This window comes from Agromyces chromiiresistens, assembly GCF_029167465.1.
In the GTDB taxonomy this organism is placed as follows: Bacteria; Actinomycetota; Actinomycetes; order Actinomycetales; family Microbacteriaceae; genus Agromyces; species Agromyces chromiiresistens.
Genome location: NZ_JARFNL010000008.1, coordinates 1 through 56002, shown reverse-complemented (window position 1 = coordinate 56002; position 56002 = coordinate 1). Strand labels below are relative to the sequence as shown.

Genomic DNA, 56002 nt, shown 5'->3' with positions numbered 1-56002 from the left:
TGATGCCGAGCACGCCCCAGTACGTCGCGCCGAACAGCAGGATGAACGCCGACCAGAGCATCGGCGAGAGGAAGCTCGCCGCGCGCCCCGTCGTGGCGTAGAGACCGAAGATCTCGCTCTCGCGGCCGGCGGGGGTGACCCGCGCGAGGAACGACCGCGACGCCGCCTGGGCGGGCCCCACGAAGAGGGTGAGTGCGAGGCCGAAGATCCAGAAGACGAGCTTGCCCGCGTCGTGCAGGAAGAAGACCATCGACCCGGCGACGATGATCCCGCCGAGCGCGGTGAGGATGACCGCGCGGGGACCGAACCGGTCGTCGAATCGGCCCGCGACGATGGTCGAGACGCCCGCGAGCAGGTTCGCGGCGATGCCGAAGATCATGACGTCGTTCGACGAGAAGTGGAACGCCACTGCGGCGATGACGGCTCCGAACGCGAACACCCCGGCCAGGCCGTCGCGGAACACCGCGCTCGCGAGCAGGAACCAGAACGTCGGTCGTGAGTCGCGCCACAGCGCTGCGATGTCCTTCGCGAGTACCACGTAGCTGCGCCAGAACGACACCCGTTCGGCCCGCGGGGCGGGCGGCGCCTCCGGCACGTAGACGAGCACGGGCCACGCGAAGAGCAGCGTCCACACGGCGCAGCCGAGCGCGATCACGCGGAACGCGAGGCCGTTGTCGGTCGGCATGCCCCACCAGTCGAAGCTCGTCGCGACGACCACGAGTACGAGCGCGACGATGCCGCCGATGTAGCCGAGACCCCAGCCGAGCCCGGAGACCTTGCCGACCGTCTTCGGCGTCGAGACCTGCACGAGCATCGCGTTGTAGTTGACGCCCGCGATCTCGCTGAACACCGTTCCCGCGGCGATGAGCGAGACGCCGAGCAGGAAATAGGCGGGGGAGCCCTGCACGAAGAACAGCCCGACCATGCAGGCCACCAGCAGCGCGGTCGCGCCGCCGAGCCAGAGCTTTCGACGGCCCGCGACATCGGCGCGCTGGCCGAGCACCGGCGCGAGCACCGCGATGAGGACGCCGGCGACCGTGATCGCCCAGCCGAGGCCCGAGGCGAGGTCGGCGAGCCCGCGCTCGTACGCCGGGTCGCCTTCGCCGAGTTCCGCGACCGCGGGATCGAGGAAGACGTCGCTCGTGAGGTAGAGCGCGGTGAACACGAACGTGAGGATGACCGAGTTGAAGGGCTGCGTCGCCCAGTCCCACAGCGCCCACGAGAACACCTGGCCGCGCGGGATGCGCCGCCCCTCCTGCATCTGCAGGCCCATCACGCGGATCGCCCCGCTCTGCGCGGTCGCCGGCGGGGCGGCCGGCGCACCGTACGACGGGGACGGCGCGGCGTCGGGCGACGCGGGGGCGTCGTGGTTCGGGTCGGTCATGTGGGCAGTCTCCCGGCGTCCGGTGAACGGGTGGTGACGGCGCGCGCCGGCCGGGGCCGATCCGCGTCGATCGAGTGCACTGTATCGCGAGGCGGCGCCGATGCACGCTGCGGGCGCGTCTCGCGTTCAGGATGCCCCGGCCGAGGCACCCTGAACCGCGCTCCCGCTCACATCGCGACCATGCCGACGAGTTCGCCGAACAGCTCCTCGGGGTCGCACTCGAGGCGCTGGCGGGTGAACCACGAGCACACGTTGACGCAGTCGCGGTGCAGCAGGTCGAAGCCCTGCGGGTTCGACACGAGGTCGACGACCTGCGGCAGGTCGATCACCACGATCCGGCCGTCGTGCACGAGCAGGTTGTAGGGCGAGAGGTCGCCGTGCGCGAGCCCGCCGGCGGCGAGCATGTGCATGAAGTCGACGATCTGGTGGAACAGCTCGCGGAGCTCGCCGGGCGTCGCGCGCACCTGGGCGAGCCGAGGCGCCGCGACGCCGTGCGCGTCGCCGATGAACTCCATGAGCACCTCGGTGCCCGCGACCTGCACGGGGTACGGAACGGCCGCGCCGAGTTCGGTGAGCCGCGAGAGCGCCTCGAACTCGGCGTAGGCCCACTGCACCTTCGCGACCTCGCGGCCGAACGAGGTGCCCTTCGCGACGGCGCGGGCGTCGCGGCTGCGGCGGGTGCCGCGGCCCTCGGTGTAGACCTGCGACCGGTGGAAGTCGCGGTGCTCCGCGCCGCGATACCGCTTGGCCGCGAGCAGCACGGCGTTGCCGGCGACCGCGGCGTCGGCACCCGGCACGGCGCGTTCGATGAGGAAGAGGTCGGCCTCCTTGCCGCTCTTGACGACGCCGAGCTCGGTGTCGATCGCGGCGGCGGAGGTGACGAGCCAGTCGGGTCGCGGCTCGGGGCCGCGTTCCGACGGGGTGGTCGCGGGCCAGGTCGACCAGCGCTGGTCCTCGCCGGGCTCGATGTCCTGGAAGGCGAGGTCGCCCGCGTCGAAGCGCGGGGTCGTGAAGGCGGGAAGGTCCGTGCGCGAGTTCACGATGGAACGCACGACAGCGGTCTCGTCGAGTGACGACGTCAGATGCAAGGTGGTTTCTCCGAAGGACGCGGAGGCCACCGCCGCGGATCAGCGGCTGAGGGCGGCCTCGCAGGATGAAGGGATGTCGAGGTGCATGACGAAGACAGCCATGGTCGTCTCCTCTCCTTCACCCGGATGCTCCGGGGCCGGCGCCCGGTGATGGACGCAGCTTCGGCAGTCTAGGGCGGATCGGGTCGCCCGTCCAGCATTCCGTCCTACGGAACCGAACAGGTCGAGTTCACGTTGACCACGACGGTCGTGAACGAGAGCGAGCCGGTCTTCGCCGCCGACTCCCACCCGCCGGGCCCGACGGCGAAGAGCGAGAAGGTGCCCGAGCCGATGCCGAGCAGGCCGTTCGTGAGCTGGAGCGAGGTGGCGCCGGCGGCGAGCGTGCCCGAGCCCGCGAGACCGCCCGTGACCGTCCAGCGGTACCCGGTGCGGGTGAGCCCGCCCGCCGGCGCGGTCCAGTTGAACGTCACGGGCTGCAGGAGTCCCGCCGTGCAGGTCATCTGCGTGACGGCGGCGACGCTGCCCGAGGCGAACGTCCCCGTCGCGCGCTCGCCGTCGTTCCACGCGGCCTCGGTCGGCTGCGCGGTGCCGATCAGGGCGGCGGATGCCGCGACCGCCGCCGCGGCCACGACGATGCGGAGCCGTCCGCGCCTCATCGGGTCGCCCCGTGTCCGGCGGATCGGCGACGGCGGCGCGATCCGGCCAGGAGCGCGGCGCCGCCCAGCGCGAGCGCGGCGACGACGGCGATCACCGGCGCCGCGACCGTGCCGGTGCCGGCGAGGCCGTCGTGCGCCCCGCTGCCCGGTGGGCCGATGCTCGCCTCGTCGCCACTGCCGGTCGCACGCACGACGAGCGTGGCGAGCCCGGCCGGGGGACCGGCCGACGGCGCCATGCGCACCTCGAAGCGCAGCCATCGCTCGTCGTCGCTCGACATCGTGAGAAGCGGCAGCCGCTGCCCGTCGACGGGCAGCTCGAGGCCGTCGGCGACGGTCGTCGGTGCCCCGCAGCCCGCCGCGGTCCAACGCTCGGCGCACCAGGCGACGTCGCCGACGAGTCCGAGGGACGGCGATCCGGTGCCGCTCAGGGTCACCGCGATCGTGCCGCGCTCCGGCGCCTGCGCCGACACGCCGACCTCCCAGACCACCGTCTCGCCGGGCGCCATGCTGGCCATCGCCTGGGCGTCGCCGACCGAGACGAGCCGGATCACCTCGCCCTGCACCACCGTCTCGTCGGCGGTGACCCCGACGCCCGCGCGAGCCGGGGCGGCGGAGCCGAAGACAGCGGTGCCGATCGAGACGGCGACGAGGCCGAGTCCGAGGGCGCTCGCACCCGTCGCCGTGCCGCGGCGGTGGCGCGGTGCTGCCCCGGGCAGGGCATCGGGTCGCGATGCCCCGGGTGAAGGCGCGGAGGGGCCTCGGGGGCGACGTGGCCAGAACGCCCACACGACGAGCGCCGTCGCCCCCAGGGTGAGCCCGCCGAGCACGCGCGCGTCGCCCAGGGCGGCGATCACCGGTGCGGCGCCGGGCACCGAGAACAGCACGATGCGGGCGGTCGCGACGTCGTACGGCGCCGGGTCGTCGACGGGGTTCGCATCGCCCCGAAGGGTCAGCGAGCGGGTCGACGGCCGGACGCCGTCGTCGATCGCGACGACGCGGTGCGTGACCGGCAGCCGGCCGGGACGATCGACCGTGACGACGTCGCCGACCGCGAGCGACGAGGCGGGCACCTCGCGCACGACGGCCGCGGAGCCGGCCGGGATCGTCGGACTCATCGAGCCCGTGCGGAACAGCACGATTCCCACGCCCAGGCTCACCGCCGCGATGACGAGCACGAGGCACAGCGCCCCCGCCGCCGCAGCGACGGTCAGCAGCGCATCGCCGGCGACGGCGAGGCCGCGGGAGGGACGTGCTCGAGGCATCCGGCTCTCAATTCGACGATGCGGCGGTGAACTGCCACGTGACCGTGGCCGACTGCCCCTGGTAGCTGTTCGCGGCGCCGTTCACGACGCGGACCTCGAAGCACAGCCCGATCGCGCCGCCGGCCGCGGCGACCGGGCTCGCGACCGGGGTGCCCGGCACCGAGGTGACGGGAAGCCAGCTCGAGGCCCCGCCCGCGATGTACGCGGGCGTGCCCGTGAAGGCCGCCGCAGCGCAGGTCGCGGTCGGGTTCGGCGCGGTCATGCGCACCGCGCGGTATTCGAGCGCCGCGACGAGTCCACCCGAGTTGTTCGTCACGCCCGTCAGCGACACGTCGCCCGCCACCGTCGTCGCGGTCGTCGTGCGCACGTTGAGCCAGGCGTAGTGCGACACCCCGGGCGACATGCCGGTCGCCGCGAACGACAGCGTCGCCCCCGGCGCCGTCGGGCGACTCGCGTACGTCGGCGAACCCGCGCTCTGCGACTCGGTGTCGAACACGCTCGCGGCGAAGCTGCCGGTGGCGACCTCGGAGTCGTTCCATGCCGCCATGGTCGCCGTCGCCCCGACGCCGAAGACGATGCCGCCGGCGAGCACCGCTCGCAGGATGCGGGCGCGCCGCCGGCGATCACGGGGCGCGCGATGCCGTGACACGAGCACGCCTACGGCAGCACGTCGCCGGACTCGGCGGCGAACTCCCACGTCACCGTGCCCGATTGGCCAGACTCGAGCCCGGTGCCCGCGGTCACCGCGAAGCAGAGGAACTTCGGCGCCCCGGCCGCCGTCAGGTCGAACGCCGGCGCGGCTGCCGGGTCGGTCACCGCCTGGTCGGCGACGAGCGCCGTTCCCGGCGGCGGGGTCGCCGCACTGCAGTCCTCGTTCCAGGCGTCGACGGCGTACAGCGAGTAGGTGAGGTTCGCCCCGATCGTGCCGCCGGTCGTCGAGGCGACGGTCACGGCGGCCTCGTAGTCCGACGTCGGGATCATCTGGACGGCGAACGGCGCGTACACCGTCGAGCCGGGGCTGAGCTCGTCGGCGTCGAGCGCGAACGTGAGCGTCTTGCCCGGAGCGGTCGCCGAGCTGCTGAATGCGGTGCCGTCCACGCTGCCCTCGATGCCGAACGCGCCGGCACCGAACGTGCCCGTCGCGAACTCCGAGTCGTTCCAGACCGCGAGCGTCACCGCAGCCCCGACGCCGAGGACGAGCCCTCCCGCCAGGATCGCGAGGACCTTGCGGCGGCGGTCGCCCGGCTGGGCCCCGGTCGATCCGTCGGCCGGTGGCCGGGCACCGCCCGTCGCCGTGCCCCCGCCGGTCGTCGCGCGTGTCGTCGATGCCATGAGTCGTCCCCCCAGACGCCCGGGCTCTCGTGGATGTCCCCCGATTCGGGTCCCCCAACCCGGTCTTCTGGAGCCTACCGGCGCGAGTGGGGACGCGGAAGGGGCGAGTAGGGTCGGCACATGCGCGACATGGTGCTCGTCGAGGCATCCACCCTGGTGCTCGTCGAGGGCGAGAGCGACCGGCTCGCCCTCGAGGCGCTCGCCGCGCGCCTCGACGCCGACCTGCCGGCGGCCGACGCCGCGGTCGTGCCGATGGGCGGCGTGACGAACCTGCGGCATCACCTGGCGGCGCTCGCGCGCGAGGCCGAACCGCGGCGGGTGCTGGGGCTCTTCGACGCGGGCGAAGTCGCCTACGTGCGACGCGCCGTCGACGACGCCCGGCTCGGCAGGCCGGGCGACCCGCTCGAGGCGACGGGGTTCTTCGCGTGCGAGCCCGACCTCGAGGGCGAGCTCATCCGCGCGCTCGGCGCCGCCCGCGTCGAGGAGCTCCTCGCCGAGCACGGCGAGCTCGCGCGGTTCCGCACGTTCCAGCACCAGCCCTTCCAGCGGGAGCGGCCCGTCGAAGCGCAGCTGCGCCGGTTCATGGGCACGCACGCCGGGCGCAAGGCGCGGTTCGCGCCGATCCTCGTCGCCGCCCTCGAGCCGCGCCGCATCCCGGCGGCGATGGCGGCGCTCATCGCCGAGGCCGTCGCGGGCGCCGGCTGAACGCGGCGCGCCCGTCAGCCGCGTCGACCGCCCGTCACCCGCGTGCCGCGCGGCGAGCCTTCACGTGCTTCTGGACGAGCTGCCAGGCGGCGAACGCGAGCAGCAGCGAGAACGCGACGTTCGACGCGAACGGCGTGATCGCCTGCGCGGTGAGCGTGCCGAGCGGCGAGACGATGCACGCGGCGATGCCGATCGCCGCGGCCATGCGCAGGTCGACGTTGCCGCGCCGCAGGTTGCCGATCGTGCCCGAGATCGAGCCGGGCACCATCATCGCGAGCGAGGTGCCCTTCGCCACGAGGTCGCTCGCACCGAAGAAGAACATGAGGATCGGCACCAGGATGATGCCGCCGCCGACGCCCATGAGGCCCGACAGCACGCCGGTCAGCACGCCGACGACGACGAGCAGCGCCCCGGTGAGCACGTCGATCTCGATCGCGGCATCGCGCTGGGGCACGACGAGCCAGAGGCTCACGCCGACGATCACGAGGAACGCGAGGAACGACCAGAACAGGATGTCGCGGGGGAGGCGCGCGAGCAGCCAGGTGCCGAGCTGGGCGCCGACGACCACGCCGACCGCGATCAGCGCGGCGGCGATCCAGTCGACATGGCCCGTGACGCCGTAGCTGATCGCGCCGACGATCGCCGTCGGCAGGATCGCCGTCGTCGAAGTGCCGGCGGCGAGGCGCTGATCGACGCCGAGCAGCATGAGCAGCGGCACGACGACCACCCCGCCGCCGACGCCGAAGAGCCCGGAGAGGTAGCCGGCGACGACGCCGATGCCGATGAGCGCGAGGAGCGGGCGGCGCGCGGTCTGCTCGACGGTCATCGCGCCACCGCCTCGGGCTGGGCCTCGACGACGATCGCGGAGCCGTCGGACCGGGGGTCGCTCGCCGCGTCGAAGCCGCCGTCGGTCACCCGGATCAGGTTCGAGTGGCCGAGGCCCTCGTCGCGCGGCCGCACGACCTTGACCGCGAACTGCGGGGCGGCGTCGAGTGCCGCGCGGGCCGGCGCCGCGACATCCGACTCGGCCGTGACGGTGGTCGCGGTGTCGCCGTCGTCCTGCACGCCGACGACCCAGCGCGGCGCACTCGTCGCCTCGATCGCCGACGCGCCGGCGAGCGTGCGGAGCAGCAGGTGCGCGTGGATCTGGGGCTGCGCCTGGCCGCCCATCGTCGCCTGCACCTGGAGCAGCTCGCCGTCGCGCATCACGAGCACGGGCATGAGCGTGTGCGGCGGGCGCAGGCCCGGGGCGAAGGCCGCCGGGTGCGCCGGATCGAGCGAGAACGAGGTGCCGCGGTTCTGGAACAGGATGCCGGTCGAGGGGTCGAGCACGCACGCGCCGAACGCCCAGTAGACCGATTGCACGAGCGAGACCGCCCAGCCGTCGGACGAGACGGCCGTGAGCCCGACCGTGTCGCCGAGCGCTGGGCGGCCGTCGTGCGACTCGGCCGGCGCGTCGACCGTGATCAGCTGCACGCCGTCGAGCGGCGCGACATCGGGGTCGCACAGCCACGCCGCGCGCACGCGGTTCGCCGCGTGGAACAGGTCGGCCAGCTCGGCCGCGTCGGCGCCGAGGGGGTCGCGGAGGTCGCGCTCGGCGACGCCCGTCACGGCGCGGAGCAACGAGAACCCCTGCGTGTTCGGCGGGGCGGTGACCACCTCGACGCCGAGCGCCTCGAGGCGGAGCGGGTCTTCGACGATCGGGCGGTAGGCCGCGGCATCCTGCGCGGCGATGCGGCTGCCGAGGGCGGCGAGCCCCGCGATCCAGCGCGCGGCGACCTCGCCCTCGTAGAACTCGTCGGGACCGTGCTCCGCGAGGCGGTCGAGCGTGTCGGCGAGCGCCGGCTGCACGAGCGGCTCGCCCTCGTCGAGCGGGGCGTCGCCGGGCAGGAACACCTCGCGGCAGCCGGGGTCGGCCGCGAGCGCGTCGCGGTCGTCGCGGATGGCTCGGCTGACCGAGAGCGCGGTCGGCACGCCGGCGCGCGCGTGGTGCCGCGCGGGTTCGAGCCGCTCGGCCCAGCCGAGCCGGGCCCCGAGGTCGGCGAGCGCCTGCCAGCCGCGCACGCCGGCGGGCACGGTCACCGTGTCGATGCCGCGCTTCGGCAGGGCGTCGCCGTGGCGCTCGCGGAGCGCGTCGAGCGTCTGCGCTGCCGGCGCCCGGCCCGTCGCGTTGACGAACCGGATCTCGCCGTCGGGGCTGCGGACGAGTGCGACGAGGTCGCCGCCGAGCGCGACGTTGTTCGGGTAGACGACGCAGAGCGCGGCCGCGGCGGCGATGGCCGCGTCGATCGCATTGCCGCCGGCGCGGAGCATGGCGGCCCCCGCCTCGGTGGCGAGGTGGTGCGACGTGGCGACGGCGCCGGAGATCGGGGGGTTCGGGGTGTCGGTCATGCGCGGATCGCCTCGTTGGTCGGAGTGGGCAGGGAGTCGGTGGCCGCGGGCATCGCCGCGGGCCCGACGTTGGTACGGATCGCGGCGAGCACCTCGTCGACGTGGGCGCGGGCCTCGCGTTCGGCGGCGCCCGAGTCGTGCGCGGCGATCGCCTCGAAGATGCGCCGGTGGGCGGCGCTCGACGCGCTGCGACGCTCGGGCGACTGCAGGCCGCGGCGGCGGCTCGGCTTGATCTGCGTCGCGATGAGGTCGGTCAGCTGGGCGAGCAGCGGGTTGTGGGTGTACTGCGAGATCGCCTGGTGGAAGGCCCGGTCGAGCTTGGCGTAGCGCTCGAGGTCGGTCTCGGCCTCCATGCTCTCGACGAGGCGGCGCAGCTGCGCGACGTCGCGATCGGTCACTCGGATCGCGGCGAGGGCGGCGATGGGCGGCTCGATCGCCGCGCGCAGCTCCATGATGCGCGCCAGTTCGTGGCTGCCGTCGTCGGAGCGCTCGAGCATCGAGGTGAGTGCTGAGCCCATCGCTCCGCCGCGATCGCCGGGGGAGACGACGATGGTGCCGCGACCGGGCCGCCGGTCGATGAGCCCGCGGCTCTCGAGCTCGTGCAGGGCCTCGCGGATCGAGACGCGCGAGACGCCGAGCAGTTCGCCGAGCTCGCGTTCGGGCGGAAGGCGGTCGCCGGGCTTCAGCTCGCCGTCGAGGATCAGGCGCTCGAGATCGACCGACAGCCGGCCCGGCACCGAGAGCGCCTCGAGGCGGCGCAACGACGTCCACTCCATGTTCGATCCTCTCGCGGAATGCCCCGTTCGCGAGCCGTCGGCGGAGGGCATATCGACAGCTTGACAGTTGGTCCTACCAACTGTCAAACTGGGCCACCACAACGCTGTGCCCTCGACCAAGGAGCCCCCATGACCGGCCGTTTCCCCCTCCGTCGCATCGCCGGCGCCGTCGCCGCACTCGCCGTCGCCGCATCGCTCGCCGCCTGTTCGAGCTCGGGTTCCGGGGGGTCCGCCGCCTCCGGCGACGACGCCCTCGGGCTCGTGAAGCCGGGCGCGCTCACCGTCTGCACGGGAGACTCGCCGCCCAACATCTTCTACGACGAGAACAACGAGCTCACGGGCGTCGAGATCGACATGGCGAACGCCTTCGCCGACAACCTCGGCCTGAAGACCGAGCTCGCCGAGTACGCGTTCGCGGGGCTCATCCCCGCGCTGCAGGCGAACCAGTGCGACGTCATCATGGGCTCGCTCTACATCAAGCCCGAGCGAGAGGAGATCGCGAACTTCGTGCCCTACCTCTACTCGGGCACCGGCGTCGGCGTCTCGAAGGAGAACCCCAAGGGCGTCACCGGCGTCGACGACAGCCTGTGCGGGCTCAAGGTCGTCGCGATCACCGGTGCCACCGGCGGCAACGGCGCCGAGGAGCTGTCGGCGAAGTGCGAGGCCGACGGCGAGAAGGCCCTCAACCTCACCCTCGTCGACGAGGGCACCGCCGCCGTGCAGCAGGTCATCACGGGGCAGCAGGACGCGTTCATCGACACCTCCGAGATCATGGACTTCTACAACCGCGAGTCCGACGGCGCGCTCGTGATGGCTGGCGAGCCGGTCGGCAAGATCAAGATCGGCGCCGCGACGCTGAAGGACAACACCGCGCTCAACGAGGCGCTCGACGGTGCGATGCAGCAGATCATCGACGACGGCGACTACGCCGCGCTGCTCGAGAAGTGGGGCGTGCAGAGCGCCGACATCACCGCCGGCGAGTAGTCCGCTCGGGCACCCCGCGACACGAGTCACCTCGGAGGAGACCCATGACATTCGACTGGACCTATTTCTGGCAGAGCCTGCTGACGCCCAGCGAGCAGTTCCTGAACGGGCTCGCGCTCACGATCATCATCTCGGTGGTCTCGATGGTGCTCGCGCTCGTGCTCGGACTCGTCATCGCGCTCATGGGGCGGAGCCGGTTCCTGCCGCTGCGCATCATCGCGAGCCTGTACGTCTGGGTGATCCGCGGCACGCCGCTGCTCGTGCAGCTGGTGATCATCTACACGGGGTTCGCGGCCGTCGGGCTGTTCCGCTTCGAGGACGCCGACCTCGCGGGGGTGCTCATCAAGGGCGCCGTCCAGGCCTCGATCGTGGGGCTCATGCTCCACGAGAGCGCCTACATCTCGGAGATCGTCCGCTCGGGCCTCGAGTCGGTCGAGCGCGGCCAGAACGAAGCGGCGCTCTCACTCGGTCATACCCCGCTCGGGGCGATGAGGTACATCGTCGTCCCGCAGGCGATCCGCATCATGGTGCCGCCGCTCGGCAACTCGTTCAACGGCCTCATGAAGACCACCTCGGTGCTCTCGATCATCGGCGTCGCCGAGATGTTCCAGGTCGGCAGCACGATGGCGTCGTCGACGTTCAAGGTCTTCGAGATCTACCTCGTGATCGCCATCTACTACCTGGTGCTCACGACGGTGTGGACCGTCGCCCAGACGGCGATCGAGAACAGCCTCAACGCACGCGCCGGGCTGCCGAGGGCCGAGTCGGCGTGGAAGCGGCTCTTCGGCCTCCGGAGCCGCAAGGCGTCGCCCGCGCAGGCGACGGCCGAGACATCCCGCGTGCTGCAGACCGATGACGCCTACTGAGGAGCGGACGATGAACGACTACACCGTGGCCACCCCGATCGAGACCCGGGGGCCGATCGTTCGCGCCGTCGGGGTGCGCAAGTCCTTCGGCGACCGCGAGATCCTGAGCGGCATCGACGTCGAGGTCGAGCGCGGAGAGGTCGTCGTGCTCGTCGGCGCCTCGGGCGCCGGCAAGACCACCTTCCTGCGCACGCTGAACCGCCTCGAGCCGATCGACGGCGGCGAGATCGACGTCAACGGCGAGCGGATCGGGCAGCACGCGAACGGCAAGGGCAGGCTCGTCGAGCGGTCGGCGCGCGACCTCGCCCGGCAGCGGGCGGACATCGGCTTCGTGTTCCAGCACTTCAACCTGTTCCCCCACATGACGGTGCTCGAGAACATCTGGCACTCGCCCGTGCGGGTGAAGGGCGAGAAGAAGTCCGAGGCCGTCGGCTACGCACGCGAGCTGCTCGCCCGGGTCGGCCTGGCCGACAAGGCCGACGCGCGACCCAGGTCGCTCTCGGGCGGACAGCAGCAGCGCGTGGCGATCGCCCGTGCGCTCGCGATGCGGCCGGCGCTCATGCTGTTCGACGAACCGACGAGTGCGCTCGATCCCGAGATGGTGGGCGAGGTCCTCGCGGTCATGCGCGATCTCGCCAAGGCCGGCATGACCATGATCATCGTGAGCCACGAGATGGGCTTCACCCGCGAGGTCGCCGACCGGGTGATCGTGATGGACGGGGGCCGCATCATCGAGTCGGGCCCGCCGGCGCAGGTCTTCACCGCGCCCCAGCACGAGCGGACGCGGCAGTTCCTCTCGAAGGTGCTCTGACGGGAGGGATGGCTCGATGACCGTCAGCGATCGGCGACGCGCGCCCGGCACCCTCTTCGGCGTACCGCACGCCGCCTCGGCGGAGGGAGCCCGGGCCGCCGTGCTCGGGATCCCGTTCGACATGGGATCGCATCCGTCGCGCATCGGAGGGCGGGGAGGCCCGGCTCACGTCCGGTCATCCTCGCTCCTCGTGGCCGAGACCGCGGAGGACCTCGGGATCAACCCCGTCGATCACCTGGGGCTCGTCGACCTCGGCGACCTCGAGGTCACCCCCGGTCAGGTCGACGACGCCTTCCGGCGGATCGCCGCCGAGGTCGGCGCGCTGCTCGACTCGGGGGTGATCCCGATCACGATCGGAGGCGACGGCGCGGTGACCCTCCCGCAGCTCCGGGAGGCCCACAGGAGGCACCCCGACCTGGTCGTCGTGCACTTCGACGCGCACACCGACGCGTACGACCTGTTCGAGCCGTTCGAGTTCAACAACGCGAACTCGTTCGTGCACGCGGCACGCGAGGGCATCGTCGACGTCGCCCGCTCGTTCCACGTCGGCATCCGCGACACGGAGCTCGCCGGGCGGCCGGGGGTCGTCGGCTTCGCCGAAGCGCTCGGCTATCGCGTGCGATCCATGCGCGCAGTGCGCGAGCGGGGCGTCGCGGACGTGCTCGCGGAGATCAGCGAGGCCATCGGCTCGCGGCCGGTCTACCTCTGCTGGGACATGGACGTCTTCGACCCGTCGGTGGCGCCCGGCGTCGTCACGCCGGCGTGGGGCGGGCTCAGCACCGCGGAGGGGCTCGAGCTGCTGCGCGGCGTCGCCTCGCTCGAGGTCGTCGTCTTCGACGTCAACACCGTCTCGCCGCCCCACGACATCGTCGGGCAGACCGGAAGCCTCGCGGCGCACGTGATCCTGGAGTTCCTGGCCGCGGTCGTCGAGCGCGGCGTCCTCGACCGCCAGGCGCTCCTCGACCGCTAGGCGCCCGCCGACCGCGCGTTCGCGGACGCTGCGGCGATCTCGATCTGCTGCTGCACCTCGACGAGGTGCGCCGCGGCCTCGCGCGCGGCGGCCTCGGGGTCGCCGCCCGCGATCGCCGAGAGGATGCGCCGGTGCGCGGCGGTCGACGTCTCGCGCCGCTCGTCGGTCTGCAGCACCGTCGAGCGGCTGGGTGCGATGAGGTTCGCGATCTGCTCGTTGAGCATCGCGAGCAGCGGGTTGTGCGTGTACTGCGCGATCGCCTGGTGGAACGCGCGATCGAGTTCGGCGTAGTGCCCGTGCGACTCGGGGGCGGCCATCGCCTCGACGAGCTGCTCGAGCTGGGCGAGGTCGCGCTCGGTCGCCCGCCGTGCGGCGAGCGCGGCGATCGGGGGCTCGATGATCGAACGCAGTTCGAGGATGTGCGGGATCTCGGAGTGCGTCGAACCGAGGACATCGGCGAGCGCCGCGCTCGACGCGTCGCGCGCGTCGGACGGTGAGAGCACGACGGTGCCGCGACCCGGCTTGCGGTCGATCAGCCCGCGGCGCTCGAGTTCGTGCAGCGCCTGCCGCAACGACACCCGCGACACCCCGAGCCGCTGGGTGAGCTCGAGTTCGGGCGGCAGCTTCTCGCCCGGCTGCAGGGTGCCGTCGAGGATCAGCCGCTCGAGCCTGATCGACAGCCGATCGGGCACCGAGAGCGAACGGTCGCGCCCGACTTCAGACCAGTCCATGAACCCTCCTCAGTCGATTGAAGCAGGGTGCACGGCATCAGCGCACCAGGAACCACACCAGCGCGGCGACGCCGATCACGACGATCACGACGCGATACGCCGTCTGCGGGATGTGCCGCCCGTAGCGGCCGCCCAGCCACCCGCCGACGAACGCGCCGATCGCGATCGCGATCGCCGCCGGCCACGCCACCTCGGTGACGAGCACGAACACGATCGCCGCCGCGAGGTTCGCGGTCGAGGCCATCGCGTTCTTGTACGCGTTCGCGCGCACGAGCGAGCCCGCCATCGTGATCGAGAGCAGCGCGATGAGCAGCACGCCCTGCGCGGCGCCGAAGTACCCGCCGTACACCGCGGTGAGCCCGGCGACGGCCATGGTCGCCGCGGGGTGGTCGCGGTGCTCGGCCTGGCCGTGCAGCCGGGCGGTCCACCGGCGGATCACCGGCCCGAACACGACGAGCAGCAGGGCGACGACGATGAGCACCGGCACGATCATGTCGAACGCCTCGGTCGGCAGCTGCAGCAGCAGGAGCGCACCGGTCACGCCGCCCGCCGCGGAGAAGCAGAGGTAGAGCGCGAGCCGGCGCCACTCGCCGGCGAAGGCCGAGCGCCCGACGATCGTCGCCGTCAGCGAGGCCGGCAGCACGCCGACATTGTTCGTGACGTTCGCGAGCACGGGCGGGTAGCCGAAGGCGAGCAGCATCGGGAACGTCACGAGCGAGCCAGACCCGACGACCGAGTTGATCATGCCGGCGACGACGCCGCCGCCGGTGAGCACGAGGAATTCGACCGGGTTCATCGGGCGGTCACGGCGGTTCGGCGCATCCGTCGATTCAATCAGTTCGGATGCCTCGTGCCGCACACCGTGACGCCGCGCGAGCGCGTGCGTCGGGGCTACGCGCCGGTCGGCGCGACCCAGGCGGCGAAGGTGGGAGCGCTCAGGAAGGTGATCGCTCCGTCGGTCCGGACGACCACGGGGCTGATGCCCGAGCCCGGTTCGACGGGACCGGTGTAGGCGCCGGGCACCGGGTCGTTGGTCAGGGTGTACCCGGCCGTCGCGAGCGCTGCCTCCCACTCGGGCCAGGCCGCGTCATCGACGGCCAGCTGCGCGACATCGAGTGTGATGTCGGTGGCCTCCTTTCCCCAGCGGCAGCCGAGTGCGCCCGCGTCGAGCATCTCGCCGATGAACTCGGTGTGCGTGATCGTGTCGCGAGGGGTGAGTCCGTCGGCGTCGAGCTTCGCGTACGCCTCGTCGGTGAGCACGGTGTCGCATGTCGCGGCGGCGGCGGTCTCCGTCGGCTCCGTGCTCGGTGCGACGGTGGCGTCCGACGTGGGTTCGGACGTGGGCTCCGTCGACGGCGCGCCCGTGCAGGCGCTCAGCCCGATCACGAGCAGCGGGAGGGCAGCGGTCAGGGCGAGGCGTTGCAGGGAACGGCGCATGAGCGCGAGTCTAGGGCGGCGTGGAGCCGCGGAGCATCAGGGTGCTCCCCGACGCGCACGCCGGCGCTCGGCGCCAGTGATCAGTCGGCCGAGAGCTCGAACGAGCGCCCGTGCACCTCCGTCGGGATGATGCGCACCCAACGGTCCTTCGTCTCGGGCGCCCAGGGCCGGACGCCGAGTTCTTCGGCCGCCGCGATCTCGCTCTCGCGGTCGAACTCCTCTGCGGTGCCCTTCACGACGACGCTGAACGCCTCGGTCGCCGAGTACCCGTCGACCTGGAACGCCACGCCGTGGTGGATGGTGAGCTCGAGCAGCTTCGTGCCTGCCGCGGTGCGGAACACGATCACGGGTCGATCGCCGCGCGCGTCGAGCCGGTGGTTGACCGGGAAGATGTCGACCTCGCCCGCGGCCGCCAGTGCGATGCGCCCGTACGGGGCGGCCTCGATGCGTTCCCAGCACTCCTCGGGCGGCATCGATCGCGTCGGCGTGCGGCCCTCTGCTGTCTCGTCCATGCTTCGATTCTGGTCGCTTCGGCGGGCGGCCGGAAGAGGGCGCAGGCTCTGCTCAGCCGAGGTCGATCGGCCGGAACCCCGCGTCGTCGAGCGTGCCGACGGGTGCCGCGATCGAACCGTAGCGGCTGCGCACGCCGAGGGCCGAGGCATCGGGGTTCGCGTAGAGGTACGCGGCGACCACCCGGTACTCGGCGAGCCGGCCGTCGGGGACGCGACTCTCGCGGATCGGCTCGCCTCCGAGAAGCGCCGCAGCCAGTGCGGTCCAGTACGTGCCGATCCCGCGGAACGCGCGGGCAGGGCGCTGGGGCTCGGCATCGGCCAGGAGGAGGTCGTTGCTCGTGCTCGCGCAGGCGATCGCGAGCCGGCGACCGAGCTCCGAGTACTCGGCGAACCCGTCGACGAGCGCCTCGTACCTGAGCCAGCCGGCTGCGCGGACGACGCTGCGCAGCTCCCGGCCCGCGCCGGTCACGACGCCGAACGGCACGTCGAGGGCGGCGGTCACGACCTGGTCGAGGGAGCGGGAGTCGCCGTCGTACTGGATGAATCGGCCGATGTAGCCGCGCTCGCCGCCGCCGTCTCCGCGCGCGGCGGGGCCGGCCGTGCGCTCCTCCTCCACCTGACGGCGGATGCGGTCGAGGTTCTCGTCGGCCTGCTCGAGGAGCGCCGCCGACAGGGCGAAGAGGCGGTCGACCTCGCGCGGGAGCTGGCGAGCGGACTTGTAGCGGAAGTCGTGCTCGAGCTCCGACCACGTGTCGGACAGGGCGGTGCGCAGCTGCACCTCGACGAGCGGGGCGTCGACCTCGGCGTCACCGCCGCCCCGCCGGCCGGATGAGCCGGCGATCTGGCCGACGAACTGCACCGATCGATATCCGAAGGCATCGATCGGGAGGAGCTCGGACTTGTCGACCCAGGAGTCGTCGTCGACGATGAGCGCCTCACGGACGACCTGCTCCATGGCGGGGAGGTCGCCTTCGAAGTGCGCGATCACGCGGACGCCGAGGATGTCGCGCACCTCGCGGTCGGGGGCGCGGCGCACCTTCCGCTCGAACGACTCGCGCGACTTCACCCGCGCGGTGACCTGGAAGTAGCGGAAGCCGGCCGCGTCGAGGCGGCGGGCGAAGTCGGCCTCGATGCGACTGCGCAGGCGACGGTACCGTCGCAGCTCGCGGTCGTACCGGGCGAGTTCTGCGGCGACGAGCTGTTCGTCGTCCTCGCGCGCATCCATGATCGGCAGGCTACTGCCTCGGGCGGAATGCCGCGCGGGCGGAATACTGAGCGCCCGCCGTGAGTTGAGTCAAGTACACTCAAGTTTCGCCCCGCCGACTTGACACGTTCACGTGGCACTGCGAGGCTTGAGTCGTCAAGGCTCAAGTCTTGACGCATCTGACTTCGGTTGCGGGCCAGGAAGGCCGAACCGGTATCCGGCGAAGGGGTCTCGACACGCGTCGCACTGCGCGGCACTACTCGACCACCGAACGCCGGGAGAAGGAGAAACACACATGTCACGTGCAGTTGGAATCGACCTGGGCACCACGAACTCCGTGGTGAGCGTCCTCGAGGGCGGCGAGCCGGTCGTCATCGCGAACGCGGAGGGCTTCCGCACCACCCCGTCGGTGGTCGCATTCACCAAGGACGGCGAGGTGCTCGTCGGCGAGACCGCGAAGCGCCAGGCCGTCACCAACGTCGACCGCACCATCGCGTCGGTCAAGCGCCACATGGGCACCGACTGGAAGACCGACGAGATCGACGGCAAGAAGTACACGCCGCAGGAGATCTCGGCCCGCATCCTCCAGAAGCTCAAGCGCGACGCCGAGCAGTACCTCGGCGACACCGTCACCGACGCGGTCATCACCGTGCCGGCGTACTTCAACGACGCCGAGCGCCAGGCCACGAAGGAGGCCGGTGAGATCGCGGGCCTCAACGTGCTCCGCATCATCAACGAGCCCACCGCCGCGGCGCTCGCGTACGGTCTCGACAAGGGCAAGGAGGACGAGCTCATCCTCGTCTTCGACCTCGGTGGCGGCACGTTCGACGTCTCGCTCCTCGAGGTGGGCAAGGACGACGACTTCTCGACCATCCAGGTCCGCGCGACCTCCGGCGACAACCGCCTCGGCGGCGACGACTGGGACCAGCGCATCGTCGACTGGCTCATCAAGAAGTTCAAGGACTCGACGGGCGTCGACGTCGCGAACGACAAGATCGCCCTGCAGCGCCTCAAGGAGGCCGCCGAGCAGGCCAAGAAGGAGCTCTCGTCGAGCATGTCGACGAACATCCAGCTCCCGTACCTCTCGCTCACCGAGAACGGCCCGGCGAACCTCGACGAGAAGCTCACGCGCGCCGAGTTCGAGAACATGACGAGCGACCTGCTCGACCGCACGAAGAAGCCCTTCGAGGACGTCATCCGCGAGGCCGGCATCAAGCTCAGCGACGTCGCCCACGTGGTGCTCGTCGGCGGCTCGACCCGCATGCCCGCCGTGTCCGACCTCGTCAAGAAGGAGACCGGCCAGGAGCCCAACAAGGGCGTCAACCCCGATGAGGTCGTCGCCGTCGGCGCCGCCCTCCAGGCGGGCGTCCTCAAGGGCGAGCGCAAGGACGTGCTGCTCATCGACGTCACCCCCCTCAGCCTCGGCATCGAGACCAAGGGCGGCATCATGACCAAGCTCATCGAGCGCAACACGGCCATCCCGACGAAGCGCAGCGAGACCTTCACGACCGCCGACGACAACCAGCCGTCGGTCGCGATCCAGGTCTTCCAGGGCGAGCGAGACTTCACGCGCGACAACAAGGCGCTCGGCACGTTCGAGCTGACCGGCATCGCTCCCGCGCCGCGCGGCATCCCGCAGATCGAGGTCACCTTCGACATCGACGCCAACGGCATCGTGCACGTCTCCGCGAAGGACAAGGGCACCGGCAAGGAGCAGTCGATGACCATCTCGGGCGGCTCGAGCCTCCCGAAGGACGACATCGACCGCATGGTGCGCGAGGCCGAAGAGCACGCCGCGGAGGACAAGGCGCGTCGCGAGTCGGCCGAGACCCGCAACTCCGCCGAGCAGCTCGCCTACTCGGTCGAGAAGCTCATCAAGGACAACGACGACAAGCTCCCCGCCGACGTCAAGTCCGAGGTGCAGGGCGACGTCGACGCGCTGAAGTCGGCGCTCGCGGGCGACGACGACGCCGCGGTGAAGACCGCGTTCGAGAAGCTCTCGCAGTCGCAGACCAAGCTGGGCGAGGCCATCTACGCCCAGTCGCAGGCGGCGGATGCCTCCGCCTCCGGCGAGGACGCCTCGGCCACGGGCCAGGCGGGCGATGCCGCGTCCGATGAAGACGTGGTCGACGCCGAGGTCGTGGACGACGACGAGGAGAAGAAGTAGTCATGACCGACGAGCAGAACCAGAACCACGAGGAGCCGGTGATCCGCGACAAGCGGCGCATCGACCCCGAAACCGGTGAGGTTCGGCAGCCGGCCGCCGACGGGGCGCCCGAGGAGGGCGCCCCCGAGGCATCCGACCTCATCGAGGACGAGACCGAGCTCACCGTCGACGACATCCTGAACGCGGCGAACGCCGAGGTGCAGGAGCCGAGCGACGAGCACCTCGCCGACCTCAAGCGGGTGACCGCCGAGTACGCGAACTACCGCAAGCGCACCGAGGCGAACCGCGAGATCGAGCGCGAGCGCGCAGTCGGTGCGGCCGTCGCGGTGCTGCTGCCGGTGCTCGACGACCTCGACCGCGCCGAGAAGCACGGCGACCTCGAGGCGGACTCGCCCTTCGCGACGATCGCCGCGAAGCTGCGCGGCGCCGTCGAGAAGCTCGGGCTCGCCGCGTTCGGCGAGGTCGGCGAGCCGTTCGACCCGCAGCGCCACGAGGCGATCTTCCAGCAGCCCAGTGACGAGGTCGAGGTCGACACGGTCGCCGATGTCGTCGAGACCGGGTACACGCTGGGCGGCGTGCAGCTGCGCGCCGCGAAGGTCGTCGTCAAGACGCCGGCGGCCTAGCCCCGCCGCACCCACTCCCCGGTGGTCGAGTAGCGAAGCGTCTCGAGACCCGCGCATCAGGTCTCGATACGCGCTACTCGACCACCGGACCCATTTCAGACAGACTCAGAGAGAGGAGGTGCCGATGGCCAGTCAGGACTGGTTCGACAAGGACTTCTACCAGGTGCTCGGCGTCTCCAAGGACGCGAGCGACGCGGAGATCAAGAAGGTCTACCGCAAGCTCGCGCGCAAGTACCACCCCGACCAGAACCCGGGCGACGCTGCGGCCGAGGCGAAGTTCAAGGAGATCAGCGAGGCGAACGCGGTGCTCTCCGACCCCGAGCAGCGCAAGGAGTACGACGCGATCCGGGCGATGGGCACGGGCGCGCGGTTCACCGCGCCGGGCGCCGGCGGCCAGGGCGGCTTCGACGACGTCTTCGGCGGCATGTTCGGCCAGGGCGGCGGGCAGCGCTACACGTTCCAGCAGGGCGGCGGCGCCGAGTACGACGACCTGCTCAGCGGCCTGTTCGGGGGCGGCCGGTTCGGCCAGTCGACCGGCGGATACCGCGGGTTCGGCGGCCCGACCAAGGGCCGGGACGTCTCGGCGACGACGACGCTCGACTTCATCACCGCCACCAAGGGCGACCAGGTCACCCTGCAGACGGCCGACGGCAAGCCGATCACGGTGCGCATCCCGGCGGGCGTCTCGGACGGCCAGAAGATCCGGCTGCGCGGCAAGGGCCACCCCTCGCCCGACGGCGGCGAGACGGGCGACCTCATCCTCACCGTCAACGTGCGCAAGCACCCCGTCTTCGAGCGCGACGGGCTCAACCTGCGGGTCACCGTGCCGGTGACCTTCACCGAGGCCGCGCTCGGCGCGACCATCCAGGTGCCGACCCTCGGCGGCGACCCCGTGAAGCTCAAGGTCGCGCCCGGCACGCCGAGCGGCCGCGTGCTGCGCGTGAAGGGGCGCGGCGTGGAGACCAAGAAGGGCACGGGCGACCTGCTCGCGGTCGTGCAGATCGCGGTGCCGTCGCACCTCTCGAAGGACGCGCAGGCGGCCGTCGAGGCACTCGCCGCGGCGCTGCCCGACGAGAACCCGCGCGACGAACTGCTCGCGAAGGCCCGGGGCTGACATGAACGAGACGAGCCCGCTCTTCGTCATCTCGGTCGCAGCCGAGCTCGCGGGCATGCACCCGCAGACGCTGCGGCAGTACGACCGGCTGGGCCTCGTCTCGCCGACGCGCACAGCGGGCAAGTCGCGCCGCTACTCGATGCGCGATGTCACCCAGCTGCGCGAGATCGCGCAGCTGTCGAGCGAGGGCGTGAGCCTCGAAGGCATCCGCAGGGTGCTCGGGCTCGAAGACGAGGTGCAGTCGCTGCGGGCCCGCGTGCGCGAGCTCGAGGCGGCACTGGCCGACGAGATGCTCAACCGCCCGGGCCGGCGCATCTTCGCGGCCGGCTCGGCCGGAGAGGTGATCACCCTCAAGGCCGGCACGCGCGCGCGCCGTGAGAACGCCGTCGTCGTCTGGCGCCCGCTCGAACGCTGAACGTCAGCGCGTCGTCCGGCATTCGGGCGAATGCCGGACGACGCGGGTTCGTGCCGATGAGGCCTCAGCGGCCCCGGACGGGGTACGAGACGATCCGCCCGTCGCCGAAGACGCCGGCCGAGACGACCACCTTGCCGCTCTGCCATTCGACGCCGGCCGGGCTGTCGACCTCGGCGAACGTCGAGACCGATCCGTCGCGCGTGATCGCCGACACCTTGCCGCCGAACATCTGGCTGACGTAGACCGTGCCGTTCGGCGCCACCGCGAGTCCGGTCGCTCCGGCGAAGCCGGTGGCGACCAGCGCGGAGTCCCCGCTCACCGGGTCGACGCGGTAGACCGAGCCGTAGGGGAATCCGAGCCCGGGCGCCCCGGGAAGGGTCGACACGTAGAGCATCCCGTCGGTGCCCATCTCGACGTCGGTCGGCACGGGCTCGGCGTCGTAGGTCAGGCCGACGACGCACTCGTCGAGCACGATCGGCTGCCCCTCGACCTCGCCGACCACGCGCATCTCGTCGGTGACCACGAGCGGCTGCGGGGGCAGCACGGCGACCGTCGAGACCTCGTCGCCGACGACCTTCAGCACCGCGTTCATGCCCGAGTCGGCGACGTAGGTCACGCCGGGCAGCGCCAGCGTGCCGTACGCGTGGGTGTCGACCAGCCCCTGGTAGCGCGGGTTCACGAACGGCGGCAGCGTCGCGGCGCACTCGTCGGAGATCTCCTCGAATCCGTACCAGCTGTCGCCGTCGGGGTTGTTGGCCTGCTCCCACGCGAGCAGGTCGATCGACGTGTCGCCGGCGGGGCCGCTCGACTTCAGCCACGACCCCTCGATCGTCTGCTCGTCTCCGGCGCGTTCGCTCCAGGTGACGGTGGGGCCGAGCACCGAGACGCCGGTCGAGTCGGGGCCCTGCGAGAGGGTCTCGCTGCTTCCGCCGGCGATGCGGGTGACCTCGCCGAGGAACGACTGGCCCACGGTGATGACGCCGTCGGCCGACAGGTCGAACGTCAGCGGGCCGACGAGGTGCTCGGCCAGCACCGTGGGCGGGCCCGAGCTCGGCGCCTTCGGCGCGGCGGTCGCCGGCGCGGCGACGGCGGTCGTCGCGCCGATCGCGACGGCGACGGCGGCGGCAGCGGTGAGTGGGATTGAACGGCGCATCGGGTACTCCGACCTTGATCGAACTGCGCATCCGCCCTTTGCGCACGCTCCGGCGCGCACGGAAAGCCTCGGGTGGGCGGATCCGCGTCCGAACGTACTCCGGTCGGGCGGGCCCCTCCACCCCCCGTTCGAGTGCGGGTCAGCGACCCCAGGCCGAGGCGGGCGCCTCGACGACCTCATACGGGCGGGAGCTCCAGTGGGTGCCGTAGCCGTAGTGGCTCGACGCCCACGGCGAGGCCCAGATCGCCTGCGCCGTCGCGTCGGCCGAGTCGCCGCGCTCGAGCGCGGCCTCGACCTCGGGGTACCGCCCCGAGCCGATGTTCGCGGCCGCGTAGTACGCCGCGTCGACGAGCGTCGCGTAGCTGCCGAGTCCGGAGCCGCCGCCCGAGCCCATGCCGTTGTTGAGCGGGTTGTTGCGGTTCCACCAGTTGTCGGCGCCGTTCTCCTGGCGCATCCACCGCATCATGAACGTCACGTTCTCGTCGGTGAGCGGCCAGCCGCCGTCGACGATCACGAGCTTCGCCCAGTCGAGGTTGGTGCCGCCCGCGATGAGCGTCTCGGGACCCGTCGACGCGACGTACGACTCGGTCGAGACGGCGGTGGCGGATGCCTCGCCGTCGACCCGCACCGACTGGGCGGCCGCGCGGAAGGAGTCGGCGGCGTCGCTCGCGGCGGCGGCCGCCTCGATCGTCGCGGGGTTCACCTGCGGGGCGAGCGACACGGTCGCGAGCAGGCCGAACACGGCGGCCGTTCCGAGTACGCCGGCGAAGCGGCGGACGAATCGCCCGCCGCGAGTCGCGCCCCCGTGCCGTTCTCGCCGCATGCGGACCCGAGGGTAGCAAACCGAGCCGGGTACCGCACCCAGCTTCCACCTCGCCGGCGGGCGGGCGAGCTCACGAGCGCCTCGAGACGTTCGCCGCGTAGCCTTGGCTCATGCCTCTCGACTTCGGCGCGCTCCGCCGACATCCCGATATCGAGGGGCCGGGGCTCGAAGCCGTCGACGCGGCCGATCGACTCATCCTCGACGAGGCTGCCGGTCGTCTCGCGGAGAGCGAGCCCGACGCGGTCGCCGTCATCGACGACGCGTACGGAGCGCTCGCCCTCGGCGCGGCCGATGCGATCGGCGCCGACGCCGCGCATCCCGTCCGCGCGCACCAGGACCTCATCACGGGCGAACGCGCGCTCTCCGAGAACGCCGGACGACTCGGGCTCGTCGGCGCGGTCGACTCGCTGCCCCTCGCGCCCGGGCTCGTCGCCGGCGCGCGCCTCGTGCTCGCACGGCTGCCCCGCCCGCTCGACCGGCTCGACGAGGTCGCCGCGCTCGTGGCCGGCCACGCGGCATCCGGGGTCGTGTTCGTGGCGGGCGGCCGCATCAAGCACATGTCGCTCGCGATGAACGACGTGCTGCTCCGGCACTTCGAGCGCGTCGACGTCTCGCACGCGCGGCAGAAGTCGCGCGTGCTCGTCGCGTCGGGTGCCCGCACGGGGGCCGAACCCGGATGGCCCCGGCACGAGCGGCACGGCGATCTCGGCCTCGAGGTCGTCGCGCACGGCGGCGTGTTCGCGGGTGCCGGCGTCGACATCGGCACGCGGTTCCTGCTCGGCGAGCTGGGTGCGGCGATGCCGGATGCCCCGACCGCGGTCGATCTCGCCTGCGGCACCGGTGTCGTGGCCGCGTGGCTCGCGCGCGAGCGCCCGGGTGTGCGGGTCGTCGCCACCGACCGGTCGGCCGCGGCGGCGGCATCCGCCCGTGCGACCGCCGAGGCGAACGGCGTCGGCGACCGCGTCGAGGTGACGCAGGCCGACGGGCTCGAGCGGCTCGCCGAGGCGAGCGAGCGGCTCGTGGTGCTGAACCCGCCCTTCCACAGCGACGCCGCGCTCTCGACCGGCATCGCCGCCCACCTCTTCGCCGACGCGGCGCGGGTGCTCGCGCCCGGCGGCGAGCTCTGGTGCGTCTGGAACTCGCACCTCCGCTACCGTCCGATGCTCGAGCGCACGGTGGGGCCGACCCGGCAGATCGCGCGCAACCCGAAGTTCACGGTCACGGCCTCGAGGCGCGACGGGTGACGGCCGGGTCACGGCCCGGCGGCGACCCGGGTTCGGCGCACGAGCAGCAGCTCACCACGGTCGAGCGTGCCATCGACCGCGCGGCGCATCGGCTCCTCGCGGGGGCTCCCGAGCGAGGCATCCGCGCATGGCTCGTCGAATTCCTCGTCTTCGGCGCGAAGCAGGCCTGGGCGTGCGTCTTCGGGGCGGCGCTGCTCGCGGCCATCGTCGCGGCCCGCCTCTGGTACCCCGACGACGCGGTGCTCGCGCGCAACGACGCGCTCACGATCGCGGCGGTGCTGATCCAGGTGGTCATGGTCGCGACGCGCCTCGAGACGGGACGCGAGCTGTGGGTCATCGTGCTCTTCCACCTCACCGGAACCGTGATGGAGATCTTCAAGACCGACGTCGGCTCGTGGATGTACGCGGGCGACGGGGTGCTGCGCATCGCGGGAGTGCCGCTCTTCTCCGGGTTCATGTATGCGGCGGTGGGGTCGTACATGGTGCGCGTGTACCGGCTCTTCGACCTCGGCTTCACGCGCTATCCGCGGCGATGGATCACGGCGATCCTCGCGGCGCTGATCTACCTCAACTTCTTCGGGCACCACTACATCGCCGACTTCCGCTGGGTGCTGCTCGCCGCCGTGGTCGTGCTGTGGTGGCCGACGGTCATGCACTTCCGCGTGTGGCGGCGCACGCCGCGGATGCCGCTGCTCGTCGCCTTCGCGCTCGTGGCGCTCTTCATCTGGTTCGCGGAGAACATCGGCACCGCGAGCGGGGCCTGGCTCTACCCCGACCAGGCAGACGGCTGGCAGCTCGTGTCGGCCTCGAAGCTCGTCTCGTGGTTCCTGCTCATGATCATCTCCGTGGTGCTCGTGACCTGGGTGTACCCGCCGCGTCCGCCCGTTCCGTCCGCGGCCCCGTCCGCGGCGGCTGGCCGGTCGGCCTGATCCGACCGATCTCCGTCTGAGATCCCGGACGAGCTGTCTGCATCTCCAGACACGAGCCGTCGTGCGACGGTCGTGCGGCGGCGTCGCATGGGGTGTCGTTGAAGGGCGGCGCGAACGTGCGGCATGCGGAGGACGAGGGAGTTCGGAGTGGCAGCGGCGGAATCCGGAGTGGCGGCGCCCGCCGGGATCCCGTCGAGCGCCTGGCGGCTCCGCAGCGACGTGTGGGAATACCTCGGCCATGTCGTCAGGCAGTCCGTCGCCGGGCCGGCGGACGCGGTCGGTCCCCTCGCGGAACCCGGTGAACTCGACGTGGCCGGCGAGTTCGCGCGGCTGCTGCCGGTGCTCGAGGCCCTCGAGGGGTACTGGGCGATCCCCGGGGTCGATGCCGTCCGCACGCTGCGAGAGCTGATCGAGCGAGGCGACCTGGCCGCCGCCGCGGCGCACCTCGACGACGTGGCTCCGCGATCGTGGTTCCCGCGGCCGGCCGGCGAGGAGCCCGAGTCGGGCGCAGCCGAGACCGTCGCCGCGCCGCACGTGTTCCAGGTGCTCGTCGTCGGCAACGACGGCGACGAGGCCGAGGCCGCGATGCGGGCGTCGCTCGGCTCGCAGCGCCGTCCGTCAGATCGCCTCGCCTATGAACTCGTCTTCGTGCAGAACGTCGAGGATGCGCTCGCCGCCGTGCTCGTGAACCCCGAGCTCCAGGCCTGCGTCATCCGGCCGGGGTTCGGGTGGCGCACCGACCGGCCGCTGAGCCGCGACCTGCGCGCGTTCATCGACGGCCACCTCGGCGGCGCGCGGCCGGCGAGCCCGATCGACCGCATCACCATGCTGGCCGAGCAGCTCTCGGCGCTGCGGCCCGAGCTCGACCTCTACCTCGTCGCGGGGGTGTCGATCGAGCGACTGGCGCACGAGCTCACGAGCCGGTTCCGGCGCATCTTCCGCACGCAGGACGCGATGGAGCTGCACCTGACCCTGCTCGCCGGGGTCGCCGAGCGGTACGAGGCGCCGTTCTTCCACGCCCTGCAGGAGTACAGCCGCCGCCCGACCGGTGCGTTCCACGCGTTGCCCGTCTCGCGCGGCGCCTCGGTGCTCGACTCGCGCTGGGTCGGCGACTTCGCCGACTTCTACGGCATGAACCTCTTCCTCGCCGAGACCTCGGCCACATCGGGCGGGCTCGACTCGCTGCTCGATCCGAGCGGATCGCTGCGGCGGGCGCAGGCCGCGGCGGCGCGGGCGTTCGGATCGCGCAAGACCGTGTTCGTCACGAACGGCACGTCGACCGCGAACAAGATCGTGCACCAGTCGATCGTGAAGCCCGGCGATGTCGTGCTCGTCGACCGCAACTGCCACAAGTCGCATCACTACGCGCTCATGCTCGCGGGGGCGCGGGTCGCCTACCTCGACGCGTACCCGCTCGACGAGTTCTCGTTCTACGGCGCGGTGCCGCTCGAGACGATCAAGTCGACGCTGCTCGCCTACCGCAGGGCGGGCCGGCTCGACGAGGTCAAGATGGTCGCGCTCACGAACTGCACGTTCGACGGCATCGTCTACGACCCCGCCCGGGTGATGGAGGAGTGCCTCGCGATCAAGCCCGACCTCGTCTTCCTCTGGGACGAGGCGTGGTTCGCGTTCGCGGCGTTCCACCCGGTGTACCGACGCCGCACGGCGATGGCCGCGGCGCGAGAGCTCGGCCGCGCGTTCGCCGACCCCGACCGCCGGGCGGCGTACGACGCGCAGCAGCGCGAGCTGGCCGCCGAGCCGGACGCCGAGCGCGCGATGCTCGAGCGCCGGCTGCTCGCCGACCCGTCGCGGGCCCGGCTGCGCGTCTACGCCACGCAGTCGACGCACAAGACGCTCACCGCGCTGCGGCAGGGGTCGATGATCCACATCCACGACGAGGACTTCGCGGCATCGAACGCCGAGGACTTCCACGAGGCGTACATGACGCACACCTCGACGTCGCCGAACTACCAGATCCTCGCGTCGCTCGACGTCGGCCGCCGGCAGGTCGAGCTCGAGGGGTACGCCCTCGTGCAGCGCCAGGCCGACCTCGCCGTGCACATCGGCCACGCCGTCGCCCGCCACCCGCTGCTGCGCAAGCGCTTCCGCATCCTGAGCACCCTCGACCTCGTGCCGCAGCGGCACCGCGAGACCGACCGGCCGATGCCCCTGCGCGACGGGCTCGCCGACATGGCCGAGGCCTGGCGGCGCGACGAGTTCGTCGTCGACCCGAGCCGGCTGACGCTCCACATCGGGCTCACGGGCATCGACGGCGACACGTTCAAGCACGAGCACCTCATGGACCGGTACGGCATCCAGGTCAACAAGACCTCGCGCAACACCGTGCTCCTGATGACGAACATCGGCACGTCGCGCAGCGCCGTCGCGTACCTCGTCGAGGTGCTCGTGAAGATCGCGACCGAGCTCGAGCACGAGTCCCGCCCGTCCGGCGGTCGCGGGGGCGTCGCCCGATCCGAACGGCGCGGCCCCGCGACGCCGCCGCTGCCCGACTTCAGCCGGTTCGCCGATCGCTTCCGCGCCGCCGGCGACCTTCCCGACGGCGACCTGCGCGCCGCGTACTTCATGAGCTACTCGGATGACGCGTGCGAGTACCTCTCGCCGGCCGAGGTGCGCCGCCGGATCGCCGACGGCGCCGAGGCGATCTCGGCGGGCTTCGTCACCCCGTACCCGCCCGGCTTCCCCGTGCTCGTGCCGGGGCAGGTCATCACCGAGCAGACGCTCGCGTTCATGGACGCCCTCGACACCCGCGAGATCCACGGGTTCGACCGCCGGCTCGGCTACCGCGTCCTCATCGAGCCGACCATTCCCGCACACCAGTTCGAAGGAGAATCGTGAGCACCACGGAGACCCAGGGCAGCCTGCGGCGCGGATTGAGCGCGCGCCACATCCGCTTCATCGCGCTCGGCTCGGCGATCGGCACCGGCCTCTTCTACGGCTCGTCCGCGGCGATCCAGGCGGCCGGCCCGGCCGTGCTGCTCGCCTACATGATCGGCGGCGCGGTGATCTTCATCGTCATGCGCGCACTCGGCGAGATGGCGGTGCGCCACCCGGTGGCCGGCTCGTTCGGACAGTACGCCTCCCGCTACGTCGGCCCCTTCGCGGGATTCCTCACCGGGTGGACCTACACGTTCGAGATGTTCGTCGTCGCGCTCGCCGACGTCACCGCGTTCGGCGTCTACATGGGCTTCTGGTTCCCCGACGTCGAGCGCTGGGTGTGGATCCTCGCGATCGTCTTCGTCATCGCGGCGGTCAACCTCGCGAGCGTGAAGGTGTTCGGCGAGCTCGAGTTCTGGTTCTCGCTCATCAAGATCACGGCCATCGTCGCGATGATCGCGGGCGGCATCGCCATCATCGTCTTCGGGCTCGCGAACCAGTCGGAGCACGCGGCCGGGGTGCAGAACCTCTTCGTCGACGGCTTCGCACCGCACGGGGTGTGGGGCATCCTGGCGTCGCTCACGATCGTCATGTTCGCCTTCGGCGGCACCGAGGTGATCGGCATCACGGCGGGCGAGGCGCAGGACCCGAAGAAGGTGCTCCCGAAGGCCATCAACTCGGTGCCCGTGCGCATCCTGCTGTTCTACGTGCTCACGCTCACGGTCATCATGATGCTGCAGCCGTGGACCACGATCGACGGCAGCGCGAGCCCGTTCGTCTCGATCTTCGACGGCCTGGGCCTCACCGGCGCGGCCCACGTGCTCAACGCGGTCGTCGTCACGGCGGCGCTCTCGGCCATCAACGCCGACATCTTCGGGGCCGGGCGCATGCTGCACGGTCTCGCCGAGCAGGGTCACGCGCCGAAGGCGTTCCAGCGCACCACCCGCAACGGCGTGCCGTTCATGACGGTGCTGGCGATGGTCGGCGCGCTCCTCGTCGGCGTCGTGCTGAACATCTGGTTCCACGACCAGATCTTCTTCCTCATCGCCGCGCTCGCGACCTTCGCGACCGTCGTCGTCTGGCTCATGATCCTCGTGTCGCACCTCCGCATGAAGCGCGAGATCGCGCGCGAGCGCTGGCTCCCCTCGGAGTTCCCGATGCCGTTCTACCCCGTCGCCGCATGGGTCGCGCTCGGCGTCATCGGCCTCGTGATCGTGCTCATCGGCGTCATGCCCGAGTCGCGGCCGGCGCTCGTCGTGGGCGTCGTGTGGCTCGCCGTGCTCGCCGTCTGCTATCTCGTCCTCGTGCGCGGCGCCGGTCGCCGGCGCGTCGAGCTCGTCGACGAGACGGCTGCGGTCCCGGTCGTGGGCGACGGTCCGCCCGCGGTCGAGTACGAGGACGCTGCGCGCCCCGGCGAGTAGCGCGCCGCGCGCCGGGCGACACCCCGCTACTCGACCGACGGAAATCGTGTCAGGCTGGAGGGGTGACCGACATCCTCGAAGCACACGACCTCGACCAGGCCGCGCAGGGCGCCGCCGCGGTGCCGTGGCGCGTCATCGTGTGGGACGATCCGGTCAACCTCATGAGCTACGTGAGCTACGTCTTCCGCAGCTACTTCGGCTACCCGCGCGACGAGGCCGAGCGGCTCATGCTGCGCGTGCACACCGAAGGCCGCGCGGTGGTCGCCTCCGGCAACCGCGAGGCGATGGAGCACCACGTTCACGCGATGCACGGCTACGGGCTGCAGGCCACGGTCGCGAGGGGCGACACGTGATCGTCGCGGGACTCGGCGGGGGAGAGGGCGTCCGGCTCGTGCTCGAGTCGGAGGAGGCGATGCTGCTCTCCGAGCTCGCCGACCAAGTCGACTCGGTGCTGCTGCTCGGCGAGCCGAGCGACCCGGCGCTCGGACGCCTGCTGCCGAGCGCCTACCCCGACGACGCCGAGGCCTCGGCCGAGTTCAGCCGCTACACGCGCGAGAGCCTCGTCGACGGCAAGCGCCAGGCAGCGCAGCGGGTGCGCGACGCCACCGCGGTCCAGGGCGACGGCATCGTGCAGATCGAGCTCGACCAGTCCGAGGCGTGGGGCTGGCTGACGTTCCTCACCGACCTCCGCCTCATCCTCGCCGAACGCGTCGGCGCGGCCGGCGACGACGCCGACGACGAGCCCGGCGACCTCGCCGCGGTCGACGACGAGAGCGGGGCCGCGGCGTCCGAGACCCGCGACGACTACCTGCGCGCGGCGTACGAATGGGCCGGCTTCGTGCAGGGCTCGATGCTCGAGGTGCTCGACCCGACCGACCGCTGACCGACCCGACCGCGCCGCCCCGCCATCACGGTCGGCGCGCCGGTCTGCGGCAGGATGGGCAGCGACGCGCCCGCCGGGCGCCGATCGAGCGAGGGAGTCGCAGTGAGGGAAGCATCGTCGTGGCGCCGGGTGTTCGCCCGCCCGACCGAGTCGGCGGAGTCGGTCGAGAGCTTCGCGCTCGTCATCGGCACGATCGCGTTCGTCGTCGGAATCGTCGTCGCGACGCCGCTCTTCTGGGGCCGTGACCTCGCGATCTCGGGCGACGGCTCGCTCGGCGAGTTCGCGGCGCTCGCCGGCGCCCTCGTCGCCGGCGCGTCGTTCGTCGTCTCCCGGGTGCTCGTGCGCCGCGACCTCGCGCGCGGGACCGACCCGTTCGAAGTGCCGGGCGCCCGCCTGCACTGGTTCGACATCGTCGCGCTCGGCGTCGCGAACGCGGTCATCGCCCTGCTCGTCTGGCTCGGCCTCGCGAACATCCTCGAGCGCAGCTTCATCGGCGCCGTCGTCTTCACGCTGCCCGCGATCGCCCTCGCGGGCGTCGCCCTCGCCCTCAGCGCCTACGTCGGCTTCCTGAGCGGCGCGAACCTCACGCCGAGCCTCCTGTCGCTCGTGCTCGCCGTGTTCCTCGTGGTCGGCGTCATCGCCTCGATGCTGAGTGCGAGCGACCCGCTGTGGTGGCAGAAGAACCTCTCGGCGCTCGGCATGACCGACGACGTCTCGGCGTTCGCCTTCAACCTCACGCTCGTCATCGCCGGCGTCATCGTCACGACGATCGCCCGCTACGGCACGACCTCGCTGCCGGTCGAGACCGCGGTCGACCAGCGCCGGCGCCGCACCGTGCGGGTGCTGCTCGTCGTGATCGGCATCTTCCTCGCCTGCGTCGGCATCTTCCACGTCGACGACTTCTTCATCGTGCACAACTCGGTCGCGACCGGAATGGCCGTCGCGTTCGCGGTCCTCGTCTTCGCGCTCGCCCGGCTCGTTCCGCCGATGCCGAAGGCGTTCGTCGTGCTCGGGTACGTGTACGTCGCGGTGATCGTCGTGCTCGGCGTGTTCTTCGCGATCGGCTACTACAACCTCACCGCGGTCGAGCTCGTCGCGGCCGTGCTCATCTTCAGCTGGATCATCGTGTTCCTCCGCAACGTCGGTGCGATCCGTCAGCGCGACGCCGGGCGCGCGGCGGGCGCCGGTGATGGCGGCGCGGATGTCGCGGCCGGCGCGTCCGCGACGGCAGGGGCCTGACCGGACGGACCGGACACGGGACGCGAACGGGCCGGATGCCACGAGGCATCCGGCCCGTTCGACGGAACGTCGGGCGCTGTCGCTTACGCGAGCGCCTTCGCCTTGAGGGCGTCGTACTCGGCCTGGGTGATGGTGCCGGCGTCGAGCAGCGCCTTGGCCTTGGCGATCTCGTCGGACGCGCTCGCCGAGGTGCCGGCGGTCTGGCGGATGTAGGCGTCGGCGGCCTGCTGGGCTGCCTCGGCGTCGCGCGCCGAGCGCTCGGCCATGCCCTTGCCGCGGGCGATCAGGTAGATCAGCGCGGTGAGGAACGGGACGAAGATCAGGAAGATGATCCAGAACGCCTTCGCCCAGCCGTTCAGCTTCGAGTCGCGGAACAGGTCACCGATGATCGCGAAGAGCGCGAACAGGTAGGCGATGAACGCGAACGCCCAGAAGAACCACCAGATCAGGTCCCAGAAGTTGTTCCAGAAATTCATGTGCTGCGTGCCTTTCGATTACGAGGTGAGGCATCGCCGGATGCGACGCCGGGAAGCCCCGTCTCAGTAACGGCATCGCCTGTGCAGGCGGTGCCTCCCCCTGACCGAAGACCATCCTGTCGATGACAATAGCGCGACCGTGCCCGGAATCGTGCGGATTTCCGCGTCGCGACGCGCTCGGGCGCAAGAATCCTGACGGACGGTGAGTGACTTCGGCGTGCTCGCCGGGTAGCGTCGCCGGGGGAGGATGAGCATGGCGGAGTGGTGGTCGACGCTCGACATCAACGGCTGGAGCATCGCCGGCATCGTGGTGACCCTGCTGGCCACCTGGATCCTGGCCCGGCTCTCCCGCAGGGGGGCGCGGGCGGCGATGGCGCGTGTGCCGAGCCTCGACGACGGGGTGCGACTGCTCGCCGAGCGCGTCGTCGGGTACACGGTGTGGCTCATCGGCATCGGCATCGCGCTGAGCTTCCTCGGCGGCTCGGTCCAGCCCATCCTCGCGATCGCCCTCGTCGTCGCGGTCGTGCTGGTCTTCGTGCTGCGGGGCATCGCCGACAACTTCGCGGCGAGCGTGGTGCTGCAGACGAGGCATCCGGTCGGGGTGGGAGACGAGCTCGAGGTGGGCGACGTCGTCGGCGTCGTCACCGAGCTGAACGGCCGGTCGGTGATCGTGCGCAGCTACGACGGCCGCACCGTGCACCTCCCGAACTCGCAGCTGCTCACCGAGGCGTTCTCGAACAACTCGGCCCACGGGGCCCGGCGCAGCGAGATCGAGGTGCGCGCCGCCGCGAGCGGGACGCCGCGCGAGCTCATCGTCGAGGCGGTGAGCGGCACGCACGGGGTGCATCGCCGCGAGACGATCCAGTTGCGCCCGATCACCATCGGGCCCGACCGCGAGGTGTACCGCGTGCGCTTCTGGCATCATCCGGCCAACGGCGTCGCGGTGACGGCTGCCGTCGTCGACTCGGTCGCAACCGCGCTCGCCGAACGGGGGATCGGCGCCGTCGTGACGAGCGAACCGCCGCCCCCGCCGCTCGTCGCGCCGACGGAGTTCTGACACGGCTGAACCGGCCGAGTCCGCGGGGCACGCGTACGGCATGATTGCTGGCGAGGGCCCGCGCGGTCCACGAGGAGGGGGAGCGAGTGTCGGCGACACCACAGGCACCGAGGGTGCGCGACCTCGCGATCCTGGCGATCCCGACGATCGTGGTCGGCATCGGCTCGGCGGTCATGCTGTGGCTGCTCGACCTCGCGGCCGAGTCGCTGCACGGCGTGATCTGGGAGAGCGTGCCCGACGCGATCGGCATCGGCCCCGACGCCCCGATCTGGATCTTCACGGTGCTCACGCTCACCGGAGCCGCGGTCGGGGCCGCCGTCTGGCTGCTGCCGGGGCACGGCGGGCCCGACTCTGCGCTGGGCGAGCTCGATGCGCCGCCGCCGAAGCTCATGGCCCTGCCCTCGCTCGCGCTCGTCGTCGTGCTCGGCCTCGCCGGCGGGGTCAGCCTCGGCCCCGAGAACCCGATCATCGGCATCAACACGGCGCTCACGATCGCCCTGCTCGCGAAGGTCGCCGCCAAGATCCCGACCCGACTCGCCGCGACACTCGCGATGGCCGCCACGATCGGCGCGCTGTTCGGCACGCCGGTCGCGGCCGCGCTCGTGCTCACCGGAGCGGTCGCCGCCGTCAGGGGCGGCGGCTCGCTGTGGGACAAGCTCTTCCTGCCGCTCGCCGCGGCCGGCGCGGGCGCCATCACGATGCACGTGCTCGGCGGCTCGTCGCTCGCATTCGCGCTCGAGCCGATGGACGGCGTCGAGGCGATCGACCTCCTGAGCGGCACCGTCATCGCCGTGGTCGCTGCGGTGGTCGGCCTGATCGGCGTCTACCTGCTGCCGATCCTGCACCGCTTCTTCCACTCGATGCGGAACCCCCTCATCTACACGACGCTCGGCGGCGCGCTGCTCGGCGTGCTCGGCATCATCGGCGGACCGGTCACGCTCTTCAAGGGCCTCGACGAGACCGGTGAACTGCTCACGAATCCCGACGACTTCTCGATCGGCCAGCTCGCCCTGTTCGCCGCCGTCAAGCTCGTGGCCCTCGTGATCGCCGCCGCCGCCGGATTCCGCGGCGGCCGCGTCTTCCCCATCGTGTTCATCGGCACGGCGCTCGGCCTGCTCGCGTACCACCTCGTGCCCGACATCCCGATCTCGCTCTCGGTCGCCTGCGCGGTGCTCGGCATCACGCTCGTCGCCACTCGCGACGGCTGGATCGGCATCTTCCTCGGGGCCGCGATCGTCGGCGACACGACGGTGCTGCCGCTGCTCTGCGTGATCGTGCTGCCGGTGTGGCTCGTCGTGACGAAGGCGCCCGAGTTCATCGCCCACGAAGCACCCGAGCCGTCGAAGGAGGTCGCCTCATGACCGTGGCCCGCCCGCTCGTCGGCCTCGACCGGCACAACGTCCTCCGCGAGATCGTCGCGGGCGTCACGCTCATCGCGATCGCGATCCCCCTCAACATCGGCTACGCGCAGATCGCGGGCCTGCCGCCGACCGCCGGTCTCTACGCGCTCGTCGTGCCGACCGTCGTCTATGCGCTCGTCGTGTCGAGTCGGCAGGTCGTCGCCTCGCCCGACGCGGCGGCCGCGGCGCTCGTCGCGAGTTCGATCGGAGGGCTCGCCATCGCAGGCGACGCCGAGAACTACGCGACCCTCGCGCTCGCGCAGGCGATCCTCTGCGGTGTCATGTTCATCGCGCTCGCCGTCTTCAAGCTCGGGTTCCTCGCGAACTTCCTCTCGAAGCCGATCCTCGTCGGCTTCGTCGGCGGCCTCGCCCTCGACATCCTCATCAGCCAGATCGCGAAGATGCTCGGCATCAAGATCCCGTCGGGCGGAGAGTTCATCGAGAAGACCACGGCGCTCATCGAGGGCCTGCCGACGATGAACCTCGTCGCCGTCGCGATCTCGGTCGGCTCGGTCGCGGTGCTGCTCCTCGGCAAGCGGTTCCTCCGGGCCGTGCCGTGGGCGCTCGTCGTGCTCATCGTGAGCACGATCCTCGTCTACGTGCTCGACCTCGACGACGCCGGCGTCGACGTGCTCGGCGCGGTGCCGGCCGGCCCGCCGACGCTCACCTGGCCGGTCATCGACTGGACGATGTGGTTCGCGCTCATCCCCTCGGCGATGGCGCTGACGCTCGTGACGACGGCCGAGGGCCTGCTCGTCTCCCGTTCGTACGGCGAGAAGCACGGGTACTCGACGAACCCCAACCGCGACCTCCTCGCCTTCGGCCTCGGAAACATCGCCGCAGGAGCCTCGGGCAGCTTCGCCGTCGGCTCGTCGACGTCCCGCACCGCGGCCATGGACCAGGCGGGCTCGCGCACGCAGCTGCCCTCGCTCGTGCTCGCGGTCGGCACCCTGTTGCTGCTCCTGTTCGGCACGGCGTTGCTCGCCGACATCCCCTCCCCGGCGATCGGTGCGATCGTCGGCGTCGCGATCCTGCCGCTGCTCGGCGTGCGCGAGTTCGTCGACCTGTGGAAGGTCGACCGGTTCGAGTTCGGCGTCGGGGCGGCGTGTTTCCTCACGACCCTCTTCGTCGGCGCGATCCCCGGCATCCTCGTCGCCTTCGTGCTCGCCCTCATCAATCTCGCCCAGCGTGCCGCGAACCCCGCGATCGACGTGCTCGAGGCGGGCGGCGAGCCCGGTGACTCGCTGCTCGACGAGGCGCCGAAGGGTCACGTCACGGCGCCGGGCGTCATCGTCGTGCGCCTCGCCGCGCCGCTCTTCTTCGCGAACGGGTCGGTGTTCAGCGACGCCGTCAAGAAGGCCGTCCGCCGCGCGACGGCGGCCGGCAACGGACCCGTGCGCCACGTCGTGATCGACATGGAGGCCGTGACCGACATCGACGTGACCGGCGCCGAGAGCTTCGAGGCGCTGCTCGCCTGGCTCGACGAGCACCACGTCGATCTGACGTTCAGCCGAATGCGCCCCGGCACCAGGGTGCGCCTGGCCGACCTCGGCCTGCTCGGCGACCGTGCCGTCTACCCGACCAACCGCGACGCGATCGCCGCGCTCGTCACGACCGACCAGGAGTGAACATGCCCATACCCGTCACCGTCGACAACTTCACGCGCGCCGAGACCGACACCATGATCCGCAACATGCTGCCGATCATCGGCGGGCTGGGCGTGTTCCATCACGACCGCGAGCTCTCGCCGCTCGACCAGCAGCCCGTGATCCGGCAGAACCGCGACACGCTCTACTCGGTCGCGATCGTCGACATCGCGGACGGTGCGACACTGACGATTCCCGAGACCGCCGGCCGCTACCTCTCGGTGATGGTGATCAACCAGGACCACTACATCAACCGGGTCTTCCACGAGGCCGGGCGCTACGAGCTCGCGCGCGCCGAGTTCGGCACCGACCTCGTCGTGATCGCCGCCCGGATCCTCTTCGACCCGGCGAGCGAGGCCGACCTCGCCGAGGTGCATCGCCTGCAGGACGGGCTGACGATCGAGGCGGCCGGGCAGCGCGTCTTCGACTCCCCCGACTACGACACGGCGTCGCACACCGAGGTGCGCGACGCCCTGCTGGTCCTCGGTCGGACGATCGGCGGGCTCTCACACTGCTTCGGCAGGGCCTCCGACGTCGACCCCGTGCGCCATCTCGTCGGAACCGCCCTCGGCTGGGGCGGCCTGCCCGACGACGAGGCGCAGTACCTCAACATCGAGCCGGGCCTGCCCCGCGGCCGGTACACGATGACCTTCGGTGCCGACGTGCCCGCCGACGCATTCTGGTCGCTCAGCGTCTACAACGGCGCCGGCTACTTCGAGCCGGGGCCGAGCGGGCTCACCAACGTCAACTCCGTCTTCGCGGTGAAGAACGACGACGGCACGACCACGATCCACCTCGGCGACTGGGGCGACGAGACTCCGAACCGCATCCCGCTGCCCGAGGGCTGGAACCTCCTCGTGCGGCTCTACCGTCCCCGACTCGACGACCTCGCGAACTGGCGGGTTCCCGAGATCGTCGCCGTCTGATCGATCAACGAACGACAGGAGCAACCACCATGGGCAGCGTCATCGGAGACATCCTCCCCCTCGCCGTCGGAATCGCGATCAGCCCGATCCCGATCATCGCGGCGATCCTCATGCTCCTGTCGCCGAAGGCGAAGGGCACGAGCGTCGGCTTCCTCATCGGCTGGGTGCTCGGCATCGTCGTCGCGGTCGTCGCGTTCACGCTGCTCGCGTCGGTCATCCCCGAATCCGACGCGGACGACTCGAAGCCGATCTCCGGCGTCATCAAGCTGCTGCTCGGTGCGCTCCTGCTGCTGCTCGCCGTCAAGCAGTGGCGCTCGCGGCCGAAGCCGGGCGAGGAGCCCGCGATGCCGAAGTGGATGTCGGCCATCGACCAGATGACGTTCGGCAAGGGCCTCGGCCTCGGCTTCCTGCTCTCGGCGGTCAACCCGAAGAACCTCATCATGGGCGTCGGCGCGGGCGTCGCGATCGGTTCGGCCGGGCTCTCGGGTGGCGAGCAGGCGATCGCGATCGTCGTCTTCGTGCTCATCGCGGCGTGCTCGGTCGCGATCCCGGTGATCGGCTACCTGCTCGCGTCGAAGCAGATGGCGGGCCCCCTCGAGTCGCTGCGGAAGTGGCTGGTGCACAACAACGCGGCCGTCATGGCGGTGCTGCTGCTCGTGATCGGCGTCGTCATGATCGGCAAGGGAATCGGGAGCTTCTGAGTGACGGGGCACGGCGCGACCTCATCGACGGACGGCTCGGGGCGGGCGTTCGGGCGCGGCTCCCGCGTGCTCATCGCGCTCGCCGCGGCCGTCGTCCTCTTCGTCGGCGTCTGGTTCGCCCGCGACCTGCTCGCTCCCGCCGCGCTCGCCGCGGTCGTCGTGATCATCGCGTACCCGGTCCGGCGCCCGCTCGAACGTGCGGGGTGGCCGGTCTGGCTCGCCTCGACGGCCGTGATCGTCGTCGCGTACCTCATCCTCGCGGTGCTCGCGGTGCTGCTCGTCTACGCGGTCGGCCAGTTCGTCGCGATGCTGCCCGAGCTCGCGGACGACCTGCAGGCCACGGCCGGCGGCGTGGCCGACTGGCTGCAGGGCCTCGGCTTCTCCGCGCCGTCGGCGCAGACGGCACTCGGATGGCTCGACCCGGGCGCGATCGGCAAGGCCGCCCTCGGGGTCGCCGACCAGGTGCTCGGCTTCGCGACGGCGTTCTTCTTCGTGCTCGCATACGTGATCTTCATGGCCGTCGACGGTGCGCGCTTCCGTGCGGCGTCGGCTGCGGCATCCGCGTGGATGTTCGGCAACGCGACCGCCGATCGCATCGCGACCCGCTACTTCACGGGGGTTCGGCGCTACTACGTCGTGAACGCGACGTTCGGTGCGATCGTCGCCGTGCTCGACGGCCTGCTGCTGTGGGCCGTCGGCGTGCCGATCCCGGCCGTGTGGGCGATCCTCGCGTTCGTCACGAACTTCATCCCGAACATCGGGTTCGTCATCGGGCTGATCCCGCCCGCCATCCTCGCGCTCGTCGTCGGCGGGTGGCCGCTCATGCTCGCGGTCATCGCGATCTACTGCGTCATCAACGTCGTGCTGCAGGTGCTCGTGCAGCCGAAGTTCGTGAGCGACGCGGTCGGCCTGAGCCTCACGCTGACCTTCTTCTCGGTCGTGTTCTGGGCGTTCGTCATCGGGCCGATCGGCGCGATCCTGTCGGTGCCGCTGTCGCTGCTCGTGCGCGCCCTGCTGCTCGAGCCCGATCGCGGCGCCGTCGCGCTGCGCCGCCTCACCGGCGAGGGCGAGGACTCGCTGCGGGCGTCGGGTTCACGCGACGTGCATGATGACCTGCGGGCGGCGGAGCCCGAGAGTAGTACCCGAGGCCAGGAGGAATCCGATGTGGTGGAACAAGAAGCATGAGTCAGCGGAGACCGATCCGGCGCACGCCGAGGGCGCGATGACCGCCGGGACACCGGTGCCGCACCGCAACGCGTTCATGCTGCTCGGGTTCGCGGGCCTCGTGATCACCCTGTTCGGCATCGCCGCGATCGGGTCGGTGTTCTCGGCGGTGTTCCTCGCGCTCGTGCTCGTGATCTGCGTGCACCCCGTGCGGCGCGGGCTCGAGCGGCGCGGCGTTCCGCGGGGCATCGCGACGCTCCTGGTGCTGCTCACCGTCGTCCTCCTGCTCGGCGGCTTCGTCTTCGCGCTCGTCATCTCGTTCGCGCAGTTCGCGACCCTGCTGCCCGAGTACGCCCCCGAGTTCGAGTCGTGGGCGACGGCGGCGTCGAAGTGGCTCTCGAGCCTCGGCGTCGGCCAGGAGCAGATCAACGCCCTCATGAGCTCGTTCGATCCGGGCAAGATCGTCGGCGCGCTGAGCGGGCTCGTCAGCAGCCTGCTCGGCGGGGCGCTGGGGTTCATCTCGTTCGCGGTGATCCTGCTGACGATGCTCATCCTCATCACGTTCGACTCGTCGTACGTGCCGACGGTCGTCGCGGGCATCGGCCGCAAGCGGCCCGAGCTCGCGACGGGGCTCGTGCGATTCGCCAGCGGCGTCCGCCGGTACATGGTCGCGACGACGGGGCTCGGCGTCGCGCAGGGCCTCGTGAACTGGCTCGCGCTCGCGATCATGGGCATCCCGGGCGCGGCCCTCTGGGGCATGCTCTCCTTCCTGTGCAGCTTCATCCCGAACATCGGCTACTTCATCGCGATCGTGCCGCCGCTCGTGTTCGGCGCACTCGTCGGCGGCTGGCCGACCGTCGTCGCGGTGATCGTCGTCTACGGCCTCATCAACGCGGTGATCCAGTCGATCATCCAGCCGAAGGTCGTCGGCAACGCGGTCTCGCTCAGCCAGTCGCTCACGTTCGTCTCGGTGCTCGTGTGGGCCGTCGTGCTCGGCCCGATGGGCGCGATCCTCGCCGTTCCGCTCACGCTCCTGGTCCGCATGCTGCTCGTCGACTCGAACCCGTCGGTCGGCTGGGTGCTGCCGGCGCTCGGCGAGGTCGACGACGTGAAGCGCGAGATGGACGAGATCGACGCGGAGGCGAAGGTCGCCCGCATGCAGCGTCGCGAGGAGAAGCGGCACGAGCACGCGGCCGCTCGATCCGAGGGCGATCCCTCGCCCGACGACGACGGCGGAAGCGCGGGCACGTCCCGCTGACGGGCCCCGAACGAACGGATGCCTCGGCGAGCAGCTGCTCGCCGAGGCATCCGTGTTCGGTGATGAGGTCGGCTACTCGCGCGCGAACGCCGCGAGGGCCTCGAGCTCGAGGTCGAGGTACTGCTCCTCGCTGACGTCGATGGCGACCCCGAGCAGCGTGCCGCCCGTGAACGGGAAGGAGTCGGTGTACTGGCTGCTCACCGCGTCGCCGCTGTCGTAGCCGATGCAGAGGCCGTCGCCGCACAGCGTGAACTTGCCGACCTGCGCCCGCATCGGCCCCTCGGCGACGACCTGGTCGTCGACGTAGAGCTTGCAGGTGCCGATCGACTCGCCGTGCTCGCCGGCGCTCTCGCGGACGAACTCCATGCCGAGGGCGTGCTTGCCGGGGGTCAGCGCCTCCGACCTGAACGCCTGCTCGGGCGGGATGCCGAGGAAGTTGTACACGTAGTTGAGCTTGCCGTCCTTGATGAACAGCGAGTGGCCGCCGAAGCGCGAACCGTGCGCGAAGAGCACGCCCTGCGTTCCCGTGTCGACCTCGACGTCGGCGATGATCTTGAACGAACGGCCGCGCACGTTGACCGCGACCGACTCGGGCACGGCGCCGGTGTCGGGGTAATAGACGTAGCGCGAGCGCGGCGGCTCGGACTGGGGCCGCTCGATCGTGAGCTGCTCGCGCGCCGACCGGTCGTCGAGCGGCAGCACGTGGTTGCGCTCGGCCTCCTCGAACCAGAGGTCGACGAGCTCCTTCAGCTTCTCGGGGTGCTCGGCGGCGAGGTCCTTCGCCTCCGAGCGGTCCTCGTCGACGTGGTAGAGCTCCCAGCGGTCCTCGTCGAAGCGCCCGTGCCCGGTGAGCGGCGCGTGGATGCTCGCCGCCTTCCAGCCGTCCTTCCAGATGCCGCGCGTGCCGATCATGGTGTAGTACTGCACGTGCTTCTCGGTCGGCCCATCGGGTTCGGCGTCGAAGCTGTACTTCATCGAGACCCCGTCGAGCGGTCGCTGCTCGACCCCGCGGAACACCTCGGGGAACTCGATGCCGATGACGTCGAGGATGGTCGCGACGATGTCGGTCGAGTGGTGGTACTGGTGGCGGATCTCGCCCTTGGCCTTGATGCCGGCCGGCCAGTGGATCACCATCGGGTCGCACGTGCCGCCCGAGAACTGGGCGTAGCGCTTGAACATCTGGAAGGGCGCCGAGAACGCCGCGGCCCACCCGGTCGGGTAGTGGTTGTACGTCTCGGGCCCGCCGAGCACGTCGATCTTCGAGAGGTTCTCGGCGAGGTCGTCGGGGAACCCGTTGAAGAACTTGTTCTCGTTGACCGAACCGTCGGGCGAACCCTCGCCCGACGCGCCGTTGTCGGCGCAGTAGAAGATGAGCGTGTTCTCGAGCTGGCCGGATGCCTCGAGGTAGTCGATGATGCGGCCGGTCTGCACGTCGGTGTACTCGCTGAAGCCCGCGAACACCTCGGCCATGCGGCTGAACAGGCGCTGCTCGTCGGCGGAGAGCGACTCCCACGGCTTGACGTAGTCGGCGGGGTTCGCCTGGTCCTCGGGCAGGGGGTTGAAGGGTGTGAGCTCGGTGCCCTCCGGCAGGATGCCGCGCTCGATCATGCGCTCGAGCACCCATGTGCGATAGGCGTCGTAGCCGTCGTCGAACAGTCCCTTGTACTTGTCGATGTACTCCTGCGGCGCGTGGTGCGGCGCATGGTTGGCACCCGGGCAGAACCAGGTGAACCAGGGCTTCGAGGGGTTCGAGGCGTTCTGGTCCCGGATCATGCGGATCGTCTGGTCGGCCAGGTCCTTCGAGAGGTGGTAGCCGTCTTCGGGCGAGTAGGGCTGCTCGACGAACCGGTTGTCCTCGACGAGGTCGGGGTACCAGTTGTTCGTCTCGCCGCCGAGGAACCCGTAGAAGCGGTCGAAGCCCATCGCGAGCGGCCACTGCGCCTTGCTGCCGCCGGCCGAGATGTCCTCTTCGGGGACGTTGTGGTTCTTGCCGACCCAGAACGTCGAGTAGCCGTTCTGCTGCAGCACCTGGCCGATGGTCGCGCACTCCTCGGGGATGCGACCGGACAGGCCCGGGAAGCCGTTCGTGCCCTCCATGATCACGCCCATGCCGTTGGCGTGGTGGTTGCGCCCGGTGAGGAAGGTCGACCGCGTCGGCGAGCAGAGCGCGGTCGTGTGCCACTGCGTGTAGGTGAGCCCGTTCTTCGCGAGCCGGTCGAGCGTCGGCATGTTGATGCGGCCGCCGTACGGCGACCACGAGGCCATGCCCGTGTCGTCGTACAGGATGACCAGGATGTTGGGCGACCCCTCGGGCGCCTTCGGCAGCTCGTACGGCGACCAGTCGGCCACCGAGTCGCGGACGTCGAGCTTGATCGTCCCCTTGAATTCCTTGGACATGTGGAGTGCATCCCCTCGTCGACTGCACGGGCGGTCCGCCCTTCGGTCGACGCTACTCGGCGCGCGCACGGCAGGGAAGGACCATCGCGTTCCGTGTGGCCCGAACGGGGGCCGCCCCGTTCGCCTTGAGCGCAGCGCGCGTTGTGGCGGCTCGTGGGCGTCGGGGTTAGTCTTCGGATGTCGCCGGTGACCGCCGGCGGCGCATCTTCGAACCCAAGGGGAATCATGGCGGAGTTCGAGTACGGCCCGGTGGAGCTGTACCTGGTTGGATTCGAGGGGGACCGGCTGGACGCCGGCACGGTGGAGGCCCTCGAGGAGCTGGTCGAGGGCGGCGAGATCCGCCTGCTCGACCTCGTGATCGTCTCGCGCGAGCCCGACGGTTCGGTGCGCATCGTCGAAATCGAAGACGAAGGCGAGTCGTACGGCTTCGGCGTGCTCGAGCTCGAGCAGTCGGGCCTCGTCGGTGCGGAGGACGTCGACGACTTCGCCGAGCTCATCCCTCCGGGCACCTCGGCGGCGCTGGCCGCCTTCGAGCTCGTCTGGGCCAAGAAGCTCGCATCGCGCTTCGCCCAGGGCGGCGGCGTGGTGCTGTCGACCGAGCGCATTCCCGCGCCGGTCGTCAACGAGTTGCTCGCTCAGGCGAGCGGTGAGGAGAACTGATCATGCCTCTGCGTCGAATGGGTCGTCCCGGCCTCATCGGCATGGCCGCGCGCACGGCGGTCGTCGCGGGCACCGCGACCGCGGTCTCCGGCAACGTGGCGCGTCGTCAGAACGAGCGCGCCGAGCAGAAGTACGAGGCGCAGGCCTACGAGCAGCAGCAGGCGGCCGCGCAGCAGCAGGCCTACGCCGAGCAGGCCGCGCAACAGGCCGCCGCCCAGCAGGCGGCTGCGGCACCCGCGGCCCCGGCCGGCGGCGTCGACGTCGTCGCCGAGCTGCAGAAGCTCGCCGCCCTGCAGCAGCAGGGCATCCTCTCGGCCGACGAGTTCGCCGCCGCGAAGGCGAAGCTGCTCGCCTGAGCGCCTCGAGCGCGAACGACGCGGATGCCGCGGGCCCCTGTGGTCCGCGGCATCCGTCGTGTTCGCCGCCGATTCAGGCGGACGTCAGCGCCGCCGTGTCGCGGCGGCCGGGCAGCCGGCGGGTCGCGGGGAGGGCGGCGAGCGCCGCCACCGCGCACGCGAGCATGCCGACCTTCACGCCCCAGAGCTGCGACGCCGCGTAGTGCTCGACGAGGTCGTCGACCTGTTCGGCCGGGTAGCCCGCCTCGAGGAGCGCCGCCTCCGCCTCCGCCGGGGTGACGTACTCGAGGCCCTGCGACACCTGGACGGTCGCCTGGTCGCGCACGGCCGACTCGAGGTCGGGATCGGCGGCGATGAGCCCGAGCACCGACGACGCGAGCGCCCCGACCATCAACGACCCGATGAGCGCGGTGCCGAGCGATGAGCCGAGGTTCTGCGCGGTGTACTGCAGGCCGCCGGCCTCGCTGCGGGCCTCCGACGGCACCGACGACTGCACGACGTTGCCGAGCTGCGACGCGAGCAGGCCTGCGCCGAGACCGACGAGCGCCATGCCGATGGCGAAGGGCGTCGTCGCGAGCACCGGCTCGATCGTCGCGATGATCACGAGGCAGGCGAGCACGATCGTGACGAGTCCCGTCCGGACGAGCGCGCGGGCGCCGAGCGCCGCGCCCAGGCGTGCGCCGATCGCGGCGGCGGCGAGCATCGCGATCGACGTCGGCAGCAGCCGGATGCCCGTCTGGAACGCGTCCATGCCCTGGGTGACCTGGAGGTAGAGCGGCACCGCGAAGAAGATGCCGAGCAGCACGAGGTTCTGCGCGAGCAGGCTCGCCAGCCCCGAGCGCAGTGCGGGGATGCGGAGGTTGCGCACGTCGAGCAGGGGCACGCGTCCGCGAGCGGCGACCCTGCGCTCCCAAGCGAAGAAGCCCCAGAGCACCAGGAGCCCGGTGCCGATCACGAACGGGGTGAGTGCGAAGCCGAACGGGGTGATCGGCGACTGGAGCGGCTGGAGCCAGCCCCAGGTGCCGCTCTGGAGGACGCCGATGACCACGAGCGCGAGCCCGAGCGCCGAGAGGAGCGCGCCGACGAGGTCGAGGCGGAATCGCTCGCGAACGTGGTCGTCGGTGATCCACCGGCTCACCGCGAGCACGAACACGACGAAGACGACCTCGCCGGCGAAGACCCAGCGCCAGGAGTACTCGGTGGTGAGCCAGCCGCCGAGGAGCGGGCCGATCGCGACGCCCGCGCCCGCGACCCCGCCGATGATGCCGTATGCGCGCGCCCGGGCCGGCCCTTCGTAGCTGCCGGCGACGAGTGCGGCCAGGGCGGGCAGCACGAGGGCCGCGCCGGCGCCCTCGATGAACGACCAGCCGACGATGAGCACCTCGACGGTCGGCGCGATCGCCGTCATGAGCGAGCCGATCGCGTAGATCACGAGCCCGATGCGGAAGATCCTGAGCCGGCCGAAGAGGTCGCCGATCTTGCCGCCCGTGAGCATGAGCGCGGCCATCACGAGGGCGTAGAGCGTGATCGCGAGCTGGATCGTCGACACGGTGGTGTCGAACTCCTCGACGAGCTGGCTGATCGAGACGCTCATCACCGAGCTGTCGAGCACCATGATGAACTGTGCGATCGCGAGCGGGATCACCGCGCGCGAGGCCTGCTTCGCCGCCGGTTCCGTGTCCATCGCATCCCCGCTCCGTGCGCCGTCGAACCGACCGCTGCGATCGTGACTGCATGATACGGCGGGCGGCCGGCGCGCGGATAGACCCGTATTGCGGGGACGGGACGACGACGCGCGGCGGACGGGGCGGCGGCGCGGGATCGGGACCACCCCTTGCCGTCCGCTCCCTCGACGACCCTACGATGGGGCATGACCGTCGCACTGCGAGGACTCTCCACCGCCGTCCCGCCGACCGTGCTCGTGCAGCCCGAGGTGCGCGACGTGTTCGCCGCGCAGCCCGGGCTGAACCGGCTCGCGCAGCGCATCATCACGACGAGCTTCGACGTCTCGGGCATCGAGACACGGCACACGGTGCTGAGCGAACTCAGTCGCGACGCGCACCCCGACGAACCCGTGTTCTTCGACATCGCGTCGGGCGAGCTGCTCTTCCCCGGCACGAAGGCGCGCAACGAGCTCTACGCCGAGTACGCGACCGGCCTCTACGTCGCCGCGGGTCGCGCCGCGATCGACGCGACGCCCGGCGTGGAGGCCGCCGACGTGACCCACGTCATCACGGTGAGCTGCACGGGCTTCTACGCGCCCGGGCCCGATTTCATGATCGCGCGCGAGCTCGGCCTCGACGCGGGCGTCGAGCGCTACCACCTCGGGTTCATGGGGTGCTACGCCGCGATCCCGGCCCTCCGGCTCGCCGCCCAGCTGTGCGAGGCGGATGCCTCGGCCGTCGTGCTCGTCGTCTCGGTCGAGCTCTGCACGCTGCACCTGCGATCGTCGAACGACCCCGACACGATCGTGGCGTCCTCGCTCTTCGCCGACGGCGCGGGGGCCGCCATCGTCACCGCCCGCGAACCCGAGCCCGGCGAGCGGGCATTCGCGCTCGACCGCTTCGCGACCCGCATCACCCCGACGGGTGAGGGCGACATGGCCTGGAAGATCGGCGACCACGGCTTCGAGATGGTGCTCTCGAACGCGATTCCCGCGATCATCGACGAGCACATCACGGGGGCGCTCGAACCGCTCTTCGCCCACGACGCGGCGCTCGCCGAGGCGCTCGAGACGGATGCCTCGGGGCAGGCGGTCGAGCACTGGGCCATCCACCCGGGCGGTCGCAGCATCCTCGACAAGGTCGAGGCGAGGCTCGTGCTGAGCGAGGCGCAGCTCGTGCCGGCGCGCGACACGCTGCGCGACTTCGGCAACATGTCGAGCGCGACCGTGCTGTTCGTGCTGCGCCGCATCCTCGACGGCGACGCCGCCGGCGGCGACCGGGTCGCGGCGATGGCGTTCGGTCCGGGACTCACGGTCGAGTCGGCGCTCATGACGGTGCTGCAGGCATGAGGGAGCGGTGCTGACCGTGCGGAAGGACGGCGGGCTCTGGCGGTCGCTCGGCTCGCGAGACGAGTCGGCCCGCGAGCTGATGGACGACCCCGGGTGCGACCCCGAGATGCTCGCCCGCACCTTCGAGCAGTTCCGGCTCGTGAACCGGGTGGTCTCCGGCGGCGGCTCGGTCTACCGCAACTGGATCCGGCCCCGTCTCTCACCGGTCTGGACGACCCGGCTCCTCGACGTCGGCACGGGCGCCGCCGACCTCCCGCGCCGGTGGCTCCGGCAGGCGTCGGCCGAGGGCATGCGGCTCGAGATCACCGCGATCGACCCCGACCCCCGCGCGCTCGCCGCGGCCAGGGCGGCCGCCGACGCCGACCCCGCGCCGGGGCTCGAACTGCTGGGCGTCACGACGGGCGAGCTCGCCGAGGCCGACCGTCACTTCGACCTCGTCGTGTCGAACCACATGCTGCACCACCTCGACGGGCGGGAGTTCGGCTCGTTGCTCGCCGACTCCGAGCGTCTCGCCGAGCTCGGCGGAACCGTCGTGCACGGCGACATCGAGCGCAGCCGGCTCGCGTACGCGGCCTTCGCCGCCGGCACGCTGCCGTTCGCGGCGAACCTGCTGCGCGACTCGTACATCCGCGTCGACGGGCTGGCGTCCATCCGTCGCAGCCACACCGCGGCCGAGCTCGCCGCGGCGCTGCCGCCGGGCTGGCGGGTGCGCCGCGCCGCGCCGTCCCGGCTCGAGGTGATCTGGCAGGCGGATGCGGCGGGCCGCCCGCGTCACTGATCGAGCCGGAGGCGAACGGATGGGCGAGGTCGACGTCGTGGTGGTCGGCGGCGGCGCGGTCGGCCTCATGACCGCCTGCCTCGCGGCGTCGCGCGGGCTCGACGTGGTCGTGGTCGAACGGCGCCTCGAACGCTCGACGCGGCCGAAGGCGATCGGCGTCCACGCGCCGGGTGTCCTGGCGCTCGCAGAGGTCGGCGTGGCCGCCGGACTCGAGCGGCAGGGTGCGCGCATCACCGCGGGGGAGGTCGGATGCCTCGGGCGACGGCTCGGCCGCATGCGCTTCGCCGGAGCCTCTGCGGTGCTCTCGGTGCCCCAGCACGTCGTCGAGGCGGCGCTGGAACGGCGCCTCGGCGAGCTCGCGCCCGGGGCGATGCGCCGCGGCTACGAGGTCGTGCGACTCGTGCCGGGCGCAGACGGCGTGGTCGCGCAGCTCGCCGACGGCGCGGAGATCGCGGCGCGATGGGCGGTGGTCGCCGACGGCGTGCGCAGCTCCACGAGAGCGGGCCTCGGCATCGCCTGGCGGCGCCGACCCGGCCGGGCCGTGTACGCGATGGCCGACGTGGCCGGGCCGGGCGATGAGGTGGCGCGGCTGTTCTTCGAGCCGGGAGGCGTGGTCGAGGCGTTGCCGCTGCCCGGCGGCCGCCGGTGGGTCGCCCACCTCGGACGCGCGACCGATCGCGGCGACCCGGTCGCCCCGTCGCGCTTCGCGGCGATCGTGCACGAGCGCGTGGGCGTGCGACTCGACGACCGGGCCGTCGAGCCGAGCACCTTCGAGGCGAGGCAGCACCTCGCCGGCCGGTTCGACCGCGGCCGGGTCGCACTCGCGGGCGACGCCGCGCACGAGGTGAGCCCGATCGGCGGGCAGGGCATGACGCTCGGGTTCCTCGACGCGCTCGCGCTCGGCGACGCCATCGGCGAGGCGGCCGCCGCCGAACGGCGGGGCGCCCCGATCGAGCACCCGTTCGCCGGTTACGGTCGTCGTCGTCGCCGCGCGGCCCGGCGGGCGTGCCGCCGCGCGCGCTTCAACATGGCGATGGGAGCTCCGGCACGAGGCATCCGGCTCGTCATGCGCAACAGCGCGGTGCGGCTGCTGGGGGTGCCGCCGATGCGGGGACTGCTCGCGCAGGTGTTCACGATGCGCGGGCTGTGACCGCGCGCCGGCGTCAGAGCACGACTCGGGTGAGCACGAAGACCGGGATCAGCCGGTCGGTCTTCGTCTGGTAGTTCGCGTAGTCGGGCCAGGTCTCGTTCGCGCGCGCCCACCACTCGTCGCGCTCGGCGCCCTCGACCTCGCGCGCGACGTAGTCGTGCTTCCGATCGCCGTCCTGCAGTTCGACCTCGGGGTGCGCCTTGAGGTTCCAGTACCACTGGGGCTGCTCGGGCGAGCCGCCCTTCGAGGCGACGACCGCGTACTCCCCGGCGTGCTCGACGCGCATGAGCGCGGTCTTGCGGAGCTTGCCGCTCTTCGCACCGCGGGTCGTGAGCACGATGATCGGCCGACCGCGCAGCGTGTTCGCTGCGGCGCCGTCGGACGCCTCGAACTTCTCGGCCTGCTTGCGGGCCCAATCGGAGGTGCTGGGTGCGTACTCGCCCTCGAGCGGCATGGAGGTCTCCTTCGTGTTCGATCTCCTCTCGACAACCGAGCCGGGGCCCGAGTTCTTCCCTGTGGCAGAATCGCCGCGATGGCGGCTCACGATCTCGAGCATCTGCGCACCTTCCTCACCGTGCTGCGGGCGGGGTCGGTGAGCGAGGGCGCCCGCCTGCTCGGCCTCTCCCAGGCCACCGCGAGCGCGCACGTGCAGGCGCTCGAGCAACGACTCGGCACCGCCCTGTTCGAGCGGACGCACGGCGGGGTCGTGCCGACGCCGCGGGCGGTGGCGCTCGGCCGCCGCATCGCCGGACACCTCGATGCGCTCGACGACGTGCTGGCGCCCGCCGTCGCCGGCGATGCGGTGACGATCGACCTCGGCGGCGCGGCCGAGTTCCTCGGCGAAGTCGTCGCGCCGAACATCGACCGGCTCGCCGACGCCTCGTCCGTGCGCGTCCGGATGCGGTTCGGACTCGCGGAACCGCTGCTCGACGAACTGCGCGCGGGTCGCCTCGACCTCGTCGTGAGCTCGGTGCGCCCGGCGCAGCGCGGCCTCAGCGCGGCCCCGCTCGTCGACGAGGAGTTCGTGCTCGTCGCGGCGCCGGCGTTCCGCCCGGCCGGACTGCTCGCCGAGGCGGCGCTCGCCGAGATCCCGGTGCTCGCGTACGGCGAGGAGTTGCCGATCGTGCGCCGGTACTGGCGGTCGGTGTTCGGTCACCGGCCCGACGAGCTCCGCGTGCGCGCCGTGCTGCCCGACCTCCGGGCGATCCGAGCCGCCCTCGTCGCCGGCGCCGGGATGTCGGTGCTCCCGACCTACCTCGTCGCCCACGAGCTCGCCGAGGGCGAGCTCGTGGTGCTGCACGAGCCCGAGTTCGCCCCGCTCAACACGCTCTACGTCGTGACGCGCGCGGGAGAGCTCGAGCGGCGCGAGCCGCTGCGGTCGATCGCGGCCGCGCTCCGCGAGATCTCGGCCGGCTGAACCTCCGATGCGTTCGGGTTTCGGGCTTCGGGACGCCGGTGGGCACCGGCGCCGACGGGTTCAGGCCGCGCGCTCGCCGAGGGCCTCGAGCAGGGCGCCGGCGACCGCCTCGCTCGACTGGGGGTTCTGCCCCGTGATCAGGTTGCCGTCGCGCACGACGTGACTCGACCAGGCGGCACCGCCTTCGACGTGCGCGCCGCGCTCGGCCAGCGCCGATGCGACGAACCACGGGGTACCCGCACCGAGCCCGCCGGTGCGTTCCTCCTCGTCGGTGAACACGGTGAGGGCCCGGCCGGCGAAGGCGAACCCGCCGTCGGCGAGCGTCGCGCTGAGCAGGGCCGCCGGACCGTGGCAGAACGGCGCGATGAGCACGCCGGCGCGGTCGGCCGCGACGAGGGCGGCGCCGACGGCGGGGTCGTGCGCGAGGTCGACCATCGGACCGTGGCCGCCCGGCAGCACGAGCGCGTCGTAGTTGGCGGCGTCGAGGTCGCCGATCGCCGCCGGTGCGGCGAGCTCCGCGGCGATCGACTCGAGGTAGCCCTGGAACTCCTCGACCTTGGCGGCGTCGCCCACGATCTCCGGCGACAGCGAACCGGGGTCGACGGGCGCCGGGGCGCCGCCGGGCGTCGCGAGCGTGACCTCGGCTCCCGCCGCGGTGAGCGCGCGGTGGGCGACGACGAGTTCCTCCGCCCAGAATCCGGTCGGGTGGGTGCTGCCGTCGGCGAGCTCGATCGCGTCGGCGGCGGTGACGATCATGAGGATGCTGGTCATGGGGTTCCTTTCGACGCCGACGAGTCTCCCTCCGAGGCATCCCCCGCCGGCATCGGAATTCCGATGGCGGGCATCGCCTGGCGCGCTGGCTCAGCGCTCGAGCGCCCGCAGGGCGAGCCACGCGGCGGCGCGATCGTCGGGGCTCGACAGCGACAGCCCCGACCGTTCCTCGATGCGGGCCAGCCTGGAGGCGAGCGTCTGCCGGTGCACGCCGAGGGTGGCGGCCGTCGTGCCGAGGGCGCCGTGCTCGGCGAGGTAGACGCGCAGGGTCTGCAGCAGCTCGCCGTGGGCGCCGTCGTCGTCGCGCAGGCCGTCGAGCAGTTCGCCGATGCGCGCCGTCCCGTCGCCGTCGAGTCGTTCGAGGACGTACGCCACGGTGGGCAGGGACCGGTACCGAACGACCGTGCGGGCATCGGCGACGGCGGCCTCGTGCGCCTGCCGTGCCTCGCCCGCGCTGCGGGCGAGGCCGTCGCCGGGAGCCGACGAGCCCAGGCCGAGGCGCAGCACGGCGCGGCCGTCGAGTGCGAACTCGTCGACGCGGCGGGCGAACGCGTCGACGTGGTCGTCGCGCAGGAATCCCAGCACGCGCTCGTGCGCCTCGGTCACGACGTGCACGGCGCCGAGTTCGTCGAGCCACCGCGTCACGAGCCGTTCGAGGTCGACGGCCTTCGAGCGGCTCGAGAGGGCGAACGCCGTCAGGCTGCGTTCGCGCACCCCCCACCGCCCGAGCAGCGCGGATGCCTCCGCACCGCCCGCGAGCAGGGTGTCGACCATGACCGCACGGCCGAGGCGTTCGGTGCCCGTGTGGTCGTGGGTGCGCAGCACGAGGTCGAGCAGGGCGGCGACCTGCGACGCGAGGTCGCGGCTCCGGCTCGTCGAGCCTTCGCGCGAGGCGATGACGAGGTGGGCGGTGAGGTCCTCGCCGGGCCCGACCGGGTGCACCTGCAGTCCTGGATGGCGCACCCGCACCGGCCGATTGAACGCGACCGCGATCGCATCCTGCACGTGCAGCCCGCCGGCGCCCGCGGTGGTGATCACTTGGCCGTGCACGTCGACGAGCACCGCCCAGCCGTCGATGCGATGCGCGAGCTCGGCGATCACGGCCTTCGCTCCGCCCCGGCGGGCGACCTGCGTGAGCACCTTCGTGCCGGTCGTCACGAGCCGGTCCTCGGCCGCCTGGTCGGTGGCCAGCAGCGCGACGAGCGTCGGGAGCAGGGCGTCGGGCGGCGTCGTCGCGCCGACGATCGCCGTCGCATCGGCGTTCGCGACGGCTGCGCGCAGCTCTGCGGTGTCGCCGGTCGTCACGAGCACGGCGGCCGCGAGCTCGGCGGCCCGGTCGTCGCCCGCACCGATTGCGGCGGCGAGCTCGCCCGGCCGGCCGACGACGAGGGTGGCGAAGGCCGGATGGCCCACGACGGCGAAGTCGGCGAGCGGCACCGCGGAGTCGACGGGCACCGACCCGTCGAGACGCCCGGCCACGAGTTCGGCACCGACGTGCGCTGCGATGGAGTCGAGTCGGCGCGCCACGACTCGATTGTACGAAATGTCGATCAGCTCACGCTCGACTCACACTTCTTCGCAATGACGTGAGTGGGGCGGCCTGCCTACCATCGCCATGCCCGGGCACGAGATCCCGCCCGGACGAGCGATCCGAAGGAGCATCATGAAAGCCATCGTCTTCCGTCAGCCGGAGACGCCGATCGAGGTCGCCGAGGTCGACCTCGCCGCCCCGAAGGCCGGCGAGGTCCGCGTGAAGATCGCCGCGGCCGGGGTCTGCCACTCCGACCTGCACGTGAAGCGAGGGGAGTGGGACGCCCCGGCACCGCTCGTCATGGGGCACGAGGGCTCGGGCGTGGTCGTCGAGCTGGGCGAGGGCGTCACCTCGCTCGCCGTCGGCGACCACGTCGTGCTCAGCTGGGTGCCGCCCTGCGGCGAGTGCCGGTACTGCCGTTCGGGCCACGAGGCCCGCTGCCAGAAGGTGGCGACGGTCGTCGCACCCAAGGGCGTGCTCTTCGACGGCACGTCGCGCCTCGAGCAGGCCGGCCAGCCGGTGCACCACTACCTCGGGGTCTCGTCGTTCGCCGAGGAGGTCGTCGTGCCGGCATCCGGTGCCGTGAAGGTGCGCGACGACGCCCCGCTCGACGTCATCGCCGTCGTCGGCTGCGCCGTCGCCACCGGCGTCGGTGCCGTGCTCAACACCGCCGCCGTCGAGCCCGGGGCGACCGTCGCCGTCATCGGCTGCGGCGGCGTCGGCCTCAATGTCGTGCAGGGCGCGAAGCTCGCGGGCGCCGAGCGCATCATCGCGATCGACGTGCTGCCCGAGAAGACGCAACTCGCCCTGCAGTTCGGCGCCACCGACCGCATCGATGCCTCGCAGGCCGACGCGGTCGAGCAGCTCTTCGAGCTCGTCCCCGACGGGGTCGACTACGCCTTCGACGCCATCGGCCGGACCGTGACCACCGAGCAGGCCATCCGCATGCTCGGTCTCGGCGGAGCGGCGGTCATCGTGGGCCTCCCGCCGACCGGTGCGAAGGCCTCGTTCGAACCGCTCGTGCTCGCCGAGGCCGACCAGCGCATCCTCGGCTCGAACTACGGTTCGGTGCGCCCCTCGATCGACATCCCCGCGCTCGTCGACCGATACATGGACGGCCAGCTGAAGCTCGACCCGCTCATCTCGGCGCGCCGCCCGCTCGCCGAGGCCGCCGAGGCGTTCGACGAGCTCGAATCCGGCGAGGCGCTGCGCACGCTGCTCATCCCGTAGCACCCGACGTCCCACCCGTTCCGACGCACCCCCACCCACCGCCCCGACTCATTGGAGAGTTGCCCATGTCAGCCCCCACCCAGACCGGCGCCCCCGCGTCGGCCCCCGTCGACGCCGGCCTCCGCCGCGGCGTCATGAGCGGGCCCGAGCTCGCCGCCCAGGCCATCGCCAACATCGCACCGAGCGCGGTCATCGCGTTCACCGCTGCCGGCATCTACATCGGCGCCGGCAACGGCACGATGCTCTCGTTCGTGCTCGCCACCCTGGTGATCCTCGCGGTCGGCTACTGCGTCGCCGTCTTCGCGAAGCGCCACGCCTCGGCCGGGTCGCTGTACACCTACGTCGCGAAGGGCCTCGGCCCGTTCGGCGCCTACCTCGCCGGTATCGCGCTGCTCGTCGGTTGCTGGGGCATCGCCGCGGGTTCGCTCGGCGGCGCGGTCTCGTACATGAACCAGTTCCTCGTGCTCATCGGCATTCCCGCAGAGGGCCTCGGCTGGTCGATGGCGCTCGCCGTCGTGCTCGGCGGACTCGCCACGCTCTTCACGATCCGCGGCATCCGGCTGTCCGCGCGGGTCTCGCTCGTGCTCGAGCTCGTCTCCGTCACGATCATCCTGATCCTGCTCATCCTCGCGCTCGCCTGGGCCGGGCCGGCGGCGTGGGACCCGGCGCAGTTCTCGCTCGACGGGGTGCCCTTCCAGGGCGTCGCCGCGGGCATGGTGCTCGGCATCCTCGGCTTCGTCGGGTTCTCGTCGGCCGATGCGCTCGGCCGCGAGGCGAAGAACCCGTACACCGCCATCCCCCGGGCGATCATGTGGAGCGCGGTCACGGTCGGCATCCTCTACGTGTTCTCCGCGTACACGCAGATCGCGATCCTCGGCGAGGACCTCGCCACGGTGGCGAGCCCGCTCGAGGCCATCGCGACGCAGATCGGCATGCCGACGTGGTTCGCCCCGATCCTCACCTTCGGCGTCGGCGCGTCGTTCTTCGCCGTCGTCGTGGCCCCGCTGAACGTCGTCGGGCGCATCATCTACGTCATGGGCAAGGAGGGGGTCGTCGCCGAGCGATTCGGCCGCACCCACGACACGCACCTGACCCCGCACCGCGTGCTGCTCATCGCGGGCCCCGCGGCGATCGCGCTCGATCTCGTGCTGCTCGCGATCGGCGTGAACCCGATGGACATCGTCGTCTGGGTCGACACCTACGGCACCTACGGGTACATGGTGGCGTACGCGCTCGTCGCGATCGCCTGCGTCGCGTACACGCGCCGCGAGAAGATGCGCAACGGCCTCGTGTGGTTCTGCGCCGTCGTCTCGGTCGGTGCGATGGCGTACGTGTTCTTCGCGAACGTGTGGCCCGTGCCGGCGTGGCCGCTCAACGTGATCCCGTACCTGTTCCTCGTCACGATGATCGCAGCGATCGCCTGGTACCTGCACCTCGCCAAGCGTCGGCCCGAGGTCATCGCCAACATCGGCAACACCGAGACGGACGCGCTCGAGGGCGTCGGCTAGACACCGCTGCGACCACCCGACGGCGCCCCTCCGACCAGGAGGGGCGCCGTCGACGCGTCTCCGGCACGCAGCCGGCTGCGGGCACGGCGACCGCCGCGGAGCCGGGCGTCGCCCGAGGCGCCATGACGGGTGGATGTCGCGCCCGGATGCCGCCGGCCCGGCCATGCCGGACGGGCGCGACACGCCCGGGATGCACGGCCGATTTGTCGCATCGGGACCCTGCCGCGTAGATTCTTTCTTGTCGCCACGGCGGAGCGGAAAGCGAGAAGCAGACCGGCCGCGAAGACGATGATCTTAGCCAAATAACCTCGAAGGCGCAGTATTGCGACTCGGTGATTTCAAGCCTAAGATGAAACCTCACCTCAATTGATGTCACGGCCTCCGGGTTGGTGACTCGAACGCATGTGATCCGATCGTGTATCGGAGGCCGGCGAAGAGGTGGTATGGTTGACAGGTTGCCCTGAGGGCAGGTCGAGAGACTGAAACTCGGGTGCGTCCGTTCCTTGAGAACTCAACAGCGTGCACTATGTTCAATGCCAATTTATTGA

Annotated in this window: 53 protein-coding genes (1 of these 53 cut by a window edge); 31 read left to right on the top strand and 22 right to left on the bottom strand. The window is 71.6% G+C overall.

Annotated elements, in window-relative coordinates; genetic code table 11:
• The 6 genes from PX701_RS17995 to PX701_RS17970 all read right to left on the bottom strand — a co-directional run.
• Positions 1–1384: the 5' portion of an MFS transporter gene (locus PX701_RS17995; protein WP_374201075.1), read on the bottom strand. It extends 62 nt beyond the left edge of the window; the window shows 1384 of its 1446 coding nt (coding positions 1–1384); the start codon lies at positions 1382–1384; its stop codon lies beyond the left edge, outside the window.
• Between the two features lie 167 nt (positions 1385–1551).
• Positions 1552–2436, bottom strand: coding sequence for a serine protein kinase RIO (locus tag PX701_RS17990; protein WP_275507062.1), 885 nt, complete (start codon positions 2434–2436; stop codon positions 1552–1554).
• Between the two features lie 242 nt (positions 2437–2678).
• A complete protein-coding gene (locus tag PX701_RS17985; protein ID WP_231429409.1) occupies positions 2679–3128 on the bottom strand; it encodes a hypothetical protein in 450 nt (149 codons plus the stop codon).
• Positions 3125–4390, bottom strand: a complete 1266-nt coding sequence (locus PX701_RS17980) for a S24/S26 family peptidase (protein ID WP_231429412.1) — start codon at positions 4388–4390, stop codon at positions 3125–3127. The genes PX701_RS17985 and PX701_RS17980 overlap by 4 nt, the downstream gene beginning before the upstream one ends.
• A 7-nt stretch (positions 4391–4397) precedes the next feature.
• Entirely contained in the window at positions 4398–5039 is a 642-nt protein-coding gene (locus tag PX701_RS17975) for a SipW-dependent-type signal peptide-containing protein (protein ID WP_275507061.1), read from the bottom strand.
• Positions 5040–5047: 8 nt separating this feature from the next.
• A complete protein-coding gene (locus PX701_RS17970; RefSeq protein ID WP_275507060.1) occupies positions 5048–5722 on the bottom strand; it encodes a SipW-dependent-type signal peptide-containing protein in 675 nt (224 codons plus the stop codon).
• Positions 5723–5842: 120 nt separating this feature from the next.
• Between PX701_RS17970 and PX701_RS17965 the strand changes: the two genes are divergently transcribed.
• Positions 5843–6427 (top strand): TOPRIM nucleotidyl transferase/hydrolase domain-containing protein, encoded by a 585-nt coding sequence (locus tag PX701_RS17965; protein ID WP_231429420.1) that lies wholly within the window; start codon positions 5843–5845, stop codon positions 6425–6427.
• Between the two features lie 34 nt (positions 6428–6461).
• Here the strand turns inward: PX701_RS17965 and PX701_RS17960 are convergent, their stop codons facing one another.
• Genes PX701_RS17960 through PX701_RS17950 form a run of 3 tightly spaced genes read right to left on the bottom strand, consistent with a single transcriptional unit; the run spans position 6462 to position 9594 of the window.
• Complete coding sequence (locus PX701_RS17960) at positions 6462–7253, bottom strand: sulfite exporter TauE/SafE family protein (protein WP_231429422.1); 792 nt, start codon at positions 7251–7253, stop codon at positions 6462–6464.
• Complete coding sequence (locus PX701_RS17955) at positions 7250–8818, bottom strand: gamma-glutamyltransferase family protein (protein WP_275507059.1); 1569 nt, start codon at positions 8816–8818, stop codon at positions 7250–7252. The genes PX701_RS17960 and PX701_RS17955 overlap by 4 nt, the downstream gene beginning before the upstream one ends.
• A complete protein-coding gene (locus PX701_RS17950; RefSeq protein ID WP_231429426.1) occupies positions 8815–9594 on the bottom strand; it encodes a FadR/GntR family transcriptional regulator in 780 nt (259 codons plus the stop codon). The genes PX701_RS17955 and PX701_RS17950 overlap by 4 nt, the downstream gene beginning before the upstream one ends.
• 129 nt (positions 9595–9723) lie before the next feature.
• Between PX701_RS17950 and PX701_RS17945 the strand changes: the two genes are divergently transcribed.
• Genes PX701_RS17945 through PX701_RS17930 form a run of 4 tightly spaced genes read left to right on the top strand, consistent with a single transcriptional unit; the run spans position 9724 to position 13225 of the window.
• Positions 9724–10578 (top strand): ABC transporter substrate-binding protein, encoded by an 855-nt coding sequence (locus tag PX701_RS17945; protein ID WP_231429427.1) that lies wholly within the window; start codon positions 9724–9726, stop codon positions 10576–10578.
• Between the two features lie 44 nt (positions 10579–10622).
• Positions 10623–11444: an amino acid ABC transporter permease gene (locus PX701_RS17940; RefSeq protein ID WP_231429429.1), complete on the top strand. Its 822-nt coding sequence runs from the start codon at positions 10623–10625 to the stop codon at positions 11442–11444.
• 10 nt (positions 11445–11454) lie between these two features.
• The gene (locus PX701_RS17935; RefSeq protein ID WP_275507057.1) at positions 11455–12255 is read left to right on the top strand and encodes an amino acid ABC transporter ATP-binding protein; all 801 of its coding nucleotides are present in this window, start codon (positions 11455–11457) and stop codon (positions 12253–12255) included.
• Positions 12256–12271: 16 nt separating this feature from the next.
• Positions 12272–13225 (top strand): arginase family protein, encoded by a 954-nt coding sequence (locus tag PX701_RS17930; RefSeq protein WP_275507056.1) that lies wholly within the window; start codon positions 12272–12274, stop codon positions 13223–13225.
• Here PX701_RS17930 and PX701_RS17925 read toward each other — a convergent pair.
• The 5 genes from PX701_RS17925 to PX701_RS17905 all read right to left on the bottom strand — a co-directional run bounded on the left by PX701_RS17925 (position 13222) and on the right by PX701_RS17905 (position 17130).
• On the bottom strand, positions 13222–13956 hold the full coding sequence (locus PX701_RS17925; protein WP_275507055.1) for a FadR/GntR family transcriptional regulator: 735 nt from the start codon (positions 13954–13956) through the stop codon (positions 13222–13224). The two genes, PX701_RS17930 and PX701_RS17925, sit on opposite strands and share 4 nt — an antisense overlap.
• Before the next feature lie 37 nt (positions 13957–13993).
• Positions 13994–14752, bottom strand: a complete 759-nt coding sequence (locus PX701_RS17920) for a sulfite exporter TauE/SafE family protein (RefSeq protein ID WP_275507054.1) — start codon at positions 14750–14752, stop codon at positions 13994–13996.
• 95 nt (positions 14753–14847) lie between these two features.
• Positions 14848–15393 (bottom strand): hypothetical protein, encoded by a 546-nt coding sequence (locus PX701_RS17915; RefSeq protein ID WP_275507053.1) that lies wholly within the window; start codon positions 15391–15393, stop codon positions 14848–14850.
• An 80-nt stretch (positions 15394–15473) separates the two neighbouring features.
• Positions 15474–15905: a pyridoxamine 5'-phosphate oxidase family protein gene (locus PX701_RS17910; RefSeq protein WP_231429440.1), complete on the bottom strand. Its 432-nt coding sequence runs from the start codon at positions 15903–15905 to the stop codon at positions 15474–15476.
• Positions 15906–15957: 52 nt separating this feature from the next.
• The gene (locus PX701_RS17905) at positions 15958–17130 is read right to left on the bottom strand and encodes a GTP pyrophosphokinase (protein WP_275507052.1); all 1173 of its coding nucleotides are present in this window, start codon (positions 17128–17130) and stop codon (positions 15958–15960) included.
• A gap of 274 nt (positions 17131–17404) precedes the next feature.
• On the opposite strand from PX701_RS17905, the gene dnaK reads away from it, so the two are divergent.
• From dnaK to PX701_RS17885, 4 genes are all read left to right on the top strand, one after another.
• Complete coding sequence (gene dnaK / locus PX701_RS17900; RefSeq protein ID WP_231429442.1) at positions 17405–19276, top strand: molecular chaperone DnaK; 1872 nt, start codon at positions 17405–17407, stop codon at positions 19274–19276.
• A 2-nt stretch (positions 19277–19278) separates the two neighbouring features.
• Positions 19279–19899, top strand: a complete 621-nt coding sequence (locus PX701_RS17895; RefSeq protein ID WP_231429444.1) for a nucleotide exchange factor GrpE — start codon at positions 19279–19281, stop codon at positions 19897–19899.
• A 124-nt stretch (positions 19900–20023) separates the two neighbouring features.
• Positions 20024–21013: a DnaJ C-terminal domain-containing protein gene (locus PX701_RS17890; protein ID WP_231429447.1), complete on the top strand. Its 990-nt coding sequence runs from the start codon at positions 20024–20026 to the stop codon at positions 21011–21013.
• A gap of 1 nt (position 21014) precedes the next feature.
• Positions 21015–21428, top strand: coding sequence for a heat shock protein transcriptional repressor HspR (locus PX701_RS17885; protein WP_231429449.1), 414 nt, complete (start codon positions 21015–21017; stop codon positions 21426–21428).
• A 64-nt stretch (positions 21429–21492) separates the two neighbouring features.
• Here the strand turns inward: PX701_RS17885 and PX701_RS17880 are convergent, their stop codons facing one another.
• On the bottom strand, positions 21493–22581 hold the full coding sequence (locus tag PX701_RS17880; protein WP_275507051.1) for a ScyD/ScyE family protein: 1089 nt from the start codon (positions 22579–22581) through the stop codon (positions 21493–21495).
• A gap of 139 nt (positions 22582–22720) precedes the next feature.
• Positions 22721–23404 (bottom strand): hypothetical protein, encoded by a 684-nt coding sequence (locus PX701_RS17875; RefSeq protein WP_231429454.1) that lies wholly within the window; start codon positions 23402–23404, stop codon positions 22721–22723.
• Positions 23405–23514: 110 nt separating this feature from the next.
• On the opposite strand from PX701_RS17875, the gene PX701_RS17870 reads away from it, so the two are divergent.
• The 7 genes from PX701_RS17870 to PX701_RS17840 all read left to right on the top strand — a co-directional run bounded on the left by PX701_RS17870 (position 23515) and on the right by PX701_RS17840 (position 32015).
• Positions 23515–24648, top strand: coding sequence for a class I SAM-dependent methyltransferase (locus tag PX701_RS17870; protein ID WP_275507050.1), 1134 nt, complete (start codon positions 23515–23517; stop codon positions 24646–24648).
• On the top strand, positions 24645–25577 hold the full coding sequence (locus tag PX701_RS17865) for a DUF817 domain-containing protein (RefSeq protein ID WP_275507049.1): 933 nt from the start codon (positions 24645–24647) through the stop codon (positions 25575–25577). Before PX701_RS17870 ends, PX701_RS17865 begins: the two co-directional genes overlap by 4 nt.
• Before the next feature lie 147 nt (positions 25578–25724).
• On the top strand, positions 25725–28433 hold the full coding sequence (locus PX701_RS17860; RefSeq protein ID WP_231429460.1) for a beta-eliminating lyase-related protein: 2709 nt from the start codon (positions 25725–25727) through the stop codon (positions 28431–28433).
• Positions 28430–29893, top strand: a complete 1464-nt coding sequence (locus PX701_RS17855) for an amino acid permease (RefSeq protein WP_275507048.1) — start codon at positions 28430–28432, stop codon at positions 29891–29893. Before PX701_RS17860 ends, PX701_RS17855 begins: the two co-directional genes overlap by 4 nt.
• Positions 29894–29964: 71 nt before the next feature.
• Positions 29965–30246: an ATP-dependent Clp protease adapter ClpS gene (clpS, locus tag PX701_RS17850; protein WP_374201158.1), complete on the top strand. Its 282-nt coding sequence runs from the start codon at positions 29965–29967 to the stop codon at positions 30244–30246.
• Positions 30243–30776 carry a DUF2017 family protein gene (locus PX701_RS17845; RefSeq protein WP_231429463.1) on the top strand — a complete coding sequence of 178 codons (534 nt, stop codon included), beginning with the start codon at positions 30243–30245 and terminating at the stop codon, positions 30774–30776. Before clpS ends, PX701_RS17845 begins: the two co-directional genes overlap by 4 nt.
• Before the next feature lie 102 nt (positions 30777–30878).
• Positions 30879–32015 carry a DUF998 domain-containing protein gene (locus PX701_RS17840; protein ID WP_275507047.1) on the top strand — a complete coding sequence of 379 codons (1137 nt, stop codon included), beginning with the start codon at positions 30879–30881 and terminating at the stop codon, positions 32013–32015.
• Between the two features lie 83 nt (positions 32016–32098).
• Here PX701_RS17840 and PX701_RS17835 read toward each other — a convergent pair whose 3' ends face one another.
• Positions 32099–32491, bottom strand: coding sequence for an SHOCT domain-containing protein (locus PX701_RS17835; RefSeq protein WP_231429468.1), 393 nt, complete (start codon positions 32489–32491; stop codon positions 32099–32101).
• Positions 32492–32744: 253 nt separating this feature from the next.
• Between PX701_RS17835 and PX701_RS17830 the strand changes: the two genes are divergently transcribed.
• The 7 genes from PX701_RS17830 (at position 32745) to PX701_RS17800 (ending at position 40643) form a co-directional block, all read left to right on the top strand.
• Positions 32745–33548 (top strand): mechanosensitive ion channel family protein, encoded by an 804-nt coding sequence (locus tag PX701_RS17830; protein ID WP_231429470.1) that lies wholly within the window; start codon positions 32745–32747, stop codon positions 33546–33548.
• Positions 33549–33634: 86 nt separating this feature from the next.
• A complete protein-coding gene (locus PX701_RS17825) occupies positions 33635–34909 on the top strand; it encodes an ion channel protein (RefSeq protein ID WP_231429472.1) in 1275 nt (424 codons plus the stop codon).
• Positions 34906–36576, top strand: coding sequence for a SulP family inorganic anion transporter (locus PX701_RS17820; RefSeq protein ID WP_275507046.1), 1671 nt, complete (start codon positions 34906–34908; stop codon positions 36574–36576). The genes PX701_RS17825 and PX701_RS17820 overlap by 4 nt, the downstream gene beginning before the upstream one ends.
• Before the next feature lie 2 nt (positions 36577–36578).
• The gene (locus PX701_RS17815; protein ID WP_275507045.1) at positions 36579–37520 is read left to right on the top strand and encodes a DUF1214 domain-containing protein; all 942 of its coding nucleotides are present in this window, start codon (positions 36579–36581) and stop codon (positions 37518–37520) included.
• 29 nt (positions 37521–37549) lie between these two features.
• On the top strand, positions 37550–38221 hold the full coding sequence (locus PX701_RS17810; RefSeq protein WP_231429478.1) for a GAP family protein: 672 nt from the start codon (positions 37550–37552) through the stop codon (positions 38219–38221).
• Entirely contained in the window at positions 38222–39406 is a 1185-nt protein-coding gene (locus PX701_RS17805; RefSeq protein ID WP_275507044.1) for an AI-2E family transporter, read from the top strand. It abuts the gene before it with no gap.
• Positions 39384–40643: an AI-2E family transporter gene (locus PX701_RS17800; RefSeq protein ID WP_231429481.1), complete on the top strand. Its 1260-nt coding sequence runs from the start codon at positions 39384–39386 to the stop codon at positions 40641–40643. The genes PX701_RS17805 and PX701_RS17800 overlap by 23 nt, the downstream gene beginning before the upstream one ends.
• Before the next feature lie 72 nt (positions 40644–40715).
• Here PX701_RS17800 and PX701_RS17795 read toward each other — a convergent pair whose 3' ends face one another.
• On the bottom strand, positions 40716–43040 hold the full coding sequence (locus PX701_RS17795; RefSeq protein ID WP_275507043.1) for an arylsulfatase: 2325 nt from the start codon (positions 43038–43040) through the stop codon (positions 40716–40718).
• 225 nt (positions 43041–43265) lie between these two features.
• On the opposite strand from PX701_RS17795, the gene PX701_RS17790 reads away from it, so the two are divergent.
• On the top strand, positions 43266–43700 hold the full coding sequence (locus PX701_RS17790; RefSeq protein ID WP_231429486.1) for a DUF6325 family protein: 435 nt from the start codon (positions 43266–43268) through the stop codon (positions 43698–43700).
• A 2-nt stretch (positions 43701–43702) separates the two neighbouring features.
• Positions 43703–44056: an SHOCT domain-containing protein gene (locus PX701_RS17785; protein ID WP_231429488.1), complete on the top strand. Its 354-nt coding sequence runs from the start codon at positions 43703–43705 to the stop codon at positions 44054–44056.
• A 73-nt stretch (positions 44057–44129) separates the two neighbouring features.
• Here the strand turns inward: PX701_RS17785 and PX701_RS17780 are convergent, their stop codons facing one another.
• Entirely contained in the window at positions 44130–45740 is a 1611-nt protein-coding gene (locus PX701_RS17780) for an MFS transporter (RefSeq protein ID WP_275507042.1), read from the bottom strand.
• 186 nt (positions 45741–45926) lie between these two features.
• On the opposite strand from PX701_RS17780, the gene PX701_RS17775 reads away from it, so the two are divergent.
• From PX701_RS17775 to PX701_RS17765, 3 genes are read left to right on the top strand one after another with little or no spacing between them, the layout of a single operon-like run.
• The gene (locus PX701_RS17775; protein ID WP_275507041.1) at positions 45927–47069 is read left to right on the top strand and encodes a type III polyketide synthase; all 1143 of its coding nucleotides are present in this window, start codon (positions 45927–45929) and stop codon (positions 47067–47069) included.
• A 7-nt stretch (positions 47070–47076) separates the two neighbouring features.
• Complete coding sequence (locus tag PX701_RS17770; RefSeq protein ID WP_338029126.1) at positions 47077–47847, top strand: methyltransferase domain-containing protein; 771 nt, start codon at positions 47077–47079, stop codon at positions 47845–47847.
• A gap of 19 nt (positions 47848–47866) precedes the next feature.
• Positions 47867–48997: an FAD-dependent oxidoreductase gene (locus tag PX701_RS17765; protein WP_275507040.1), complete on the top strand. Its 1131-nt coding sequence runs from the start codon at positions 47867–47869 to the stop codon at positions 48995–48997.
• Positions 48998–49010: 13 nt separating this feature from the next.
• Here the strand turns inward: PX701_RS17765 and PX701_RS17760 are convergent, their stop codons facing one another.
• A complete protein-coding gene (locus PX701_RS17760; RefSeq protein WP_231429497.1) occupies positions 49011–49451 on the bottom strand; it encodes a nitroreductase family deazaflavin-dependent oxidoreductase in 441 nt (146 codons plus the stop codon).
• Positions 49452–49529: 78 nt separating this feature from the next.
• Between PX701_RS17760 and PX701_RS17755 the strand changes: the two genes are divergently transcribed.
• Positions 49530–50414: a LysR family transcriptional regulator gene (locus PX701_RS17755; protein WP_231429498.1), complete on the top strand. Its 885-nt coding sequence runs from the start codon at positions 49530–49532 to the stop codon at positions 50412–50414.
• Between the two features lie 60 nt (positions 50415–50474).
• Here PX701_RS17755 and PX701_RS17750 read toward each other — a convergent pair whose 3' ends face one another.
• Positions 50475–51185, bottom strand: a complete 711-nt coding sequence (locus PX701_RS17750) for a type 1 glutamine amidotransferase domain-containing protein (protein ID WP_275507039.1) — start codon at positions 51183–51185, stop codon at positions 50475–50477.
• Positions 51186–51275: 90 nt separating this feature from the next.
• Positions 51276–52712, bottom strand: a complete 1437-nt coding sequence (locus PX701_RS17745) for a PucR family transcriptional regulator (RefSeq protein ID WP_231429501.1) — start codon at positions 52710–52712, stop codon at positions 51276–51278.
• A 136-nt stretch (positions 52713–52848) separates the two neighbouring features.
• Here PX701_RS17745 and PX701_RS17740 point away from each other — a divergent pair, with 136 nt between their 5' ends.
• Positions 52849–53946: an alcohol dehydrogenase catalytic domain-containing protein gene (locus PX701_RS17740; protein WP_231429502.1), complete on the top strand. Its 1098-nt coding sequence runs from the start codon at positions 52849–52851 to the stop codon at positions 53944–53946.
• 134 nt (positions 53947–54080) lie between these two features.
• Entirely contained in the window at positions 54081–55454 is a 1374-nt protein-coding gene (locus PX701_RS17735) for an APC family permease (RefSeq protein ID WP_338029127.1), read from the top strand.
• Positions 55455–56002: the final 548 nt, after the last annotated feature.

Excerpts from the sequence above, each read along its gene's own strand:
- PX701_RS17790 (WP_231429486.1), top strand. The coding sequence starts at position 43,266 with ATGGCGGAGTTCGAGTACGGCCCGGTGGAGCTGTACCTGGTTGGATTC.
- PX701_RS17780 (WP_275507042.1), bottom strand. The coding sequence starts at position 45,740 with ATGGACACGGAACCGGCGGCGAAGCAGGCCTCGCGCGCGGTGATCCCG.
- PX701_RS17915 (WP_275507053.1), bottom strand. The coding sequence starts at position 15,393 with ATGCGCCGTTCCCTGCAACGCCTCGCCCTGACCGCTGCCCTCCCGCTG.
- PX701_RS17835 (WP_231429468.1), bottom strand. The coding sequence starts at position 32,491 with ATGAATTTCTGGAACAACTTCTGGGACCTGATCTGGTGGTTCTTCTGG.
- PX701_RS17735 (WP_338029127.1), top strand. The coding sequence starts at position 54,081 with ATGAGCGGGCCCGAGCTCGCCGCCCAGGCCATCGCCAACATCGCACCG.
- PX701_RS17945 (WP_231429427.1), top strand. The coding sequence starts at position 9,724 with ATGACCGGCCGTTTCCCCCTCCGTCGCATCGCCGGCGCCGTCGCCGCA.
- PX701_RS17765 (WP_275507040.1), top strand. The coding sequence starts at position 47,867 with ATGGGCGAGGTCGACGTCGTGGTGGTCGGCGGCGGCGCGGTCGGCCTC.
- PX701_RS17785 (WP_231429488.1), top strand. The coding sequence starts at position 43,703 with ATGCCTCTGCGTCGAATGGGTCGTCCCGGCCTCATCGGCATGGCCGCG.
- PX701_RS17875 (WP_231429454.1), bottom strand. The coding sequence starts at position 23,404 with ATGCGGCGAGAACGGCACGGGGGCGCGACTCGCGGCGGGCGATTCGTC.
- PX701_RS17960 (WP_231429422.1), bottom strand. The coding sequence starts at position 7,253 with ATGACCGTCGAGCAGACCGCGCGCCGCCCGCTCCTCGCGCTCATCGGC.
- PX701_RS17775 (WP_275507041.1), top strand. The coding sequence starts at position 45,927 with ATGACCGTCGCACTGCGAGGACTCTCCACCGCCGTCCCGCCGACCGTG.
- PX701_RS17925 (WP_275507055.1), bottom strand. The coding sequence starts at position 13,956 with ATGGACTGGTCTGAAGTCGGGCGCGACCGTTCGCTCTCGGTGCCCGAT.
- PX701_RS17740 (WP_231429502.1), top strand. The coding sequence starts at position 52,849 with ATGAAAGCCATCGTCTTCCGTCAGCCGGAGACGCCGATCGAGGTCGCC.
- PX701_RS17935 (WP_275507057.1), top strand. The coding sequence starts at position 11,455 with ATGAACGACTACACCGTGGCCACCCCGATCGAGACCCGGGGGCCGATC.
- PX701_RS17760 (WP_231429497.1), bottom strand. The coding sequence starts at position 49,451 with ATGCCGCTCGAGGGCGAGTACGCACCCAGCACCTCCGATTGGGCCCGC.
- PX701_RS17820 (WP_275507046.1), top strand. The coding sequence starts at position 34,906 with ATGACCGTGGCCCGCCCGCTCGTCGGCCTCGACCGGCACAACGTCCTC.
- PX701_RS17870 (WP_275507050.1), top strand. The coding sequence starts at position 23,515 with ATGCCTCTCGACTTCGGCGCGCTCCGCCGACATCCCGATATCGAGGGG.
- PX701_RS17970 (WP_275507060.1), bottom strand. The coding sequence starts at position 5,722 with ATGGCATCGACGACACGCGCGACGACCGGCGGGGGCACGGCGACGGGC.
- PX701_RS17940 (WP_231429429.1), top strand. The coding sequence starts at position 10,623 with ATGACATTCGACTGGACCTATTTCTGGCAGAGCCTGCTGACGCCCAGC.
- PX701_RS17910 (WP_231429440.1), bottom strand. The coding sequence starts at position 15,905 with ATGGACGAGACAGCAGAGGGCCGCACGCCGACGCGATCGATGCCGCCC.
- PX701_RS17800 (WP_231429481.1), top strand. The coding sequence starts at position 39,384 with ATGTGGTGGAACAAGAAGCATGAGTCAGCGGAGACCGATCCGGCGCAC.
- PX701_RS17795 (WP_275507043.1), bottom strand. The coding sequence starts at position 43,040 with ATGTCCAAGGAATTCAAGGGGACGATCAAGCTCGACGTCCGCGACTCG.
- PX701_RS17985 (WP_231429409.1), bottom strand. The coding sequence starts at position 3,128 with ATGAGGCGCGGACGGCTCCGCATCGTCGTGGCCGCGGCGGCGGTCGCG.
- PX701_RS17880 (WP_275507051.1), bottom strand. The coding sequence starts at position 22,581 with ATGCGCCGTTCAATCCCACTCACCGCTGCCGCCGCCGTCGCCGTCGCG.
- PX701_RS17930 (WP_275507056.1), top strand. The coding sequence starts at position 12,272 with ATGACCGTCAGCGATCGGCGACGCGCGCCCGGCACCCTCTTCGGCGTA.
- PX701_RS17815 (WP_275507045.1), top strand. The coding sequence starts at position 36,579 with ATGCCCATACCCGTCACCGTCGACAACTTCACGCGCGCCGAGACCGAC.
- PX701_RS17830 (WP_231429470.1), top strand. The coding sequence starts at position 32,745 with ATGGCGGAGTGGTGGTCGACGCTCGACATCAACGGCTGGAGCATCGCC.
- PX701_RS17885 (WP_231429449.1), top strand. The coding sequence starts at position 21,015 with ATGAACGAGACGAGCCCGCTCTTCGTCATCTCGGTCGCAGCCGAGCTC.
- PX701_RS17905 (WP_275507052.1), bottom strand. The coding sequence starts at position 17,130 with ATGGATGCGCGCGAGGACGACGAACAGCTCGTCGCCGCAGAACTCGCC.
- PX701_RS17920 (WP_275507054.1), bottom strand. The coding sequence starts at position 14,752 with ATGAACCCGGTCGAATTCCTCGTGCTCACCGGCGGCGGCGTCGTCGCC.
- PX701_RS17950 (WP_231429426.1), bottom strand. The coding sequence starts at position 9,594 with ATGGAGTGGACGTCGTTGCGCCGCCTCGAGGCGCTCTCGGTGCCGGGC.
- PX701_RS17890 (WP_231429447.1), top strand. The coding sequence starts at position 20,024 with ATGGCCAGTCAGGACTGGTTCGACAAGGACTTCTACCAGGTGCTCGGC.
- PX701_RS17965 (WP_231429420.1), top strand. The coding sequence starts at position 5,843 with ATGCGCGACATGGTGCTCGTCGAGGCATCCACCCTGGTGCTCGTCGAG.
- dnaK (WP_231429442.1), top strand. The coding sequence starts at position 17,405 with ATGTCACGTGCAGTTGGAATCGACCTGGGCACCACGAACTCCGTGGTG.
- PX701_RS17810 (WP_231429478.1), top strand. The coding sequence starts at position 37,550 with ATGGGCAGCGTCATCGGAGACATCCTCCCCCTCGCCGTCGGAATCGCG.
- PX701_RS17980 (WP_231429412.1), bottom strand. The coding sequence starts at position 4,390 with ATGCCTCGAGCACGTCCCTCCCGCGGCCTCGCCGTCGCCGGCGATGCG.
- PX701_RS17755 (WP_231429498.1), top strand. The coding sequence starts at position 49,530 with ATGGCGGCTCACGATCTCGAGCATCTGCGCACCTTCCTCACCGTGCTG.
- PX701_RS17750 (WP_275507039.1), bottom strand. The coding sequence starts at position 51,185 with ATGACCAGCATCCTCATGATCGTCACCGCCGCCGACGCGATCGAGCTC.
- PX701_RS17955 (WP_275507059.1), bottom strand. The coding sequence starts at position 8,818 with ATGACCGACACCCCGAACCCCCCGATCTCCGGCGCCGTCGCCACGTCG.
- PX701_RS17895 (WP_231429444.1), top strand. The coding sequence starts at position 19,279 with ATGACCGACGAGCAGAACCAGAACCACGAGGAGCCGGTGATCCGCGAC.